This window comes from Bradyrhizobium sp. CB82 (genome assembly GCF_029714405.1).
Taxonomy (GTDB): Bacteria; Pseudomonadota; Alphaproteobacteria; order Rhizobiales; family Xanthobacteraceae; genus Bradyrhizobium.
Genome location: NZ_CP121650.1, coordinates 6,887,609 through 6,943,393, shown reverse-complemented (window position 1 = coordinate 6,943,393; position 55,785 = coordinate 6,887,609). Strand labels below are relative to the sequence as shown.

Sequence of the window (55,785 nt, the reverse complement as noted above, 5' to 3'; positions counted from 1 at the left end):
CCCGACCAGCGCATCGCCGAGGATTATCTGCGCATCCTGCGCTTCTTCCGCATCCACGCCGCCTTTGGCCTGGGTGAGCCGGACCGCGACGGCTATCTCGCCTGCATCCGCGGCCGCGCCGGGCTTGCCGGTCTCTCGGCCGAGCGGGTGCGCATGGAAATGCTCAAGCTGCTGGTCGCAGGCGGCGCTGCAGCAGCAGTGCTCGCGATGGCCGACAGTGGCCTGCTCCTGCCGTTGATCGGCGGCGTGGCCTATACCGGCCCGCTGGCGAGGATGATCGCGATCGAGCACGAACTCGGCCTGCCGGCAAACGCGACCCGGCGCCTCGCCGGACTGACGGTCGCCGTTACCGAGGATGCCAAGCGCGTCGCGTCGCGGCTCAGGCTCAGCAATGCGGAGGCCAAGGCGCTGGATTCGATGGGGCACCGCTGGTGGCGGTTCGCCAACAAGGACGAGGCCAATGCGCGGCGGCTGCTCTACCGGTTGGGCGCCGAGCGCTATCACGATCGCGTGTTGCTGGCCTGGGCGAGGGACGGCGGCGACGTGAATTCGGCGCGCTGGCGCGAGCTTGCCGAACTGCCGCAACGCTGGATGCCGCCGAAATTCCCGCTGAAAGCTGCCGACTTCATCGCGCGCGGAATGGCGGAAGGGCCCGCGCTCGGACATGTGTTGACGCTCGCCGAGGACGCTTGGCTTGCAGCGGATTTTCCCCTAGAGGAGGCGGCGCTCGCTTCCATCGCCGATCAAGCTGCGGCACGCGTCAGCCGCGATCAGAGAACGTGACCATCGTCTCAGGCTTCGCCGATATCTCGATTTTGCAGCTTCTGCTGGTCGCGTTGATGGCGTTGTTTGCTTCGATCATCGGTGGGCTCGCCGGCTATGGCACCGGCGCGCTGATGCCGCTGGTGCTGGTGCCGATGGTCGGCGCTGAGCCCGTGGTGCCGATCATCGCGATCTCCGCGATCTTCACCAATCTCAGCCGCGCAGTCGCCTATGTCAGCTATGCCGATCGCCGCCGCGCCCTGATCGTGCTCGCGCTCGGTCGGTTATGGCGCGCTGGTCGGCGGCACCTCGGGCTCGGGCGTGATCCTGCTCTCGCTGTTGATGGCCGCAGGGCTGGAGGGCGCGGCGGTGATCGCGACCGACGCGATGATCTCGCTCGGCACCGGCCTCATCAAGATCTCGGTGTTCGGCCTCGCCGGCGCGGTGACTGCGCAGGTGCTGGCGTTCGCGCTCCTGATCGGCGGGATGGCGGTGCCGGGCGCATTCCTGGCAAAGGCCTTTGTCGAGCGGATGCCGGTGCACATCCACGCCGCGATCCTCGACGTCGCGGTGATCACGGGCGGGCTGGTGATGATCTCGGCTGCGGTCAAACAGTTTGTTTGACAGACGATCGCGGCCCAGGCAGCGTTTGCGCCTGGGTCGCGAGGTGACGCTATCGACCTGTCGCTGAGCCGCAATCACTCCTCGTCTTCATCTTCCTCGTCTTCGTCCTCATCGTCCTCGTCGTCTTCCTCTTCGGGGCGCTCGAGCGCGGCCAAAGGAAGCGTCTCGCGAAACAGATTGCCTTCCATGCCCATCCAGAGGCAGAGCACGTCCTCCTCCTTGACCTCGACGACGGTCAGCGGCTGGCCGCCGGATTTCAACATCACGACATCGCCGGCTTTCAATTCCATGGATTTGTCCTCCGAGTTGATCGACACGTGTTCAACGCTAGCAAGCCGTCATGACACGCCGATCACGGAAGGAGAGCACGCTGCCGCGCTGTCGATTGTCGGGAGAACGTTGTCGCGGTCGGAGGACCGCAACCAATCAGGGCTTGCCGGGCAACAACTCGGTCAGCGAGCGGATGATGCGGTCGGGCTTGATCGGAGATCCCGCCGGTAGGCCCTCGCCATGCACGTCCATCCAGATCGCGTAGATGCCGAGGCGCTGCGGCGTCACGACTTCCCATTCCAGATTGTCGCCGATCATCCAGGTATCCCCGGCGGTGACGCCGAGCGCGTCCATTGCATGCAGATAGGCGCGCTCCTCGGGCTTGCCGAAACCGTGCTCGCCTTCGATCTGGATGTGGTCGAAGCGATGGGTCAGCTCGAAACGCTCGACCTTGGCCCGCTGCATGTCGGCAGCCCCATTGGTCACCAGCGCGAGCTTGACGCCAAGCGCCTTCAGCCGGTCGATCGCCTCATGCGCGCCGGGGAAGACGAACATCTCTTCCTCCCGATAGCTGGTGAAGCGGTCGGCGAGGCGAATGGCGAGATCGTCGGGCAGAGCGCGGTGCCCGCTTGCGGCGAGCGCTGCGAAGCCGCCTTTCACGGTCAGGCGCCGGGCTTCGCCGAGCTTGAGCCGCCAGGCGGCTTCCGCATTGGCCCAGAAGTTCCGCGCAAACGTCAGAACGGCTGCGGCGACCTGCTCCGGCGGCAGCGGGGCAAGCTCGGCCGCGAATTCGGTGGCAATCGTGTTCCAGGCGATCTCGGGACGACCGTAGGCTGACAGGATCGTGTCATCCATGTCGATCAGCATGGCGCGCGGGAGAGGCTGTACGGTCATGGCCATTTCACCTCCGGTGGAAGCGACGACAGGATCGAATCCACATTGCCGCCGGTCTTGAGCCCGAAGATGGTGCCGCGGTCGTAGAGCAGGTTGAACTCGACATAGCGCCCACGGCGGATCAACTGCTCCTCGCGGTCTTCCGCCGTCCAGGCCTCGGCAAAGTTGCGCCGCACGAGCTCCGGATAGATCTTCAGGAAGGCGCGGCCGACGTCCTGGGTGAAGGCGAGATCGGCTTCCCAATCGCCGCTGTCATGCCAGTCGTAGAAGATGCCGCCGATGCCGCGGGCCTCCTTTCGGTGCGGCAGATAGAAGTACTCATCGCACCATTTCTTGTACTTGTCGTAGTCGGCGACACCGTTCGGCCCGGTGCAGGCTTCCTGCATCGCGGCGTGGAAGGCGATACTGTCCGGATCCTCCTGCGTGCGCCGCCGCTCGAGTACCGGCGTCAAGTCGGCGCCGCCGCCGAACCATGCCTTGGAGGTGACGACAAAGCGCGTGTTCATGTGCACGGCGGGCACGTTCGGATTGCGCATGTGCGCGATCAGCGAGATGCCCGACGCCCAGAACCGCGGATCGTCCGCCGCGCCGGGGATCTGCGCGCGAAACTCGGGCGCGAACTCGCCATGCACGGTCGAGCAGTGCACGCCGACCTTCTCGAACAGGCGACCGTACATCATCGACATCACGCCGCCGCCGCCGGGCGCGCCGGAGTGATCGGTGCGCTGCCAAGGCGTGCGCACGAAACGGCCGGCCGCACCGGGATAGAGCTCTTGCGGCGCGTCATCTTCGAGCCGCTCGAAGCTTGTGCAGATGTCGTCGCGCAAGGATTCGAACCAGGCGCGCGCGCGTGCCTTGCGGTCTTCGATCATCGAAACGTCCATCTGCATTCCCGTCGCCAACCAAGCGGAGCGTCGTCTACGGTGGGCAAGGCGCTGTTGCGCCGAGCCCACCATCTTGCCCGCCTTACGAAGTCTAACTCTGCGGACCGTAATAGGTGCAGCTCTCGTTGCAACTGTCGCGATGGATACTGACGCGGGTCAGCCCGCCGAGATGCGCAAGGCGCTCCCAGACGAAGCGCGAGAGGTTTTCCAGTGTCGGGGTGCCCAGCGCCTCGATCTTGTTGAGAAACTTGTGGTCGAGCGTCAGTCGCACGTCCTCGATCGCGCGTTGGAGGAGGCCGAGATCGACCACCATTCCGGTCACGGGATCGGGCGTGCCGCGCAAGCTCACCTCGGCGCGGAAGGAGTGGCCGTGAATCTCTTCGCTCGCCGCGCCAAAGGTCGTACCCGACAGCGTATGCGCCGCTTCGAAGCGGAATGATTTCGTCAATTCCCACATCTTGTGAACGTCAGTCCTATCTGATGCCGAGCGTCTTGTGTGTTTGCACGCTGAGCCGCCATTGCGGGTGGCGCAGGCAATAGTCGATGGCGCGCGCGGTGTTTTCGGCCACCTCGGGCCCGTCCATCGGTTGCAGCGAGAACCGCTCGAAGGCGAGGCCTTCGAAAGCTTCCGGCAGCGCCTGCGCTTGCGGATAGACCAGCTTCAGCTCGTGCCCGCGCCGCAGCACGAGATCGCTTCCCGCTTTCGGACTGACGCAGATCCAGTCGAGGCCTTCCGGCGGGAGAATCGTGCCGTTGGTTTCGACCCCGATCTCGAAGCCGCTGCCGTGTAGCGCATCGACCAGCGGGGCGTCTACCTGCAAGAGCGGCTCGCCGCCGGTCAGCACGACATAACGGCTGCCTTGATGTTTTTCTTGGGTTCCCGTCCATTGCGCGGCGATCGTCGCCGCAAGGTCCTCCGCTGTGGCGTAGCGTCCGCCCAGCGTGCCATCGGTGCCGACGAAATCCGTGTCGCAGAACTGGCAGATCGCACCGGCGCGGTCCGCCTCGCGGCCGCTCCAGAGGTTGCAGCCGGCAAAACGGCAGAACACCGCCGCGCGCCCGGCATGGGCGCCTTCGCCTTGCAGGGTCAGGAAGATTTCCTTGACCGCGTAACTCACCATGTTCTCCTTAAAGCTCTAGATCTGCGGATTGCGGACCTGCCGCAACGCTTCGCCTGCGGCCATCGCCGCGGTCATCGCCACATTGAGCGAGCGCAGCCCCGGCTTGATCGGGATGACGAGCCGCGCATCCGCGGCCGCGACCACCTCGTCGGTGACCCCTGCGCTCTCGCGCCCGAGCAGCAGGATGTCCGACGGCTGGTAGCGAAAATCAAGATAGTTGGTCGCACCCTTGGTGGTGAACAGCAGCAGCCGGTACCCTCGTTCCGTGCGCCAGGCCTGAAATTTCGACCAGGAGTCGTGACGGGTCACGCTGACCTGGTCCAGATAGTCCATTCCAGCCCGGCGGAACAAGCGGTCGGAGACGGGAAAACCCGCCGGCTCGATGATATGGGCGGCCATGTCCAGACAGGCGCAGAGCCGAAGAATGGTGCCGGTGTTCTGGGGGATGTCGGGCTGGAAAAGCGCTATCTGCATGGGGCTGCGACGGGGTTGGTGCGGGCCGGAAATGTCTCAATAAAACACCGCTGGCCGCGGAATTCGTGCATTGCACGCTTCCGCGCCGATAGCGGGCTTGCGCTCGCCCGGCAAGGGTGCCAATAGAACGATTCTGGACTGCTGTTTCGCTCGTTTTGGCGCGGATCAAGCAAAGTTCTGCCGCCGCGGGGGCCGCGGGCGCCGGCAGCCTGTTCTGGGGACCTTTGGGCGCCCCCTGGGGCGGTTCCGCCGGTCGCATAAGAAGAAAGGGTTGGAATCGTGACGACAGCGTCTTCGGCGGACCATCCGACACGCCGTGATTTCCTTTTCGTTGCAACGGGGGCAGCAGCGGCAGTGGGCGGCGTTGCGACGCTCTGGCCGTTCATTTCCCAGATGAATCCGGATGCCTCGACGATCGCCGCCGGCGCTCCGATCGAGGTGGATCTGACTCCGGTCGCCGAGGGCCAGGACATCAAGGTGTTCTGGCGCGGCAAGCCGATCTACATCAGCCACCGCACCAAGAAGCAGGTCGAGGAGGCGCGCGCGGTCAACGTCGCGAGCCTGCCCGATCCGCAGTCCGACGAGGCTCGGGTCAAGGCCGGGCACGAGCAGTGGCTGGTCGTGATCGGCATCTGCACCCATCTTGGCTGCATCCCGATCGCGCATGAGGGCAATTACGACGGCTTCTTCTGCCCCTGCCACGGCTCGCAGTACGATTCCTCGGGGCGTATTCGCCAGGGGCCCGCACCCGCAAACCTGCCGGTGCCGCCCTACCAGTTCGTCTCCGACACCAAAATCCAGATCGGCTGAGCTTCGGACCCCGCGTCCGAAGCTCCGAGCCGTCGCGTTGTTTATTTCCTCAGGATCGCATCATGAGCGGACCCTCCGACTATCAGCCGAGCAATCCAGCCCTGAAATGGATCGAGCGGCGGCTGCCGATCTTTGGTCTTATGCACTCCTCGTTCGTCGCCTATCCGACGCCGCGTAATCTGAACTACTGGTGGACCTTCGGCGCCATCCTGTCTTTCATGCTCGGGATCCAGATTCTCACCGGCGTCATCCTGGCGATGCACTACACGCCGTACGCTGATCTGGCCTTCAAGTCGGTCGAACTGATCGTGCGCGACGTCAATTATGGCTGGCTGCTGCGCAACATGCATGCTGTCGGCGCGTCGATGTTCTTCTTCGCCGTCTACGTTCACATGTTCCGCGGCCTTTATTACGGGTCGTACAAGGAGCCACGCGAGGTGCTGTGGATCCTCGGCGTCATCATCTACCTCCTGATGATGGCGACCGGCTTCATGGGCTACGTGTTGCCGTGGGGCCAGATGAGCTTCTGGGGCGCCACCGTCATCACCAACCTGTTCTCGGCCATTCCCTATGTCGGCGAGAGCATTGTGACACTGCTGTGGGGTGGCTATTCCGTCGGTAACCCGACGCTGAACCGCTTCTTCTCGCTGCACTACCTCTTGCCGTTCCTGATTGCCGGTGTTGTCGTGCTGCACGTCTGGGCGCTGCATGTTGCCGGCCAGAACAATCCGGACGGCGTCGAAGCCAAGACGGAAAAGGACACGGTGCCGTTCACGCCGCACGCGACGATCAAGGACCTGTTCGGCGTGTCCTGCTTCCTGCTCCTCTATGCTTGGTTCATCTTCTACATGCCGAACTATCTCGGGGATGCGGACAACTACATCCCGGCCAATCCGGGCGTGACCCCGCCGCACATCGTGCCCGAATGGTACTATCTGCCGTTCTACGCGATCCTGCGCTCGATCCCGAACAAGCTCGCCGGCGTCATCGCGATGTTCTCTGCGATCATTGTGCTGGCATTCCTTCCGTGGCTCGACAGCGCCAAGACCCGGTCCACCAAGTATCGCCCGCTCGCCAAGCAGTTCTTCTGGATCTTCGTTGTGGTCTGCATCCTGCTCGGCTATCTCGGCGCGCAGCCGCCGGAGGGCATCTACGTGATCGCCGGCCGTGTTCTGACGGTCTGCTACTTCGCCTACTTCCTGATCGTGCTGCCGCTGCTCTCCCGGGTCGAGACGCCGCGCCCGGTGCCGAACTCGATCGCGGCCGCGGTGCTGGCCAAGGGCGGCAAGGTCGCTGCCTCCGTCATGGTCGCGCTGGTCGCTGCCGGCGCGCTGTTTGCCGGCACGTTGCAGGACGCGCGCGCGGCCGAAGGCAGCGACAAGCCGCCGGGCATCAAGTGGTCGTTCGCCGGTCCCTTCGGCAAGTTCGACCGCGGTGCGCTTCAACGTGGCCTGAAGGTCTATAAGGAAGTCTGCTCCAACTGCCACGGCCTGTCCTATGTCGCCTTCCGCAACCTCGCGGAAGCCGGCGGCCCGGGCTATTCCGTCGCGCAAGCGTCGGCGTTTGCCTCCGAGTACAAGATCAAGGACGGTCCGAACGACCAGGGCGAGATGTTCGAGCGCCCCGGCCGCCCGGCGGACTACTTCCCATCGCCCTTCCCGAACGAGCAGGCGGCTCGCGCGGCGAACGGCGGAGCGGCGCCGCCCGACCTGTCGCTGATCACCAAGGCGCGGTCCTACGAGCGCGGCTTCCCATGGTTCATCTTCGACTTCTTTACCCAGTACCAGGAGCAGGGTCCGGACTACGTCGCGGCGGTCTTGCAGGGCTTTGAGGACAAGGTGCCGGAAGGCGTGACCATTCCGGAGGGCTCGTACTTCAACAAGTACTTCCCTGGCCACGCCATCAAGATGCCCAAGCCCCTGAGCGACGGCCAGGTCGCCTATGACGACGGCTCGCCGACCACTGTCGCGCAATACGCCAAGGACGTGACCACGTTCCTGATGTGGACCGCGGAGCCGCACATGGAGGCCCGCAAGCAGCTCGGCTTCCAGGTATTCGTGTTCCTGATCATCTTCGCAGGCATGATGTACTTCACCAAGAAGAAGGTCTGGGCCGACGCGCACTGAGCGGCCGAACGGCGAGTGAAATAGAAAAGCCCCTGCAAGGGGGCTTTTTTGTTGGGCGCATGCGTGTCCCGGGCGCGGCGCAGCGTGCAACGGTGCGCCGCAGAACCGGGACCCAGCCTGCTCGCGGCTGGGCTCCGGGATCAGCAGTGCATCACGCCGCAAAGACGCGGCGCGCGGCACAGCATCCGGGCACGAGAGTTTGTATGGGACCGCGATTGCCTATCGCTCGCGCAGCGGCCAGAATACCGTCAACCGCCCCAGAAATTCGTCGGAGGAAAGCATGGGCACCATGATCACCTTCAAGCGTCCGGACGGCAAGGATGCGTCGGGCTATCTCGCCAATGCCGCGCGCGGAAACGCACCTGGCGTGGTCGTGATCCAGGAATGGTGGGGCCTGTCGGACCAGATCAAGGGCCTGTGCGACCGCTTTGCGCTCGCCGGCTTCGATGCGCTCGCGCCCGACCTCTACAAGGGCAAGGTGGTGCCCTATCACGACACCGATGCAGCCAATCGCGAGATGAACTCGCTCGACTTCATGGACTTGACCACGCAGACCGTGCGCGGCGCCGCGCAATATCTGGCACGCAACAGCGCCAAGGTCGGCCTGACCGGCTTCTGCCTCGGCGGTGCGGTTACCATCATCGGCGCCACCAAGATCCCGGAGCTTGCGGCCGGCGTCGTGTTCTATGGCATCCCGCCGGAGCAGGCGGCCAAGCCCGCCGACGTCGAAATCCCGCTTCAGGCGCATTTCGCCAACAAGGACGATTGGTGCACGCCTGAGGTGGTCGATGCCTTCGAGAAGGGCATGAAGACGGCCGGCAAGTCGCTGGAGCTGTTCCGGTACGATGCCGAGCACGCCTTCGTCAACGAGCAGCGCCAGGCCGTGCACGACCGCGAAGCCGCCGAGCTCGCCTGGGGCCGCGCGACGGAGTTCTTCAAGAAGCATCTGGGATGAACGCGGCGGTGCGCTTCTGCGACACAGGGGAGGCCGCCCCGACGTCGGGCGGCCGCGTTGGCGCGGTTCAGCAAGCTGCCGTGTCCTTCGTCAACAATGTGGCGCCGAGCATCCCATATGAAAGCCTTCCTGATCGCATCATTGTTCGTGACCGCCCTTGCGGCGCCCTGTTGGGCCAAGGATCCAGTGTGTAACGGACCGGAATTTCAGGCCTTCCGCAACGACTTCGAAGGCGCGGCGAATGCGAACGACAAGAACCGCATCGTCAAGCTGATCTCATTCCCCGTCGAGTTCTGGTCGGGGGAAGGCAAGCACGACGTTCAGAGCGGCCCGGTCAAGAGCGAGGCCGAATTCCTGCAACGCTTCGACACGTTGTTCACGCCCTTCATGCGCAAGCATCTGCACACCGCAAAACTCCTGTCGTTGCCCGAAGGCCACTGCGCGCTGACCTGGCACGACACGAATTCCGAATTCACGTTCGAATTCCGCTATGTCCCTGACAACGGATTTCGGGCGATCGGATATGAGGTCGGGGCGTATTGATCCATAGCCAGGATATACCGCAGCTCCATCCTGGCTATGGCACGTGGATGGCATCTTGACGCCGCCGCCGCGCCATGGTGTGTAGTTCCCCATGAGCACCGTCGTCCGCCCATCCCGTCGTTGGTGGCGCACCTCCTGAAGAGGTGGCCGGTGCGATTTCTTTTCCCTAAATCGTCGAAGGTCGCCAACGCAGTGCGGCGGCCTGATCGTTTGTCCTGTGTGGCGTTCCCTCGGCAAGTCTCGTAAGAGGAGCCCAAGAGGATCACATGAACAGGACAGTCTTTGCCCTCCCGGCCAGAAGCGACTTTGTGACCCGCGCGGGTCTCGCGATCACGCGCGTGGCGGAGCAGTTTAGCGGCGGCGCCAGCAGGCTCGACGATCTCGTCAGCCTGCTCGACCGCCGCCGCGGCGTGGTGCTGTCGTCGGGCACCACCGTGCCCGGCCGCTACGAGAGTTTCGACCTTGGCTTCTCCGATCCGCCGCTCATGCTGGAAACCGTCGGCGTCAATTTCAAGCTCGAAGCGCTGAACCAGCGCGGGCAGGTGCTGATCACCTTCCTGGCCGACGTCCTGCGCGAGCCCTGCGTGGTGATCTCCGAGAAGACGGCCTCGTACCTTGCCGGCCACATCATCCGCGGCGATGCGCCGGTCGAGGAAGATCAGCGCACCCGGCGTGCCAGCGTGATGTCGCTGGTGCGCGATCTCGTCGCCGCCTTTTCCGCCAATGACGACGGGCTGCTCGGCCTGTTCGGGGCCTTCGCCTATGACCTCGTGTTCCAGATCGAGGACCTCGTACAGAAGCGCGCGCGCGAAAAGGACCAGCGGGACATCGTGCTCTATGTGCCCGATCGCCTGCTCGCCTATGACCGCGCCACCGGCCGCGGCGTGGTGCTGAGCTACGACTTCACCTGGGAGGGCCGGTCGACCGAGGGCCTGCCGCGCGAGACCGCGGACAGCCCGTACCTCAAGACGCCGCGGCAGGGCTTTGCCGATCACGCGCCCGGCGAATATCAGTCCACAGTGGAGACCGCGCGCGCCGCCTTTGCCCGCGGCGATCTCTTCGAAGCCGTGCCGGGGCAGCTGTTCGCCGAGCCCTGCGAGCGTTCGCCGGCAGAAGTGTTCCAGCGTCTCTGCGTCATCAACCCGTCGCCCTACGGCGCGCTGATGAACCTTGGCGAGGGCGAATTCCTGGTGTCGGCCTCGCCGGAGATGTTCGTGCGTTCCGACGGCCGTCGCGTCGAGACCTGCCCGATCTCGGGCACGATCGCACGCGGCACGGATGCGATCGGCGATGCCGAGCAGATCCGCCAGCTCCTGAACTCGGAGAAGGACGAGTTCGAGCTCAACATGTGCACCGACGTCGATCGCAACGACAAGGCGCGCGTCTGCGTTCCCGGCACCATCAAGGTGCTGGCGCGGCGGCAGATCGAGACCTACTCGAAGCTCTTCCACACCGTCGATCACGTCGAAGGCATGTTGCGTCCCGGCTTCGACGCGCTCGACGCGTTCCTCACCCATGCCTGGGCCGTCACCGTCACCGGCGCGCCAAAGCTCTGGGCGATGCAGTTCGTCGAGGATCACGAGCGCTCGCCGCGCCGCTGGTATGCGGGCGCGATCGGGGCGGTGAATTTCGACGGCAGCATCAACACTGGCCTGACCATCCGCACCATCCGCATGAAGGACGGGCTCGCCGAGGTTCGCGTCGGCGCGACCTGCCTGTTCGACTCCGATCCGGCCGCGGAAGACCGCGAGTGCCAGGTGAAGGCGGCGGCGCTGTTCCAGGCGCTGCGCGGCGATCCGCCGAAGCCGCTGTCGACCTTCGCGCCCGATGCGACCGGCTCGGGCAAGCACGTGCTGCTGATCGACCACGACGACAGTTTCGTGCACATGCTCGCCGACTACTTCCGCCAGGTCGGCGCCAGCGTCACCGTGGTCCGCTATGTGCATGCGCTTGACATGCTCAAGCAGAGGACGTGGGATTTGCTGGTGCTGTCGCCCGGACCGGGCCGTCCCGAAGACTTCGGGATCAAAAAGACCATCGACGCGGCGCTTGCGAAGAAGCTGCCGGTGTTTGGCGTCTGCCTCGGCGTGCAGGCGATCGGCGAATATTTTGGCGGTGAGCTCGGGCAACTGACGCATCCCGCCCATGGCCGGCCGTCGCGGGTGCAGGTGCGGGGCGGGCGCCTGATGCGCAATCTGCCGAACGAGATCGTGATCGGCCGCTACCATTCGCTGTATGTTGAACGGGGCAGCATGCCGGATGTTCTATCCGTGACGGCGAGCACCGAGGACGGCGTCGCCATGGCGCTCGAGCACAAGACGCTGCCCGTCGCCGGCGTGCAGTTCCACCCGGAGTCGCTGATGTCGCTCGGTGGCGAGGTGGGTTTACGAATTGTCGAGAACGCATTCCGGCTGGATGCGGGCGTCGATTGAGAGGCACCAATGACCTTTGACCACGATCTGAAGGCGAGCGTTCGCACCATCCCGGACTATCCGAAGCCCGGGATCATGTTCCGCGACATCACGACCCTGCTCGCGGATGCGCGCGGCTTCCGCCGCGCGGTCGACGAGCTCGTGCATCCCTGGGCCGGCAACAAGATCGATAAGGTCGCCGGCATGGAGGCGCGCGGCTTCATCCTCGGCGGCGCGGTGGCGCACCAGCTCTCGGCCGGCTTCGTGCCGATCCGCAAGAAAGGCAAGCTGCCGCACACCACGGTGCGCATCGCCTATTCGCTGGAATACGGCATCGACGAGATGGAGATGCATGTCGACGCGGTCGCGCCCGGCGAGCGCGTCATCCTGGTCGACGACCTCATTGCCACCGGTGGCACCGCGGAGGGCGCAGTCAAGCTGCTCAGACAGATCGGCGCCAACGTGATAGCCGCCTGCTTCATCATCGACCTGCCCGAGCTCGGCGGCGCCGCCAAGCTGCGCGCCATGGACGTGCCGGTGCGCACGCTGATGACGTTCGAAGGGCATTGAGCGCTCAGATCGCCTCGGCCTTCAGCTCAGACAGCCAATGCAGCATGCGCTCCTTCAGAAGCGCATCGCGGACATAGCTCATCTCCTCCTCGTCCAGCCGCTCGCATTCGGCGAAGCTCAGGTTTGCTGCGCCATGCGCGTTCCAGGCGGCCTGAAGCGTGCGGCAGGGGTGTCCGTCCTGGCGCAGCGTGAACCAGATCCGATTGGGGACCTTCTCCAGATCCAGCGCCTGGCCGACCCAGGCTTCGCCTGTCGCCGCGCAGCGGACGACGTAGATGCCGACGGCGGTCTTGCGCTCCTTGTAGGCGGCAATCGCGGCCTTTCGGTCGATGCTCATAGGCTTGGTCTCGCGGGGCACGGTGTCGCGCGGTCATACAAGCCACCAGACGGGTGGTCAATATTACCCGGGTAAAATAAATCAGGATCGTTGCAGGATCAGGCTGAGCTCGAGCTCGCGGAAGGCGAGATAATTCCGACGGATCCATTGGTGCAGCTCGGTCGAGGAATCCTTCTCCTGGCGCAGATAGCCGGTGAAGGAGAAGCTCAGCCGGTCGATATAGGTCTTCAGGAAGCCTGGCAGCGCCGGCAGGCGGAACAGCCGGCCCCCGGCCATGGCGGGCGGCAGCTCGCCGCGCACGACATATTCGTTGTCCACGGTGATCAGATTGATCCGCGGGATCTGCTGGCGCAGCATCTCATATGCGCGGCCCGAGACGCGGTCCGTATCGGCCACGAACAGGATCATCGGCGCCACGTGGCGGCGGGCGGCTTCCTTCAACAGGCCGATCTCGTCGGTCATCTTGAAGAATTCATCGAAGGCGTGGAAGCCGAGGTCGATCACCTTGGCAAGGCCGTCATCGACGATGACGCGGTCCATGAGCTGCATCTTGCCGTAGGTATCGATGACGTCGGCCGTCTCGGTGACCTTCGGCAGATAGTCGAGCAGCGACGGCTCCTTCAGATTGACGTCGAAGGCCGCGACATCGCCGTTCTTGAGCAGCAGGAATTCGGTCAGCAGGCGCGCGAGCAGCGTCTTGCCGACCTGCGGTCGGGGCGAGCAGATGATGTAGACGGGCGTGACGGCCATTAGCAGCTATATCAGGCGGGTTCGGCGCCCAATCCAGCCGCATCCACACCTCGCCCGCAACTATTTTTCGCTGCTGCGGGCGGCGGGCTTGGAGCTGACGATGTCGGTCAGCCGGATGCGGTCGAATTCGCTCCAGACATTGGCGAGCCAATGCCGGACATAGCCGCGCAGCACGAAGGAATAGTTCGCGGCCTCGTCGTTCATCCCCTTGTTGGCGACGAACTTCAGGAACGGAACGGACGAGACCTCGACCTGCTCATAGGCCATTTCGTTGAGCTTGGGGATCGTGAGTTCGGTTGCGTCCTTGATGCGGTGAAAGTAGGAGTTGTAGGTCGACTGGTCCCACTGGAAGAACTGGGTGTCGTTGATGAAGTTCTTCACCAGGAAGTATTTGGCGCCGGCCATGAAACCCGCAGTCTCGGCGATCTCGTCGAGCGAGGCGATCGACGGCCCCAGGATGTGGAACACCGCGAAGGTGATTTGGCCGGCCTTGGCGGCGTCGAGGAAACCGATGTCGCGCAGCGAGGCGAGTGCCGGCGATAGCAGGCCGGCGCGGACGTCGATCACGGTCACCGACGGGCTCGCCGCATTGAGCGTGTCGAAGATCTTCATCTGGTCGGCCGTCGTCATCATGTCGACGATCTCGGTGATCTCCGGGTGAAAGCGCTTTAGCGTTCCGCGCGGGGATTCCGTGTCGAAGGCGCGCGTCGGCACGTTGTTGGCGGAAAAATAATCGAGCAAGGTGCGCGAGACCGTGGTCTTGCCAACCCCGCCCTTGTCCGCGCCCACCACAACCACTGCCGGCTTTGCCATCGCTGTCCCCTAACGCACGCCCGCCGATTGCGTAGGTGCAATCGGCCGGGTCCCAGATCGACTTTCCCAAGTCTGCTGTTGGGCGCGAACATGGCAGAAACAAGGGAGAATTCAATTCCTCGCAGCCTCGTTGCGGCAATTCTCGCGGTTTTTCCCAATCGCAATGAAATCCCCGCAAGATCGGCCTCGCGACGGTGCAAATCGTGCGATCAATGATGGCCCCAAGGCCCCATCGGGTTGGGGACGGGGGTTCCGGACGGGCTGTGCGCGGTGCCCTGCGCGGCATCGGCCGGCTTGCCCGGATCATTCCATGGCCCGGTGGGCAGCGGCGGCGGGGCGTCCTGCTGTTCCGCCTCGGTATCAGGTTGCTTGCCTTCGTCGGTCGGCGGCTGGAGCGGGCCCGGGTCATGGCCGCCGGCAAAATCGACCAGCGCCTTGATCCGCGCGTCCACCGAGGGGTGGGTCGCGAACAGGTCGGCGAAGCCCTCGCGGGGATTGTCGACGCAGAGCTCCATCACGGCAGAGGTCGCGCCCGGCAGCTCGCCGCGGCCGTCGATCTTGCGCAGTGCCGAGATCATCGCGTCGGGGTTCTTGGTGAGCTCGACCGAGCCGGCATCGGCCAAGAATTCGCGCGAACGCGACAGCGCGAGCTTGACCACCTGCGACACCAGCCAGGCCACCACGATCAGCACGACCGCGATGATGACGACCACCACTGCGCCGCCGCCGGAGCTCTTGCTGTCGCTTGATGAGGACGATCGCGACGAGGAGGACGAACCCGAAGACAACGAGCCGCCGGAGCCCGAACTCCAGTTGAAGCTCGTGAACAGGCGGAAGAACAACTCGCCGAAGAAGCCGACCACACCGGCGATGATCACGGCGACCACCATCAGCTGCACGTCGCCGTTCCTGATGTGGGTCAGCTCGTGGCCCAGCACCGCCTCGATCTCCTGGTCGTTCAGTGCTTCCAACAGACCCGTGGTGGCGGTGATCGCGTATTGCCGCGGGTTGAGGCCGGTCGCGAACGCGTTCAGCGCCGGGCTCTCCATGATCTTCAGCTTCGGCATGGTGATGCCGCGCGAGATGCAGAGATTTTCGAGGAGATTGTAGAGCCGCGGCTCTTCCTGCCGTGTCACGTCATGGCCGCCGGTGACGGCATCGATCATCGATTGGTGGAAGAAATAGGCGATCACGATCCAGGCAACCACCGCGACGGTCGCAAAGGGGGAGGCCTTGATCAGATCGGAGAAGGCGCGGGTCAGGTAATAGGCGACGGACTGATTGCCGTTGATGACGACTTCGGCGATCAGCGCACCGGCATAGACCAGCACATAGACCAGCAGGAACAGCCCCGCGAGCAGAACCATCGAACGAAACTTGTTCGAGGCGATATGCGTGTAGAGACCATACGCGGCCATGGCGCGCTGTCCTGCCGGTCAATCGGTTCGATCAGAACTTGACCTGTGGCGTTGCCTCGACCTCGGTGCGGCTCGCGCCGAGATCGAAGAACTCCTTGCGCGTGAAGCCGAACATGCCGGCGAACAAGGCGGCGGGCATCTGCTGGATGCCGGTGTTGTATTCCTGGACCGCGTTGTTGAAGAAACGGCGGCTCGCTGCGATCTTGTTCTCGAGGTCCGAGAGCTCGCTCGCGAGCTGCTGGAAATTGGCGTTGGCCTTGAGATCGGGATAGGCCTCCGACAGCGCGATCAGCCGGCCGAGCGCGCCGGAGAGCTGGTTCTCGGCCGCGGACACCTGCGCCGGACCCTGCGCCGACATCGCCGAATTGCGCGCCTTGATGACGTCGTCGAGGGTGCCGCGCTCATGCGCGGCGTAGCCCTTCACGGTCTCGACCAGGTTCGGAATCAGGTCATGCCGCTGCTTGAGCTGCACGTCGATGTCGGCAAAGGCCTGGCCCACGCGCTGGCTCAGCGCCACCAGGCGGTTGTAGGCGCCGAAGGCGAACAGCACGAGGACGACGATGACGCCGAGAACGATCCAGCCGGTCGACATGGAGAACTCCTGAGGGGAAAGAAGGCGCGTAGCGTAAACCAAAATGACGCCGGGCGGCAGGCCGGCGAGCAAGGCGGGCAAAAGGCAAGTAAGGCTTGGTCGGGCGCGAGCCCATTCCAGTTCAAGGGAAAAGCGCCGAACGAGGTTAACTTTCGGCCATGACGGCGTCGCCCCAACGCCAGCGGCGGGCACCCGCATAAGCCGCCTTGTCGCGGCGCGGCACCTTTGCGAGCTCGACGCCCTCTTCGGTACAGAGTTTGGCGGTGATCTCGACCTTACCCACGTCCGGCTCTGCCAGCACGCGCGAAAAGCGCGCGGCAGGGGGCGCGCGGGTCAGCGCCACATAGATGAACTTCTCGTCCTCGAACGGCACCTCGGCCGCCTTGAGCTGCCGGTGCGCTCGCGAGCGCGGCAACCGCTGGGTGAAATGGCACCAGTCGGGCGCGACGAGCGGGCAGGGTTTATCGTGCGGGCAGGGGCCTGCGACATGCGCGCCCAATGCAATCAACTGCTGACGCAGCGCAAGGATGCGCGCGTACCCGGCCGGCGTGCCAGGCTCGATCACGACGAGGGCGTGCCGGGCTTTCGCCCACATGGCCTCGCCGAGCACGCGCTGGTCGTGCTCACTGAGCTCGCCAATCATGTAGCTCGCGACGACGAGATCGGCGGGCATGGCCTCCGCGAGGTTCGCGGCCGCGTCGCCCGGCAAATACCGGCAGTCAGCCAGTCGCGCGCTGTCATGCGCAAGCTCGAGTGCCAGGTTGCTCAACGTGCGGTTGGCGTCGAGCAGGGTGAAGGATTGCAGCGAAGCAAAGGCTTCCGCGGCTGCCCAGCTCGCGGTGCCCGGCCCTGCGCCGACATCGAGCAGGCTTTCCGGAGCAAGCTCCGGCGCGATCTCGGTCAGCGCATTCAGGCTGGCCGCAACGGCGGCATAGGTCGCGGGCATCCGTGCGAGCGCATAGGCCAGCGCATCGGCATCGGACTTGATGGCGCCCGAGCCACCGCCAGCGCGATAGGTCCTCGAGATCTGCGACGACCGCCGCGCAGCGTCGGTGCGGGAGAAGCCTTGCAGCTTCGCGTCAAGGGCGGCTTTCAGTTCGGCGGGGAGGGTGGGAGCGATCATCATGCGCGGTCATGCCACGCGAAGGCGGGGCATCCAGTACTCCGTGACAGCGCCGTCAACCGAGAAGTCACGGCGTACTGGATCATCCGCCTTCGCGGATGATGACGTCAATGGTTGTGGAACGTCCGCAGTCTCACGCCACGTTCTGATCGAGAATCTCCACCGCTTCCTGCAGGTTCACCGACACGAGCTGCGAGACGCCGCGCTCGGCCATGGTGACGCCGAACAGCCGGTTCATCCGCGCCATCGTGATCGGATTGTGCGTGATGATGATGAAGCGCGTGTCGGTCGAGCCGGTCATCTCGTGCAGGAGGTTGCAGTAGCGTTCGACGTTGTGGTCGTCGAGCGGCGCGTCGACCTCGTCCAGCACGCAGATCGGCGAGGGGTTGGTGAGGAACACCGCGAAGATCAGCGCCATCGCAGTCAGTGCCTGCTCGCCGCCCGAGAGCAGCGACAGCGTCTGCGGCTTCTTGCCCGGCGGCTTTGCGATGATCTCGAGACCGGCCTCGAGCGGATCGTCGCTCTCGATCAGGTGCAGGGCCGCCTCGCCGCCGCCGAACAGCTCGACGAACAGCCGCTTGAAGTGGTTGTTGACGACCTCGAACGAGGTCAGCAGCCGCTCGCGGGCCTCCTTGTTGAGGCTCTGGATCCCCTGGCGCAACCGTTTGATGGCTTCGACGAGGTCGTCGCGCTCGGTGGTGAGGCCAGTGTGCTGGGCCTCGACCTCGCGCAGCTCTTCCTCGGCGCGCAGGTTCACCGCACCGAGACGCTCGCGGTCGCGGCGCAGCTTTTCCAGATCTTCCTCGATCTCATGAAGCGGCGGCAGCTCGGCGCCGGGCTCGATCTCGGCAAGGCCTGCGACTGCCTGCGGCTCGACCTCGAGCATGTCGCGGATTTCGCGCTCGATGTCTTCGAGCCGGCGCCGTGCGCCTTCCATGCGCTCCTCGGCGCGCGCGGTCGCCTCGCGGGCGCTCGACAGTGCTTCGAGCGACAACTTTGCCACGCGATCGGTCTCTGCCATGGCCGTTTCGGCCTCAGCGAGCGCGTCGGCGGCGACGCGGCGATCGTTCTCGGCGTATTCGATCTCGTTGATCAGCGCGCTGCGCTTCTCGGCGAACACCGCGGGGGCATTCTCGAGGTCGCTGCGCTCGATCGAGACCTCGGTGATGCGGGCCTGGATGGTGTCGATGTGGGAGGCCGCGCTTGCTTTCCGGTTCTGCCATTCGGTGCGCTCGGCGAGGATCGCCTGCACGCGGCGGTCGGCGAGCTCGGCCTCGCGCGCCAGCGCCTGCGCCTCGGCACGGACCTGGGCGGCCATGCGGCGATGGCCCTCGATGTCGCTGCGCACGGCGGCGAGCCGGACTTCGGTGTCTTCGCTCGACGGCAGCTCGGAGATCGCAGCCGCTGCATATTCATGCGCGGCCTCGGCCTCGGCGCGGTCGGCGGCGAGGCGGCTGTGCGCTTCAGACAGCGCCGACTTGCGCGCGGCGTGACGGTTGATTTCGCGCTCCGCGGTGGCATGGCGCTCGCGCGCGGCGTTGAGCTCGCGCTGCGCGGCGCGCCATGCCTCTCGCGTGGCGCCTTCCGTGCTGGCGGCCATCTGCAATTCGGCTTCGGCGTTCTCCAGCGCCTGGCGCTTGACCTGCGCGTCGATGCGGGCCTGCTCCAGCTCGTTCTCGATGTCGACGAGGCGGGCGCGCTCAGCAAGACGTCGCGCAGCACCGGTCGGCGCGTGAGCCGCTGCGACAAAACCGTCCCAGCGCCAGACGTCGCCTTCGGGCGAGACCAGCCGCTGACCGGTCTTGAGCTGCGAGACGAGCTCGGCGCCGCGCTCGCGCGGCACGACGCCGATTTGCGCCAGGCGGCGCGAGAGCTCGATCGGCGCCTGCACGTGGTCGGCGAGGGCCACGACGCCCTCGGGGAGGGCCGGGTCGCCATCGGTGACGCCAGCATTGGTCCAGCGCATCGGCGCGGAGGGATCGACGGGTGCGTCGAGGTCGTCGCCGAGCGCGGCGCCGATCGCTTTTTCAAAGCCCTTGTCGACGGTGATGCCATCGATGATCGGCGGCCACAGATTCTTGGTCTCGCCGTTGACGATCTTCGAGATCGTGCGCGCCTCGGTCTCCAGCCGCTGCACGCGCTTGTCGGCCTCGTTCAGCGGCGAGCGCGAGGATTCCAGCGTCTGGCGAGCCGCGACATGCGCGGCTTCGCTCGCCTGTGCCGCGGCTTCGGACGCCGCCAGCGTCTGCTCGGCGTTCTCGACGGCAGCGGTCAGCTCGTCGAGGTCACCGAAGCCGCCGGTCTCCTCCGCAAGCTTCTGCTCTTCGGCCGAGACGTTCGCGATCTCCTGGTCGAGCCGGGCGAGGCGGTCGCGGTGGGTGCGGACATTGGCTTCCAGCTGGTTGCGCTTGGCGGTGAGGTCGGCGAGCGCGGTGGTCAGCTCGGAGAATTGCTGCTCGGCTTCGGTGAGTGTCGCCTCGGCCCCGGCCACGCGCTCGTCGACGCCGGAACGCTTCTCGACACGCGACTTGATCTCTTCCTTCAGCTCCAGATCCTCGGCATCGAGCCGCTGAAGCGCGACGTCGGCATCCATGGTCTGCTGCTGGGCGCGGGCGATGTCGCCCTCGAACTGGGTCAGCCGGCGCTCGAGCTCGGTGACGCGCTCCTTGGCACGCTCTTCCTCGCGGTCGAGCAGCTCGCGTGCATTGGTCAGCCGTTGCAGGCCGGCCGCGGCGCGCGCTTCGGCATCACGCAGCGCCGGCATCCCGGCGGCGCGGATCGCCTGGATGCGGGCAGCTTCCGCCTGGTGCTGGGTGCGCTCGGCCATCTCGCGGACGGCGAGATCATGGGTGTGGCCGGAAGCATTGACCTCGGCTTGCGCCCCGATCCAGCGCAGATGGAACAGCGTCGCCTCGGCCTTGCGCACCTTGGCCGCGACCTCGCGATAGCGCACAGCTTGGCGGGCCTGCTTCTTCAAGCCTTCCATCTGGCCGGAGAGCTGGCCGATCACGTCCTCGACGCGGGTGAGGTTGGTTTCGGCTGCCTTCAGCCGCAGCTCGGCCTCATGGCGGCGGGCGTGCAGGCCGGCGACGCCGGCGGCATCTTCCAGCACGCGGCGGCGCTGTTCGGGTTTGGCCTGAATGATCTCGCCGATCTTGCCCTGATGGACGAGGGCCGGCGAGCGCGCGCCGGTCGCGGCATCGGCGAACAGGATCTGCACGTCACGGGCGCGCACGTCGCGGCCGTTGATGCGATAGACCGAGCCCGCCTCGCGCTCGATGCGACGGGAGATTTCGAGAAGCTGGCTGTCGTTCATCGCCGCAGGCGCGGTGCGATCGGCATTGTCGATCGTCATCGTCACTTCGGCGTGGTTGCGCGCGGGGCGATTGCCGGAGCCGGCGAAGATCACCGCGTCCATGTCGGCGGCGCGCAGCGATTTGTGCGAGGTCTCGCCCATCGCCCAGCGCAGCGCTTCGACCAGATTCGACTTGCCGCAGCCGTTCGGTCCGACGACGCCGGTGAGGCCCGCTTCGATCACGAAGTCGGTGGGCTCGACGAAGGACTTGAAGCCGTGAAGGCGCAGGCGGGTAATCTTCATGAAACACGCTTCTCTGTTGGCAGGACGCGAATCTCCCTGCCGTGACAATACCATAGAAGGCAAATGTCGGTGTCTGGGCTACCGCTTCGAGCGGCTTATGCACAAGCGACAATGGCTGTGCCGGTGCTCAAGGGCAACCAGCCAGCATTGCTTTTCCCAAGGCTTTTGAGGCGCGAATCAGGATCAAAACGTGAAGATCAGCTCTTCAACAGCGGATTGATCTTCTTTGCGAATTCCTCGAACGAGGCCTCGCCCTTGATCTTCTCGCCGTTGATGAAGAAGGTCGGCGTCGAATCGACCTTCAGAACCTCGCTCGCATATTTCTGGTCGGCTGCGATCTTGTCGAGCAGCGCCTGGTCCTTCAGGCAGGCCTCGACCTGGCTCTGAGACAGGCCCGCCTGCTTGCCGATCCGCCCAAGCGTCTCGGTGGTGTTCTTCGTCACCCAGTCGACCTGCGAGCGGAACAACATGTCGGTGACGGCGAAGTATTTCGGCGCGTCGCCATTGGCGATGCAGCGCGCCAGCATCGAGCCGGCGGCGGCTTTGATGTCGAGCGGGAACTCGCGGAAGATGTAACGCACCTTGCCGGTGTCGATGTATTCCTTCTTGATCTTGGGGAACACCTGCTCGTTGAAGGCCGCGCAATGCGGACAGGTCATCGAGGCGAATTCGGTGATGGTGACGGCGGCGTTGTCGGGACCGAGCGCCATGTCGGGCAGCGACACCGGTTTGGCGACATCGGAGGCGCTCTGCGCCAGGGCTTCAGGAATCATGGCCTCGGTGATGAGCCGCAGCGGCGACAATCCGGCGGCCACGGCAAGTCCGGTCAGCGAAAGCATCGTGGTGAAGACGCGGCGGGTGATCATCAAAGGTCCAACTCCCGAATTGGCGTGAGCACGCCCAAAGTTCCCCGATCGAGCGGCCTGTCGCTAGCTTGAAACGGCAATGGAGGCAATGGCGGGCCGCAACCACGGCTCCAGATTAGCGGCGGAATGAGGCTCAATTTCGCTTGATTGCGGCGCCCAGCCGGGCCAGCGCGTCCCGCAATTGTTCATCTTCGATATTGCCGAGGGTCTCGGCCACTTTCGCAACCGCCCCGGCGTCGGGCGGGCGGGGCCGCGCCGGGCGGCCGCGGCTCGACAGGGGAGCCTGGCGGAAGGCGAGCTTGCCGACCGCATTCCAGCCGAAGAAGCGGTTGACCCGTTCCAGGATGACGTCTGCGGAGTGCTGGATCTCCAGCGCCATCGGCCCCTCGACCCGCAGCACCAGCGTCGCCGGCTCCTGCGGCTGGCCCTCCACCGGCCGTGGCCATTGCATCTTCAACGGCTCCGAATGCGCGGCGATCTCGGAGCCGGCGATCTCGCCCCACCGCGTCACCAATTCGCGCGCGGCAAACCCCTGCTTGGCATAGGCATCGGCAAAGACGTCGTTGAGCAGGATCGACAGCGGCTTCGCGCTGATGGGACCGGGTTTGGACATTTGGGCCTTATAGCATCGCTGATCCGCCGCCTGAAACTCCGTCATGGCCGGGCCGGGCCGTCCAAAGGACGGCGTCGCTTCCGCTTGCGTATGCCCGGCCGCCTCACCGCGAAGAAAGGCGTGGATGCCTGCGACGAGCGCTGGCATGACGTGGAGAGATCAGCGTTACCCAGTTACAGTATCAGCATGAGCTCCAAGTCTGCCCTGAAGGCAAAATCGGAACTGCACCAGCCAGACGTGACTGCGCGTCCGATTGCGCTGCTCGAGTGGTACGACCGCCATCGCCGCCAGCTGCCATGGCGCGCGAGGGCGGGCGAGACGCCCGATCCGTACCGCGTCTGGCTGTCGGAGATCATGCTCCAGCAGACCACTGTGAAGGCGGTCGGGCCCTACTTCGAAAAGTTCGTCGCGCGCTGGCCCGACGTCACGGCGCTCGGCAGCGCCTCGCAGGAGGACGTGCTGCGGATGTGGGCGGGGCTCGGCTACTACTCGCGCGCACGCAATCTGCACGCCTGCGCGGTCGCGGTCGCGCGCGAACATGGCGGCGTGTTTCCCGATAGCGAAGAAAATTTGCGGTCTCTTCCGGGCATTGGGCCCTATACCGCGGCGGCGATCGCCGCGATCGCTTTCGACCGCCGCACCATGCCGGTCGACGGCAATATCGAGCGGGTGGTGTCGCGGCTGTTCGCGGTCGAAGAGGAATTGCCGCAGGCAAAACCTCTGATTCAGCAATTGGCGGCGACGCTGCTCGCCGATTCTCGCGCGGACGACGAGAAGTCTCGCGCCGGCGACAGCGCGCAGGCGCTGATGGATCTGGGCTCCTCGATCTGCACGCCGAAGAAGCCGGCGTGCTCGCTCTGTCCGTTGAATGAGGGTTGTATCGCGCGCGCGCAAGGCACGCGGGAGACGTTTCCGCGCAAGGCGCCGAAGAAGAACGGCACGCTGCGTCGCGGCGCGGCCTTCGTCATCGTCCGCGGCGATGAGCTGCTGGTCCGCTCGCGGCCTGAGAAGGGCCTGCTCGGCGGCATGACCGAGGTGCCGGGCTCGGACTGGCTAGCCGGGCAGGAGGACGAGGCCGCGCGCGCGCAGGCGCCTGAGATCAAGGGCATCACGCGCTGGCGGCGCAAGCTGGGCGTGGTCACCCACGTGTTCACGCATTTCCGGCTGGAGCTCGTGGTCTACTCCGCGGAGGTCGATGGTCGCACCCGTGCGCCAAGGGGCATGCGGTGGGTGCCGATCGCAACGCTTGCCGATGAGGCGCTGCCCAACGTCATGCGCAAGGTCATTGCGCACGGGCTGGATCTCCAGCTTCGCGCGCACTCCTGACGGGATGCTGGCAGCAGCGCTGCGCTATCGGGAAGCGAAATGGAGGCTCCCGATGGTCAAGACTGCGCTCGATGATTTCAACATGCCGCCCTGTGCCAAGCTGCTGGGCTGGCGCCTCTTGGACGCCCGGCCCGAGGAGGGCTGGATCAAGCTTGGCTTCGAGGGCAAGCCGGAGTTCTGCAACCCCGCCGGCTTCATCCAGGGCGGCCTGCTCTCGGCGATGCTCGACGATACGATGGGTCCGGCGGTGCTCGTGACGAGTGAAGGCAGACTCTACACGACCACCGTCAGCATGACCGTGAACTTCCTCGCGTCGGCCAAACCCGGGCCGATCGTCGCTGAGGCCAAAGTCACCCAGCTCGGCAAGACGATCGCGTTTGTCGAAGGGAGGCTAACGGCCGAAGACGGCACGCTGCTTGCGACCGCCACCGCCAGCGAGCGCCTGCTCGATGCGGCAAGGGTGGTTCTCTGATACGGGTGCGGTGGCGAATAGGGGGCAATGCTACCGCATCGGCATGGAACCGGAAAGGGATCTACCTGCGCGTGCAGTGAGGGAATTTGCTCGTAAATTCCTTGCCCGCGCGAATCAGCGCGCCGCTCGTTGCCGGTTCGAGCAGCGCGAGCATTTGGATTCGCGCTTATTGTCGCAGCCCGGAAAAGAGACGATTGGATACGCGCAATCTGCGGGCGAATCGCGGCGTTCGCCGCATCGTCGACGTGGCATGCGGCAAAGTGGCCACTTCCTAATATTCTCGGCTGAAGATTTGATAGGTGGCCCGATAGAAATTAACAAAAGTCAAACGGGATAATTTTCAAAGCTGTGTTTTACTTAAGTCCTTGAGGTGAGCTATGCCGCTTGCGCTTATCGAGACCGGCCATTGCAACGTCGATCTCAAACCTTCCCCGATTGAGCCATCCTGGATCATTGAAGGAAACCCACAAGCGCGTTCGCACCTGCTGTCGACCAGCGCGTGCGGCACCGCCACGACCCTGATCTGGTCCTGTACCAAGGGCAAGTTCAACTGGTACTACGATCTGGACGAGACGATCATGATCCTTGAAGGATCAATGGTGATCGAGAGCGACGGCATGCCGCCGAAACGCTACGGTGTCGGCGACGTCGTCTTTTTCCGCGAGGGTGCGCACGCCAAATGGCACATCGAAACGTATGTGAAAAAGGTCGCCTTCCTGCGTCAGACCTATCCGGTTGGGCTTGGTTATGCCGTCCGTGCCATCAACAAACTTAAGCGGCTGTCGTCCACCTTGAGCGGTCGTCGCTCCAACTAACTCGCGCCCGTTGACTGCATTGCGGATCGTGCGGCGACGACCCCGAAGGGCCACGTTAGCGCCAAGTGTGAAGCGATTTTCAATCGCGACAAGCGTTGAACGCGTTTGCGCGGAGATCATGCTCAAACAATAACCTAAAGCGCGATGACGAATCATCCCAATCTCATCGCGCTTTTAGGTGCTCGCGCGACTTGCATCGGTGAGCCGCGGCACGAGCGGTGGCTTGGCGTTGAGGGCCTCGACCTGGAAGCCGGCGACGCGCTTGTAGTTCGTGGCGATGTCTTCCAGTTCCTTCTGCGACAGCACGTCGGTGACGATATCGTAGCCGTTGGGCGCGCGCTCCTCGACGAGCTGCATCACTTGCTCCGGGCCGTTCTTGCGGTTGAGCAGCACAAGATCGGTCGTCGCCGGCCGGCGCTCGGCCTCATAGGCCGATAGCGCTTTAGTCGTCAGCCCATGCGCAAGAATCTCGCGGGTGATGACACGGGCATCGAGGATCGCTTGCGAGGCGCCGTTCGAGCCGATCGGATACATCGGGTGCGCGGCGTCGCCCATCAGCGTGACGCGGCCAAAGGTCCAATGCGAAATGGGATCGCGGTCCACCAGCGGGTATTCGTAGGCGTGCGCGCAGTTCCGGATCAGGCCGGGTACGTCGAGCCAGTCGAACTGCCAACTCTCGAACCACGGCAAAAACTCCTCCAGCCGCGCGGTGCGGTTATAGTCCTCACGCCGCCACTGATAGGTCGGCGGCATATGCCGCTCGGCGACCCAGTTGATCTGGTGATTGCCGGATGCGTCCGGCGCCTTGGTGATGGGATAACAGACGAATTTCAGGATCTCGTGCCCGGCCATGATCATGCTGCGGCCGGTGAGGAATGCCTTTGCCGGCGTCACGCCGCGCCAGAGGATGCGGCCGTTCCAGACTGGCGATCCCTCCTGCGGATAGAGCTTTTCGCGCACGGCGGAATGGATGCCGTCGGCCCCGATCAGGAGCGCGCCTTCGTAGATGCCGGCGGGCTTGCCGGTCACCTTGTCGACGAACTCGGCGCGGACGCCGTCTGCCGTCTCATGCCAGCCGGTGAGATGATGGCTTGTCAGAATGTTCTCGCGGCCGAGCCGCTCGACGGCGGCGTCGAGCAGGAGCTGCTGGAGGATGCCGCGATGGATCGAGAATTGCGGCCATCTGTAGCCGGCCTCCAGCCCGCGCGGCTCGCTCCAGATCGGCTTGCCATGCTTGGAGAAGTAGGCGAGCTCGCGAGTGCGCACGCCGTTGGCATCGAGCTTGTCCATCAAGCCGAGCTCGATCAATTCGCGCACCGCATGCGGCAGCACGTTGATGCCGACGCCGAGCGGCTTCAGCTCGGCGACGCTCTCGAACACTTTTGCGGGAATGCCGATTCCGTGCAGGCTGAGCGCGAGCGTCAGCCCGCCGATGCCGCCGCCGGCGATGAGGACCGTCATGTCAAAACCCCTCCGATTGGCGGCGTCTTCGCACGAGGAGGCGGCCATGGGCAACTGCAAAGAGAGCGGCCTATGGACGCCGCGCCGGCCTGCCGTTAACGTTCCCCTTTCGGTACGAGGTCTCCCATGCTCAAGCTCTACTACGCCCCCGGCACCTGCGCGGTCGCCTCCCATATCGCCCTTGAAGAGGCCGGCGCCGACTACACGACCGAACGGCTCGACTTCAAGGTCAACCAGCAGAACAGTCCGGACTATCTCGCGATCAATCCGAAAGGCCGCGTGCCGTCGCTGGTCACCGATCGCGGTGTCCTCACCGAGACGCCGGCGATGCTCGCCTATATCGCGCAAGTGTTTCCGAAGGCGAAGCTCGCGCCGGTCGACGATGCCTTCGCGCTCGCGCAAGCGCAGTCGTTCAATTCCTATCTGTGCTCGACGGTGCATGTGGCGCACGCCCACAAGATACGCGGTGCGCGCTGGGCGACGGAGGAGACTTCGTTCGCGGACATGAAGCGGATGGTCCCGAAGACCATGGGCGCCTGCTTTTCACTGATCGAGCAGAAGATGCTCAGGGGGCCCTGGGTGATGGGCGAGCAGTATACGATCTGCGATCCCTATCTCTACACGCTGTCGCTCTGGCTCGAAGGCGACGGCGTCGACATCAAGGCGACACCGAAGGTCGCCGATCATTTCAAGCGGATGTCCGAGCGGCCCGCCGTGCGCAAGGTGATGGACGCGCACAGGGCGTAGGCCCCGGCCTGCAGGGTGGGCAAAGGCGCGTAGCGCCGTGCCCACCACTCGCCGCTTCAAGCCATGCCAGATGGTGGTGGGCACGCTTCCGCCTTTTCGAGCTACGGCGGACAAGTCGCTTTGCCGACCCTACGAAGCTTTCCGCTTTTCCAATTCCCGTCCCGTCTCGAGCATCAGCCGTCGCAGCCAGATCGAGCCGGGATCCATCTGCGCGCGGGTCGGATAGAACATGAACTGCTCGTCGATGCCGGGATCGAGCGGCGGCGTGACGGTGGCGAGCACTAGCTGCTTCGACAACGCCGCGATCAGGCGGCGCGGCACGAAGGCGACGAGGTCGGTGCGTGCTGCGACATGCAGCGCCTCGAGATAGCCTGACACGACGAGCGCGATGTGCCGCTCGATGCCTTTGGTACGCAGCCAGGTGTCGATCAGGTCCTCGGCCTGGCCGCGGATGATGACGGCGACGTGACGCGCGGCGAGGAACGTCTCGCGCCGCTTCAGCCTGGTGCCGACGGGATGGCCGCGCCGCACGGCCAGCGCATCGCCGTCGGTATAGAGCAGCTGGCGGTGAAATCCCTTGAAGGCGTTGCCGATCGAGATCACGAGATCGATGGTGCGGGCGAACTCGGCGTGGAAGATCGCAGGTCCCCGCCACGGCACCACGTCGATGCGGACGTTGGGCGCAAGACGCGTCACCTTCTCCATCAAGGGTGGCATCAGAAGTTCGACGGCGAGGTCGGGCATCATCAAGCGGCTGCCGCCAACAGGAAACTGATGCAGGATATCTTCGCTGCCGCCGCCAACCCCGATCCATCCGTGCGCGACCGCGCGCTGTTCATCGCGAGCCTCGCCGACGACGCGAAATGGGTCGTCACCGGGCAATATTCCTGGTCGCGCACCTTCAAGGGCAAGGACGCGATCCTCAACGATCTGCACGGCCATGTCCGCTCGCGCCTCGTCGACCGCACCCGGACGGTGGCGCACCGCTTCATCGCCGACGGCGACATCGTCGTGGTCGAGGCCAAGGGCGACAACGTCACCAAGGAAGGCGTTCGCTACGACAACGACTATTGCCTGGTGTTTCGCCTGGAGGACGGCAGGATCAAGGAGATCAGGGAATATTGCGACTCGGTCCTGACTGAGAAAGCGCTGGGCCCGTTTCCGCAGGCAGCAACCGGGGCATCAGGCTGATCGCTCGTCTCGGGGCAATCTCGCCAGCGCCAGGCTGGCTTTTTGCCAGATGCAAGGAAAATGCTGCTTTGCGGTCGCTCCTCCACCATAGGGCACGCGAGCGGCATGAAGGATACAATTAACAAGTGTTCTTCATTGTACCGCCCCCAGCATGAGTCGCCGGGGGCGATCGACGGCGAATCTCCGTCGTTAAGCTGCTCGAATTCTTTGGGGGCATGATGCCGAGCGTTCGTTTGAGAATCCGTGGGCGTCTTTACGCCGGCTTCACGGCTCTCGTCGTGGTGGGCCTGATCATGGCCGTGGTTGCCGTTTGGAACCTGTGGGCCGTCCAGCACCAGGTGGCGAGACTGTCAGCCCTTTCGGACAACACTGCGCGCGTTCAGGAAATCTCGACCCATCTCCAGGCGATCAGGCGCGCCAATCTGCAGTCCGCGCGCCGCGCAGGTCAGCCGGCGTAGAGGAAGCCGAGGATGGCGACGATGATCACGCCGAGTCCCGCGGCTTCCACGCGGTGCGCAAGGTGCGTCGCGGCATGCACGTCGGAAGCCCGCGCGGCGCGCTCGGAGCCGCGCGGATAACCGTGGACGATGACGTCGTGATTGAAGGTGTCGTGAGCCTCGTTGCCGCTGGCGAGCCCGACGCAGATGAGCAGTACGCCGAACAGGGCGAGCCCGGCAAAGCCGAGCAGTCCGATCATCAACATTGGAAACATGCCAACCAGGAAGATCGGCAGCAGCGGCAAGAACAGCAATGTCTCGGACTGTCGTCGCATGGCTCGACCGGTCAGGACAGGAAGCGGATATCGAATGTAGTCCCGGGGGTCGGATCGTTCAAGGAGCCGCGCCATTCCGGACCCACACCATGTCCGGAATGACGAAAAGGTGAAGCAGCGCTACTCCGCCATGCCGGAGCGGATCTCGGCGCGCAGCTCGTCGATCAGCTTGAGGCCCTGCTTGGTCTCGACGTGCCAGTAGGTCCAGCCGTTGCAGGCGGCCGAGCCTTGCGCCACGGCGCCGATGCGGTGGATCGAGCCGACCTTGTCGCCCAGCATGATGGCGCCGTCGGCGCGCACCAGCGCCCCTAACTTCTTCTTTGCGTCGAACAGCTTCGTGCCGGGCATGATCATGCCGCGCTCGATCAGTTCGGAGAACGCCACACGCGGCGCCTCGCGCGCGGTCATGAACGGGGCGAGCGATTCTTCGGGCAGCGGTTCGACCGCTGCGATCCGTTCCTCGGCGGCCTCGGCGTAGGTCCGCTCGCGCTCGAAGCCGATGTAGCTGCGGCCGAGCCGCTTGGCGACGGCGCCGGTGGTGCCGGTGCCGTTGAAGGGATCGATCACGAGATCGCCGGGCTTGGACGAGGACAGCAGCACGCGCGCCAGCAGGCCTTCCGGCTTCTGCGTCGGGTGAACCTTCTTGCCGTCGGCGCCCTTGAGGCGTTCCTCGCCGGTGCACAGCGGAATCAGCCAGTCGGAGCGCGCCTGCACGTCCTCATTGGCCGCCTTCAGCGCTTCGTAGTTGAAGGTGTAGCCCTTGGCCTTCTCGTCGCGCGCGGCCCAGATCATGGTCTCGTGCGCATTGGTGAAGCGGCGGCCGCGGAAATTCGGCATCGGATTGGACTTGCGCCAGACGATGTCGTTCAGGAGCCAGAAGCCGAGGTCCTGCATGATCGCGCCGACGCGGAAGATGTTGTGATAGGAGCCGATCACCCAGATCGTGGCGGACGGCTTCATCACGCGGCGGCAGGCGAGCAGCCAGGCGCGGGTGAAGTCGTCATAGGCCGAAAACGAATCGAACTTGTCCCAGGCGTCGTTGACGGCGTCGACATGGGATTCGTCGGGGCGCTTGAGATCGCCCTTGAGCTGGAGATTGTAGGGTGGATCTGCGAACACCAGATCGACCGAACCGGATGCCAGCTTCGACATCTCGGCGACGCAATCGCCGACGATGATGCGATGCGCGGGGGACTCAAAATTTGTGCGGGGCGCCCTTGCAGACGCCCCGCGACGCGACACAACCATGACTCAAGAACTCTGACTCAGGCGACGCTGTCGGCGACGCGGGACCAAACAACCGACTGGCCGCTACATTGACCGCGCAAAGTAAAAAACGACTTAACCCGCATCTTTTGGAGATTGCTTCGACGTTGCGCATCGCGCGCGGAAAGATGCGTGGATCACTCGTGTTTTGCAGCATATTTCGCGTTTTGTGCGCAACGATCGCTTCGTTCGCGTCAAACTCTCTCCCGGAAAAAATTGCTGCTCTCCCGGAAAAAATTGCTGCCATCGACAAGCCGCCGCACTAGGCAATTTTTGCCGAGCAGGATATTGATTAAAGGAACGGAAATTTTACGTTTGTGACGCCCTGAGCCTCGCGTTCTTTGTGTGCCCAGGGATGCAATCAGGGACTTGAAGGAAGCCGCCATGCGTTACGATGATTTCCGCCGCAGCGACGACATCGAGGATCGTCGCGACGAGGGTGGCGGTGGATTTGGCGGTGGCGGCGGCGGTTTCGGCCTCCCGATGGGCGGCGGCGGCCTGGGCATCGGCACCATCATCGTGCTTGGCCTGCTCGGCTACGCCTTCGGCATCGATCCGCGCATCCTGATCGGCGGGGCCGAGATCCTCACCGGCGGCGGCCAGGCGCCGAGCTACCAGACCGATCGTCAGGCCTCGGGCGGGCAAGTGAAGCGCGGTGCGCCGACCGACGAGATGGGCAGCATGATCTCCGGCATCCTGGGTGAGATCGACGATCGCTGGAGCGAGATCTTCCAGGCCAGCGGCCAGAGCTTCACCGGTCCCAAGATCGTGCTGTTCCGCAACGCCACCAATGGCGGGCGCTGCGGCATGGCGCAGTCGGCGATGGGGCCGTTCTACTGCCCGCCGGACAAGACCATCTTCCTCGACACCGGCTTCTTCCGCGAGGTGGAGACGCGCTTCCGCGGCTGCTCCGGCAACGCCTGCAAGTTCACTGCGGCCTACATCATCGCGCATGAAGCCGGCCACCATGTGCAAAACCTGCTCGGCATCATTCCGCGGGTGACGCGCCTGCAGCAGCAGGCCGGCAGCAAGTCCGAAGCCAACGCGCTCCAGGTGAGGGTGGAATTACAGGCCGACTGCCTGTCCGGCGTCTGGGTCAACCGCGAGGAGAAGAAGCGTCCGGGATTCCTCGAAGCCGGCGACATCGACGCCGCGCTGACAACCGCAACCGCGATCGGCGACGACACGCTGCAACGCCAGGCGACGGGACGCGTCGTGCCGGATTCCTTCACCCACGGCTCGGCCGAGCAGCGCAAGCGCTGGTTCATGACCGGTTATCAGCAAGGCACGGTGCAGGCCTGCAACACCTTTGGTGGAAACGGGTCGTTGTAGTCAGGAGGGCTTCTTGCCCCGGACGCTGCGCAGCGCGAAGTGATGCGCTGCAGATCCGGGGCCCACAACGCCGGTATCTCAGCAATGGGTCCCGGCTCTGCGGTGCATCGCTGACGCGCTGCACCGCGTCCGGCACACGAGAGGAGCCATGGCTTCCATCGACGAGACAAAACAATTCATCCCGCTCAACATCGCGGTGCTGACGGTGTCCGACACGCGCATCCTCGCCGACGACAAGTCCGGCCAGACGCTGGCGGACAGGATCACGGTGGCCGGCCATCATCTCGCCGCGCGCGAGATCGTCACCGACGACGTCGAGGCCATCCGCGCGGTCGTCCAACGCTGGATCGGCGATAGCGGCGTGGATGTCGTCATCACCACCGGCGGCACCGGATTCACCGGACGCGACGTCACGCCGGAGGCAATCGAGCCCTTGTTCGAGAAGCGGATGGACGGCTTCTCGATCGCGTTTCACATGATGAGCCACGCCAAGATCGGCACCTCGACGATCCAGAGCCGCGTCACCGCGGGCGTGGCGGGCGCGACCTACATCTTCTGCCTTCCCGGCTCGCCCGGCGCCTGCCGCGACGGCTGGGACGGCATCCTCGCTGCCCAACTCGACTACCGCACGCGCCCCTGCAACTTCGTCGAGATCATGCCGCGCCTCGACGAGCATTTGCGCCGGCCGAAAGCGCAAGGCGCGACGGTTTGACCGCAAACACAGGCCCGACTTTTACCCAGGCGAGCCTACTTGCGCGCGCTGCGGAAGGCTGCTCGCGCAAGATTGGCGCGATCTCTCGCTGCGCGCGCGTGAACCTATTCCGAGAACATTGACTTGGATCAACACTGCCCAGGGTCTGAGTGCGCCGTTGTTGTGCCGACTTGGAGGAAGTTCCAATGCGCACATTGGCTTTGACGATTTTGACGATAAGTATCGTTTTAACCGCAGGGCACGCCCGGGCTCAGAGATATGATCCGGCTTTTCCCGTTTGCTTGTACGTCGTCTCTTTCGGAGCGAGCCCTTACTATAGATGCAGCTACACGACGATGGACCAATGCAGGGCGTCCGCCAACGGTCAGATGTGCATCCTCAACCCGTATTACGCTGGCGCGACGGCGCCGGTGAGGGGAAACAATCGGCGTTATTCTCGCCAAGGTTCTCGCCAAGCCGGATCAAGATCGTCCGCGCACGCAGAGACCAGATCGTACGCGCCATCTCAGTCGCCGATCCACTACCGGGCCGCACCGTACAATCAATACAATGAACCGTATTATGGAGCTTCTCAAGGTTACGCGCCTGGCGAAAAACAACGATTTCTCGAAAGTGTGAGACGAAGCCTCTAGAACATGATCCGGAAAGTTTTCCCTCGCCGCGTTTGCGCGGAGATCATGCTCAAGCAATAACCTCTCGCGCGATGACGATTCGATCTCATCGCTTTAGACACACCCGGTGCACAACCTTGGCACCGATGCTGAACCTGGCCTCGCCAAGGGGCTCAACGAATGTTGGCCACAAGGGGCGAGGGCACAATCATGCGCAGCGTGTGCTGTTGAGCGCCGCAGTTCGTCTGTTTCAACCTCCTGCGAAGCGCAGCCAAACCGCCCGCCACAGGTCGCGGCAGGCATCGCGGCGCAGCCGGCGGGCGCGGCGTTTGTAGAGATCGACGAGCTCGGCCGTGACCCGGCACGCAGCTTCGTGCCGTGGGCGCATCAGAGGTCGCGCTCCCAGGTCTCGCCGATCAGGTTCTGGCCGAAGCTGCGATGCGGCTCGCTCGCCACCAGCTTGAAGCCGGCGTCCTGATAGATCTTGCGCGCGCCGACGAGAATGCTTTGCGTCCACAGCGTCATCCGCCGATAGCCGCAGGCGCGCGCGAAGGAGACGCATTCGGCGACCAGCCGCTGGCCCAGGCCGCGGCCGCGCGCGGCGGGATCGAGCAGCAGGAGGCGCAGCTTGGCGACGTCGTCGCTGGCCTTCACCAAGAACACCGAGCCGACCGGGCGCCCCTCGATGTCGGCGATCCAGCAACGCTCGCGCGAGGCGTCATAGGAGGTCATGAACTTCGCGACGATCTCGGCGACGAGCGCTTCGAAGCCTGCGTCGAAACCATATTCGCTCGCATAGAGCGCGCCATGGCTCTGCACGACCCAGCCCATGTCGCCGGGGCGCGGATCGCGCAAGGAGGCGGGCGGCGGTTCGGCGCGCGGCATGTCGAGTAGACGTTCGACCGTGTCCATCGCACCCCTCAACTGCCTGCGATCGATCTCCGACAATGGCTGCAGCATCGCGGCGACGTCCTCCTCTGTCGAGCGCTCGAGCCGGGCGAAAGCCTGCCGGCCCTTCGCCGTCAGGCTGAGCTGATATTGCCGCCGGTCGGTTGCGAGCGGCTTGCGCGCGATCAGGCCAGCATCGTCGAAATTCTGCACGATGCGGCTGAGATAGCCCGGATCGAGCCCGAGCTCGATGCCGATCTCCTTGGCCGAAAGCGCATCGCGATGAGCGAGCTCGTAGAGCACGCGCGCTTCGCTGAGCGAGAACGGCGTCTTCAGAAGCTGCTGGTCGAGCACGCCGAGTTTGCGGGTGTAGAAACGGTTGAAGGCGCGAACCGCCTGAATCTGGTCTTCGGAGACCTGTCCGGTGGTCACGCCTGGAGACACGCTGGACGACATGGGGACCTCCAATATTTGCCATTGTCAATCAATTGTTTGACTTTAGCAAGTATCTTTCGGCCTCACGTCACGACGACAATCTTGCTCCGGAGCACCATGCGGGACGAGCGGCCAAGCCGCCGCAACAGCCGCGTCTCGGAACGGCTGGCATGGGGCGGGTAGCCGCCGATGCGGTCGTAATGGTCGCGCGCAATCAAGAGGCCCTGATCGCCAAGTGGACCTACGACCTTGCGCGCGACGAAGCGGACGATGTCGCGCAGGCTGGTATCAGAATAGGGCGAACGCGCATAGCGGAACACGGCGGCCCGGTCGCGTCCGCTGGCGGAGACGGTCTGGATGAACTGGGTGGTCTCTTCGATCCAGCCGGTCTCGAGCACGGCGCCGGCATGCAGGAACATCAGCCAGGGCGAACGCGCTTGTAACGCGCCGGCGGCAAGAGCTGCACCCTGCGATGAGCCTTCGACGCCTATGAAGCGGCAGCCGGCGACGTCGGCGACGCGCTCGATCACGCCGTTGCGCGTGGCATCGACCAGGAGAACTTCCTTGATCAGGCCCGCAGCAGCACCTGGAACCAGCGCGGCCAGAGTTGCGACCGCCGGCTGCTCGACGCCTTCCGTCGGGATGATGACGCTCAACATGACCGAGGCTTCAGTGTCTCAAGCTAGAGCAAAAACGCAATTGTTATACGGTATAACCATGGCCTCGGGCTCCGCGCAACGTTTTGCGCGTCCATTGCTGCGGCCGCGTCGCGCGATGGTAAACTGTGTAGACCGCCGCAGCCAAGCCCGTCGCACACAGGCCGCAATGTTGCGCAATATTTCGACGGCCACAGACCCTGACCGCATGCAACCTGATTCAACGCGGACATTGTGAGGGCAATGCGACGGATCGCATCGCTGCAAGGATGGCCGCCCTTGTCGCGCGCGGTCGTGCCAGGACGAGCAGTCATGCAAAAAGGTGATCTATCTGCCCGAAATGCGGCGCCGGATTTCGTCGGATCACGCTATCATCCCTGGAAGGTGAACGCGGCGAGTTTCGCTGCACGATCCGTGATCGCGTTCTGGAGGTCTTCGATGACTCCGGCGCCGTCGCTTGTCGCCTCACCGTGGCCTGAGCAGGATCTTCGTGTGAACGCCGATCAACTCGCTGTTGGTACGACCGCAACATCACCCCGGCAGGAGACGACGCCTGCCTTGCGGATTCGCGCCCTGATGCTGGGCGACCGCATCAATGCTGCGGGCCTGGAGATCGGAACGCTGGTATCGTCGATGCCGGCCGCGTTCCGCGTCCATGCTGGACTCGCTGTGATCTTCCGCTACGGCGTCGTGGTGCTGATCGGACTATTGCCCTCGGAGGAGAAGGTCCTGATCGACACCTTGAAGCCGCGCGTGATCGGCGAATTCAGCCCCTATGAGGAGGAGACCGCGCAGGCGCAGCTCTGCAACGACGAAGCCTCCGAAGCGATCCAGCCGGGCGGGCCGATCTGCATCGCCAAATTCTCCGACGATCGGCTGCTCCTGATCGCCGACGCGCTCGCCAAGAGCACGGCCCTTGCACGCGACGAGCGCCGCGTCGCCGCCGTGTTCGATGTCATCGAGCCCTTTGCGCGGGAACTTGCCCAGCGCGGTCGCACGCCGCGCCGCCGCAAGGGTATCCTGCAATTGATCGGTAATGCGCTGCTGGTTCAGCAGCGCGTCGCGGGCCGTGTCGCGGTCGCCGAAAAGCCCGACGTGCTCTGGGAAAAGCCCGCGCTCGACCGCCTCTACTCGCGGCTCGAGGACGAGTACGAACTGAAGGAGCGCCTCGATACGCTCGAGCGCAAGCTCACTGCGGTGTCCGAGACCGCCAATGCGCTGACCGACATCATCGACACGCAGCGTTCGCTGCGCCTCGAGGTCGCCGTCGTCGTGCTCATCGTGATCGAGGTCGTGATCGGCTGTGTCCAGATCTTTACCGGAACTCACTGAGGCGGCGTCGCTGCGCCGGCGCCGTTCGGCCAGACCCAATTGCGGATCTCCGGCATGTCCTCGCCGTGCTCGCGGACGTAGTGCGAATGCCTGAGCAGGGCATCGCGGAACTGCTGCTTCACATGCGCGGCCTTCGTCGCGAGATCAGGCACGCGCTCGATCGCCTCGATCGCGAGATGGAAGCGGTCGAGCTCATTGAGCACGACCATGTCGAACGGCGTCGTCGTGGTGCCTTCCTCGTCAAAGCCTCGAACATGCATGCCGGCATGATTGGTGCGGCTGTAGGTGAGGCGATGAATGAGATAGGGGTAGCCGTGATAGGCGAAGATCACGGGCTTGTCGCGCGTGAACAGCGAGTCGAAATCGCGATCGCTGAGGCCGTGCGGATGCTGCTCCTTCGGCTGCAGCGTCATGAGGTCGACGACGTTGACGACGCGGATCTTCAGGTCAGGCAGCGCCTTGCGCAAGAGATCGACCGCAGCGAGGGTCTCCAGCGTCGGCACGTCGCCGGCGCAGGCCATCACGACGTCGGGCTCGCCGCCCGAGCTTTCCGTGCCGGCCCAGGTCCAGATGCCGATGCCGGCATCGCAATGCGTCGCCGCGTCGTGCATGGTGAGCCATTGCGGCGCGGGCTGCTTGCCGGCAACGATGACGTTGATGCGGTCATAGGTGCGCAGGCAGTGATCGGCGACCCACAGCAGCGTGTTGGCGTCCGGCGGGAAATAGACGCGGACGATATCGGCCTTCTTGTTGGTGACGAGGTCGACGAAGCCGGGGTCCTGATGGCTGAAGCCATTATGGTCCTGGCGCCAGACATGCGACGTCAGGAGATAATTGAGCGAGGCGATCGGCCGCCGCCACGTCAGCTCGCGCGACACCTTCAGCCATTTGGCGTGCTGGTTGAACATGGAGTCGACGATGTGGATGAAGGCCTCGTAGCAGGAGAAAAAGCCGTGGCGTCCGGTAAGCAGATAGCCTTCGAGCCAGCCCTGGCAGAGATGCTCGCTCAACACCTCCATGACGCGGCCATCCTGGGCGAGGTGCACGTCGTAAGGGTCTGTCGGCTCCATCCAGACGCGTTCGGTCACCTCGAACACGGCGTCGAGCCGGTTTGACGCGGTCTCGTCCGGACCCATGATGCGGAAGTTGCGCGCCTCGGCATTCAGCCTGACGACGTCGCGCAGAAATTTTCCGAGCTCGCGCGTCGCCTCCGCGACCGTCCTGCCCGGCTCGTTCACCTCGACGGCGAAGTTCCGGAAATCGGGCAGCTTCAGCTCGCGCTTCAGGAGGCCACCATTGCCATGGGGATTGGCGCCCATGCGGCGGTCGCCGCCTGGTGCAAGCGCCTGCAACTCGGCGACCAGCGTGCCGTTGCGGTCGAACAGCTCCTCGGGCGCGTAGCTCTTCATCCAGTCTTCGAGCACTTTCAGATGCGCGGGATTTTCGCGGCAATTGGCGACCGGCACCTGGTGCGCGCGCCAAAAACCTTCGACCTTCAGCCCATCGACCTCCTTGGGGCCGGTCCAGCCCTTAGGTGAGCGCAGCACGATCATCGGCCAGCGCGGCCGCTCGATCGTGGTCCTTGTTTCGCGTGCATGCCGCTGGATCGAGCGGATACTCGCCAGCGCCACGTCGAGTGCGTCCGCCATGATCCGGTGCATCGTTTGTGGATCGTCGCCCTCGACGAACAGCGGCTCGTGGCCGTAACCGCGAAAGAGATCGCGGATCTCCTCGTCGCCCATCCGCCCGAGCACGGTGGGATTGGCGATCTTGTAGCCGTTGAGATGCAGGATCGGCAGCACCGCGCCGTCATGGGCGGGATTCAAAAACTTGTTCGAATGCCAGGACGCCGCGAGCGGCCCGGTCTCGGCCTCGCCGTCGCCGACGACGCAGGCCACGATCAGGTCGGGATTGTCGAACGCGGCGCCATAGGCGTGGACCAGCGCGTAGCCGAGCTCGCCGCCCTCATGGATCGAGCCCGGCGTCTCAGGCGCTGCATGGCTCGGAATGCCACCGGGGAAGGAGAACTGCCTGAACAGCTTGCGCAATCCGTCCGTGTCGCGCCCGATGTCTGGGTAGATCTCGCTGTAGCTGCCCTCGAGGTAGGTATTGGCGACCATGCCCGGGCCGCCATGGCCGGGGCCGCAGAGATAGAGGACGCTGAGATCGAGCGTGCGGATCGCGCGGTTGAGATGGGCATAGATGAAGTTCAGCCCCGGCGTCGTGCCCCAATGGCCGAGCAGGCGCGGCTTGATGTGCTCGGGGCGGAGCGGCTCGCGCAGCAGCGGATTGTCCAGGAGGTAGATTTGCCCGACGGATAAGTAGTTTGCGGCGCGCCAGTAGCGATCGAGCAGGTCGAGGTCGTCTGCGCTGGCGCGCGCTTGTTGTTGGCTGGTCATGATGGGGTGACCTTGTTGCGGCTGGTGTCACCAACCCGGTTCCAGGGCGATCGATCCCGTTTCTAGCGGCGTCATCAAACGGCATTGCGACCGGCAACCTTTGCGCGAGGTCAAAATTCCGCGCGCCGACTCCTTTGCATGGGGTTGTTTTGTGGTTTTTACTTTCATGTTCTTGATTTGTTCCTTTTCGGTGCTATCTTGGCTTCATGAGTCGAGCATCCTCTCATGCCCTCAGGCACCCGCCGGTCACGGCGCCCTCCGAGCCGGCGGGTGCACCTTCCGCGTTTCCCGAGCTTGCCGTCGCGATCGACCGCGAGCGCAGGCGCGGGCGTGGCGCCCAGTCCAACGCCAGCGGCCGTTATGAGGCCGAGGTACGCGTCGCCTTCGACGACGGCTGGCAGAGCCTGGAGGAATTGCCGCCGTTCAAGACCACGGTAGCGGTCGACACCTCGCGCAAGGTGATCACCCGCAATGACTCGCCGGATATCGGCTTCGACCGTTCCATCAATCCCTACCGCGGCTGCGAGCATGGCTGTGTCTACTGCTTCGCGCGGCCGACCCACGCCTATCTGGGCCTCTCGCCGGGGCTCGACTTCGAGTCGAAGCTGTTCGCCAAGCCCGACGCGCCGGCGCTCTTGGAGAAGGAACTCGCCGCGACCGGCTACGAGCCGCGGATGATCGCGATCGGCACCAACACCGATCCCTATCAGCCGATCGAGCGCGAGCGGAAAATCATGCGCGGCATTCTCGAAGTGCTGGAGCGCGCGGGACACCCCGTCGGCATCGTGACCAAATCGGCGCTGGTGACGCGCGACATCGACATCCTGTCGCGTATGGCGCAGCGCAACCTTGCCAAGGTCGCGATCTCGGTCACGACGCTCGATCCAAAGCTGGCGCGCACCATGGAACCGCGCGCATCGACGCCGCCCAAGCGCCTGGAGGCGCTGAAGCAGCTTGCGGACGCCGGTATCCCGACGACCGTGATGGTCGCTCCCGTGATCCCCGCGCTGAACGATTCCGAGATCGAACGCATTTTGGACGCGGCCGCGCATGCCGGCATCAAGGAAGCCGCCTACGTGCTGCTGCGGCTGCCGCTCGAAGTCCGCGACCTCTTCCGGGAATGGCTGATGGCGAACTATCCGGATCGCTATCGCCACGTCTTCACGCTGATCCGCGACATGCGCGGCGGCCGCGACTACGACTCGCAATGGGGCACGCGGATGAAGGGCACGGGTCCCATGGCCTGGACCATCGGCCGCCGCTTCGAGATCGCCTGCGAGCGGCTCGGCCTGAACAAGCGCCGCTCGAAGCTGACCACCGACCACTTTGCAAAGCCGAAACGCGGCGGCGAGCAGCTGAGCCTATTCTAGCGTGCAAATTCAACGAGGGCTGTCATGAATAAGGGATTGCCGGTGCCGCGGCTCACGGTCATCACGCTCGGTGTGAGCGACATCCGTGCCAGCATTGCCTTCTATGAGGCGCTCGGGTTTGCGCGCAAGCTGAAGGCCACCTTCGTGGCATCACCCTCGCCTGGAATTGCCGGACGCGCGAGGAGGTCGATACGGTCCTGGCGTTTGCGGTCGACAAGGGAGCCGCATTGCTCAAGGCCGCGCACGAGACCGACTATGGCGGTTATTCCGGCTATTTTGCCGATCCGGACGCCCATCCTTGGGAAGTCGTGGTCGCGCCCGGTATTGACGTCGGCGAGGACCGGCGGGTGCATCTGACCGATTGACGCCTATATCTGAATAACGGGAATTGTCCGAGGTTCCCAGTTGCGCGGGCCGGACCGGCGTGCGCACGATCCCGGCCATGATTCGGGACAAGTCCGCCAGCAAGCCGGCCAAGAACGCCGCGAAGAAGGAGCCCAAAGCGGCCGCGAAGGAGCCTAACGGCGCCGTCAATACCCAAAGGGGCGTCATCGCGATCGCGCCGCCGAGCTTTCGCCGTGAGCGCGCGCTGATCAAGCGCGGCGTCTGGCCGGTCGCCGGCTGCGACGAGGCGGGGCGTGGGCCGCTGGCCGGGCCCGTGGTCGCGGCCGCCGTGATCCTCGACCCGAACCGGATTCCGCGCGGCATCGACGATTCCAAGCGCCTTACGGCCGAGGAGCGCGAAAAGCTGTTCGACAAGATCTGCGCAACCGCGCAGGTCTCGGTCGCCGTCGCCTCGCCGGCGCGCATCGACCGCGACAATATATTGCGCGCCTCGCTGTGGGCGCTGAAGCGCGCGGTGATGGCGCTGCCCGAGGCGCCCCGCCACATCTTCGTCGACGGCCGCGACAGGCTCGACACGCCTTGCGACTGCGAGGCCGTGATCGGCGGCGACGGCCTGGTGCTCTCGATCGCAGCGGCTTCGATCGTCGCGAAAGTGACGCGCGACCGGCTGATGTGCGCGCTGGCGGGGGATTGTCCGGGCTACGGTTTCGAGCAGCACAAGGGCTATGCCGTGCCGGAGCATCTCGAGGCACTGGACCGCCTCGGTCCTTCCATCCACCACCGCAGCTTTTTCGCCCCCGTCGTCGCCGCGCGCGAGAAGCACATGCCCTGGACGGTGGAACCCAAGCGCGATCTGTTCACGGCGGCTGCTGAAGTGGACGTTCAAGTTGAGGCCCAGGCGGAGGCGTCGGTCGTCGACGCCTCTGCGAGCCTCTAAGTCTTTTCCATTAGCCCGGCCCGCGATGTCTTCACCTCGCGCCCCGCTGGCGGGGAGAGGTCGAAACTCAAGCGCAGCTTGAATTTCGGTGAGGGGGTCTCCACGAGTCTGACTGGTCACCGCCCTCGCACTCCCATCATCCCGACCTTCTCCCCGCAAGCGGGGAGAAGGAGAAGAGACTCAGTTGCCACGGCGCGCAGCGCGCTTTATCAAACGCGGACGCGCCGGCTTGGACGGGTTGGCTGCATCATATCGGACGTTGCATGCGGTTTACCTCCCTGGTCATCGAGCTGATCCGCGCCCGGCCGCGGCTGGTGGTGTGGATCGTGGTGCTGCTCCAGGCCGTGATGTGGTTGTTCGTGGCGCTGGTCTTCTACCGCAGCCCGCCCGGCAACCTTGCAACCCTGCTCGCCTTCGGCCGCGAATATCAGGTCGGCACCGAGCTCGGGCCGCCGCTCGCCTTCTGGCTCGCCGACATCGCCTATCGCGCCGCCGGCAGCCACATGATCGGCGTCTATGTGCTGGCCGAGCTCTGCGAGATCGCGACCTTCATCGCGCTCTATCATCTGGCGCGCGCCGTGGTCGGCACCCAGCAAGCGGTGCTCGCCGTGCTCCTGACCATGACGGTGCTGGCGTTCTCCTCGCCTGCGCTCGACTTCGGTCCGATGGTGCTGGCGCGCCCGCTCTGGGCGCTGCTCCTGCTGCATTCCTGGCAGCTCATTGGCCAGCGCCGCGGCAACGCCTGGTTCGCCTGGTCGATCGCCGCCGGCCTGCTGCTGCTGACGACGCCGGCCGCTATCGGTCTGTTGCTGCTGCTCGTTATCTTCGCGGTCGCGACCGAAGGCGGCCGCAGGACGCTGCGCGCGCTCGATCCGATCTATGCGCTCGTCGTTGTTGCCGTGCTGGCGCTGCCTTATGCGATCTGGTTGTTGCGTGCCGAGACGCTGACCATGCCGGTCTTGCCGCAGGTTGAGGATTTGAAGGCCCGCGCGATCAACACGGCCTGGCTGTTCGGCGGCCTCCTGCTTGGCGCGGTCGCGATCCCGGTGCTGACGTTCCTCAACACCAGATGGTTCGCCGGTCAAGCCGAGGACGCACCGATCATCTACCGGCCGCCGGTCGAGCCGCTGGCGCGCAATTTCGTCTACTTCTTCGCCCTGGCGCCCGGGCTTGGCGCCATCCTGGTCTCCGGTCTGTTCGGACTCGACAGCGTTGCGGGCGGAGCGGGCATCGTGCTGGTGATGTCGGGCCTTGCCGTCATCGTCGCCGCCGGCGACTTCATCGCGATGCGCCGCGCCCGCGTGCTGCGCACGGTGTGGGCGGCCGCCGTCGCGGCGCCCGCCGCGGGCGTCGTGCTGGCGGTATTGTTGATGCCGTGGACTGGGACCGGCGAGATCGCGACCTCGATGCCGGCGCGTGCGATCTCGGACTTTTTCGACGACAGCTTTGCCCGCCGCACCAACCAGCGTCTGCGCGCAGTCGCCGGCGAGACGCAGCTTGCGAGCCTGATCGCGCTGCATTCCGGCCGGCCGCATCTTCTCATCGACGCCGAGCCCCAGCGCACCCCCTGGTTCACGCCGGCCAGGTTCAGCGAGACCGGCGGCGTCGTGGTCTGGCGCGCCTCCGACACCGCCGGCACCCCACCGCCGGAGATTGCACAGCGCTTCCCCGGCATCGTGCCCGAAGTGCCGCGCGCCTTCGAATGGCTGGTGAACGGCCGTCAGCCGCTTCTGCGCATCGGCTGGGCCATCGTGCGCCCGAAGGGATCGTGACACTTTCTCGTGCCCCGGACGCAGCGCGGCATGAAATGTGGCGCTGCTGAGCCGGGGCCCATCTCACTGTGGGTCCCGGCTCTGCGAAGCATCGCTTGCGCGCTGCATCGCGTCCGGGACACGAGGCCTACCCCGCCAGCGCCTTCGCGATCGCGCGCAGATCCTGCCAGGCCAGCCGCTTGTAGGACGGCGAGCGCAGCAGGTAGGCCGGATGGAATGTTGGCAGCGCCCGGATGACGCGACCACCCGTGTCGTAGTCGAACCATCGCCCGCGCGTGCGCATGATGCCTTCGCGGGTAGAGAGCAGCGTCTGCGTCGAGGGATTGCCGAGCGTCACCAGCACGTCGGGATTCACGAGCTCGATCTGGCGCTGGATGAAGGGCAGGCAGGTTTGCGTCTCCTGCGGCGTCGGCGTGCGATTGCCGGGCGGCCGCCACGGGATGACGTTGGCGATATAGGCCTTGCTGCGATCGAGCCCGATCGCGCCGATCATGCGGTCGAGCAGCTTGCCGCTGCGCCCGACGAAGGGCAGGCCTTCGATGTCTTCGTCGCGCCCCGGCGCCTCGCCGACGAACATGATGCGCGCTTCCGGGTTGCCGTCGGCGAACACCAGCCGCGTCGCGGTGTTCTTCAAAGCGCAGCCGTCGAAGTTCTGCATCAGCTCGCGCAGCGCCTCCAGCGTTGGCGCGGTCCGCGCCGCCTCGCGCGCCGAGGCGATCGCGACGTCGGGGGCGGGTGCAGCCTCGCCCCGCATCACCGCCGGCGCCGCAACGGGGCGAGGCGCCTCGGCCGGCGAAGCGGCGCGCGCGACCGGGGGCGGCGCGTCCGCCTCGGCGAGCCGATCGATCGGTTCCCCGGCAAGCGCGCAGTCGACGCCGGCCTCCAAATAGAAGGCCAGCAGCTCGCGGACGGTGGGGGCGGGTTCGGGGATCATGGGAAAGTCTGACTATTATATCAGTTTGGGCCGCCCTGCATCCCGGTGAAATGCATTTCCGAGGTTGTCCTGCCCGGAAAAATCGGAAACAAGAGGGCGCAAACGACCGAGGACCGTCTCAAGGGCTGAGATCAGATGAGCACCGAAGAACTTCCCCCGCGCGAATCCATGGAATTCGACGTCGTCATCGTCGGCGCCGGCCCCTCGGGCCTGTCGGCCGCGATCCGGCTGAAGCAGCTCAACGCCGATCTCAACATCGTCGTGGTGGAGAAGGGCTCGGAAGTCGGCGCGCATATTCTCTCTGGCGCGGTGATCGATCCTGCCGGCCTCGACAAGCTGTTCCCGGACTGGCGCGAGGATGCCGATTGCCCGCTCAAGACCCAGGTGAAAGACGACCGCTTCTTCTGGTTCACCGAGACGAGTTCGATCAAGCTGCCGCAGTTCATCATGCCGCCGCTGATGAACAATCATCATTGTTATATCGGCTCGCTCGGCAATGTCTGCCGCTGGCTGGCGCGAAAAGCCGAAGCGCTCGGCGTTGAGATTTATCCGGGCTTTGCGGCGGCCGAGGTGCTCTATAACGACAACGGCGCGGTGCGCGGCATCGCCACCGGCGACATGGGCATCGGCAGGGACGGCAAGCCGAAGGATTCCTTTACCCGCGGCATGGAATTGCTTGGCAAGTACACGCTGTTCGCCGAAGGCGCGCGTGGCAGCCTGTCCAAGCAGCTGATTGCGAAATACGCGCTCGACGCCAAGAGCGAACCGCCAAAATTCGGCATCGGTCTGAAGGAAGTCTGGCAGATCGATCCGGCCAAGCACCAGAAGGGCTTGGTCCAGCACGCCGTCGGCTGGCCGCTCAAGAACGACACCGGCGGCGGCTTGTTCTTCTACCACTATGACGAAAACCTGGTGTCGATCGGCTTCGTCGTCCACCTCAACTACAACGATCCCTATCTGTCACCATTCGACGAGTTCCAGCGCGTCAAGCTGCATCCTGCGGTGCGCGCGACGCTCGAAGGCGGCAAGCGGCTGGCTTACGGCGCGCGCGCAATCACCGAAGGCGGCTATCAGTCGGTGCCGCGGCTCAGCTTCCCCGGCGGCGCGCTGATCGGCTGCGCAGCCGGCTTCGTCAACGTGCCGCGCATCAAGGGCGTGCACAATGCGATGGGCACCGGCATGCTCGCTGCCGAGTACGTCGCCACCGCGCTTGGTGCGGGCCGCGCCAATGACGAACTCGTCGAATACGAAAATGCATGGCGGGATTCCGTCGTCGGCAAGGACCTCTACCCCGTCCGCAACGCCAAGCCGCTATTGTCGAAGTTCGGTACCTTCATCGGCGCCGGGCTCGGCATCTTGGACATGTGGACCAATACGCTGTTCGGACTCTCGCTGTTCGGCACCCAGTCGCATGCAAAACCCGATCGCGCCACGCTCGACGCGGCGAAAAGCCACGCACCGAAAAACTATCCGAAGCCGGACGGCAAGATCTCCTTCGACAAGTTGTCGTCGGTGTTCCTGTCCAACACCAACCACGAAGAGGATCAGCCGGTTCATCTGAAGGTTGCGGACATGGAACTTCAGAAGACCTCGGAGCACGACATCTTTGCCGGTCCCTCGAACCGTTACTGCCCGGCCGGCGTCTATGAGTGGGTCGAGGAGGTCGCGAGCGTGAGATTCCAGATCAACGCCCAGAATTGCGTCCACTGCAAAACCTGCGACGTGAAGGACCCCAACGGCAATATCACCTGGGTTCCGCCGGAGGGTGGCGGCGGGCCGAACTACGAGGCCATGTAGGATTCGGGCAAACTGCCGCACGATCGCGTGAGGGGGCAGTGATCGCGATCACACGCGGCCACGATAAGGCCATAGTAAAAGCGTCTTGGGCAGGACGTTGGGGCGGACAGGGCCGGTAACGGGCGAGCGCCGAATCGGCTTCCGAAAACCCCGCCGAATCCTTGCGATTGGGCGCTAAAAGCGGCATTGTTCCCGGCCATGACGGTTCCGGGTCCCGATGCCACCGGTCGCGTTTGCAGGCGAGATGACCCCGACTTTCCAAACTTAAGGCGAGCCCTGATGTTTTCAAATCGTTTCAACCGCTGGACTGCTGCTGCCATCGCTCTTGCCGGTTCTGCGATCATCGCGGTCCCCGGCGCGGTCCTGGCGCAGACGCCGGATCATCCGGCCGACACGGCGGTGCAGTTTCCGACCCGGAATGATTTGAAGTCGCTCACCGGCGCGGGCAGCTATCTCGCCGCGCGCCACGCCAGCGTCGAACGCGACGCCTCGTCCGCGGCCGCCTTCTATCGCTCGGCGCTGCGCACCGATCCCAAGAACAACGAGCTGCTCGACCGCGCCTTCATCTCCTCCGTCGCGGATGGCGACATCGACGAAGCCGTCAAGCTCGCCGAGCGCATCCTGACCATCGACAAGTCGAACCGCGTCGCGCGCCTCGTGGTCGGCGTGCACGACCTGAAGATGAAGAAATATGCGACCGCCCAGAGCAACATCAACCAGTCGATCCGCGGGCCGATCACCGATCTGGTCGCGACGCTGTTGTCCGGCTGGGCCGCCTATGGCGCGGGCGACTCGAAGGCCGCCATCGCCAGCATCGACAAGCTGACCGGCCCGGAATGGTATCCGCTGTTCAAGGACCTCCATGCAGGCATGATCCTCGAGCTCTCAGGCAAGGAGAAGGACGCCGGAACCCGTTTCGAGCGCGCCTACAAGCTCGATGATTCCATGCTGCGCATCACCGAAGCCTATGCGCGCTGGCTGTCGCGCAACAAGGATGCGGCCGCAGCGACCACCGTTTACGAGGCCTTCGACAAGAAGCTCGCCCGTCATCCGCTGATCCAGGATGGCCTGCGCGAGACCCGCGCCGGCAAGAAGATGCCGCCGTTGATCGAGTCCGCGCAAGGAGGTGCGGCCGAAGCGCTCTACGGCATCGGCGCCACGCTGACCCGCCGCGGCGGCGAGGATCTTGCGCTGGTCTATCTCCAGCTTGCGCTCTATCTCCAGCCGAGCCATCCGCTCGCGCTGCTCTCGCTCGCCGACCTCTATGAATCGGTGAAGCGGCCGCAGATGGCGATCAAGGTCTATGAGCGCGTCCCGGCGAGCTCGCCATTGAAGCGCAATGCGCAGATCCAGCTCGCGGTCGATCTCGACTCCGCCGACAAGACCGACGAGGCGATCAAGATCCTCAAATCCGTGGTCATGGAAGATCCGAAGGATCTCGAAGCCATCATGGCGCTCGGCAATATCGAGCGCGGCCGCAAGAAGTTTGGTGATTGCGGCGCGACCTACTCGCAGGGCATCGACGTGCTGCCGGCCGGCGCCGACAAGTCCAACAGCGTCTGGTACTACTACCGCGGCATCTGCGAGGAGCGCTCCAAGCAGTGGGGCAAGGCGGAAGCCGACATGAAGAAGGCGCTCGAGCTCCAGCCCGACCAGCCGCATGTCCTCAACTATCTCGGCTATTCCTGGATCGACCAGGGCGTCAATCTCGACGAGGGCATGAAGATGATCAAGCGCGCCGTCGAGCAGCGGCCCGACGACGGCTATATCGTCGATTCTCTCGGTTGGGCTTACTATCGCATCGGCAATTACGAGGAGGCGGTGAAGAACCTCGAGCGTGCGATCGACTTGAAACCCGAGGATCCCACCATCAACGACCATCTCGGCGACGCCTACTGGCGCATCGGCCGCACGCTGGAAGCCAAATTCCAGTGGTCGCATGCACGCGATCTGAAGCCCGAGCCGGATGAACTGCCGAAGATCGAGGCCAAGATCGCCAACGGTCTGACCGACGACAATTCGAATTCTTCGGCCGCGCAGGCCGAGAAGAAGAAGGACGACGGCAAGGGCGGCTGATCGGGCATTTTTGGGGGTTGGTCGTCGATGTCGGCGTTGATTGAAGAAGGGCGCGCGAAGGTCAATCTGAGCCTTCGTGTCGTCGGCCGTCGCACCGACGGCTATCATGATCTCGAAAGCGTGGTCGCATTCGCCGATTGCGCCGATCGTCTCACGCTCGAGCCGGGCGAAGAGCTGAAGCTCACCACCACGGGCCCGTTGGCCGCGGCCTGCGGCGAGACATCGGACAATCTCGTGCTCAAGGCGGCAAGGTTTCTCACGGAGGCCGTGCCGAACCTGAAGCTTGGTGCCTTCGCGCTCGACAAGGTGCTTCCCGTCGCAGCCGGTATCGGCGGCGGCTCGGCGGATGCTGCGGCGGCCTTGCGGCTGCTGGCGCGCCTCAACAATCTCTCGCTCGATGATCCCCTTTTGCAGAAGGTCGCACTTGCGACCGGCGCCGACGTGCCAGTGTGCCTGCTCTCGCGCGCCTGCGACATGACCGGCGTCGGCGAGCAACTCCTGCCGCTGAAGTTGCCGAGCATGCCCAGTGTGATGGTGAACCCGCGCGTGCCGGTGGCGACAAAGGACGTGTTCCAGGCTCTGGGCCTGCGCAACGGCGAGCTTTTGGTCGGCGTCACCGACGTCTTCGAAGCGCCGGCCTGGCCGGGGGAGGGAGCCTCGACCGCAGACTGGGTCGACGTGCTTTCGACCGTCGCCAACGATCTCGAAGCTCCTGCAATGCGCATCGAGCCCGTGATCGGCGACGTGCTGGGCGCCTTGCGCGCCTGTGCCGGCGTCAAGCTTGCCCGCATGTCGGGTTCGGGCGCGACCTGCTTTGCGATCTTCGGCGGACCTGCCGAGGCACATGCCGCAGCCGAGACGATCCGCCGCGATCACCCTGGCTGGTGGGTGCATGCGGGGACGTTGAGTTAGTCGCCGCCTCCAAGGCGAAGCGTGCCCACCACGTCTATCGCCCGATCTGGGATGCACGGTGGGCAAGGCGCTGTCGCGCCTTTGACCACCCCAAGGCGGCTCAGCTAGCCTGCGCCTTCATCTGCTAGTCCGAGAAACCGCCTGATCGCGCCGATGACCTCTTGCGGCCGGTCGTGATGCAGCCAGTGTCCAGCGCCGCAAACCATTTCGATGCACGCCTTCTGGAAGTAGCGCTCCAGGCCTGCCGCCCGGGAGGCGGCGAGGAAGCTTTCGTCTGCGTTCAGGAGCAGCGTGGGGCAGGCGATGCGCGCCCACAGTGCGACGTGGTCATCCGGCCATAATCGCTGCGGCGCGGTGACGCGCTGATAGGGATCGAACTTCCAGCTAAACGTGCCATCCTCGTTCTGCCGCACCCCGTGCGTTGCAAGGTGCAGCGCCAACTCACGTGACAGCCGTTTGTTGTAGGTCCTCATCTGCGCCGCCGCGTCCTCGATCGTGCGATAGAAGCGGGGTGCACGGTCGTGCAATTTGTCGACCTGGCCGACCCATTTGGCGATGCGTTCATGTGTCGGAGCCCGTTGCGCATCCGGCAAGACGGTCACGCCGTCGAGAACCACGAGCGCCGATACCGTCTCCGGAAACGATCCCGAATGGATCAGGCACACCATGCCGCCCATCGAATGGCCGATGAGGATCACCTCTGGCGCGGCGATGACGCGGACGAGCTGGGCCAGATCGTACACATACTCCGTCAACGCGTAGCTACCGCCCCTGGTCCAGTCGGAATCGCCGTGGCCGCGAAGATCGGGCGCCAGCACGTGAAAATGCGGCTGCAACGCGCGGGCGATGACGTCCCAGCTCCGGCAATGATCGCGGCCGCCATGGACCAGGATGACGACCGGCGCGCCTTCATTGCCCCAGTCGGCGTAGTGCAGCCGCAGGCCGTGAGATTCATAGAAGCGACTTTGCGGGGCGAGCATCGTGCGGCGATCCTATGCCGACGCTAACTATTCACCGGCCGACGCGCCAGCGCGAGCGAAAGCCCGAGGCCTGCGATGAAGACGCCGGAGCCTTGGGTGAGGCGCTGCACGAGACGCGGCCGGCTGGTCAGTTGCGCGCGGGTGAAGGAGGCCATCAGCACGACGCCGAAATCTGCGAGCGTATTCAGCGTCACCGAGATTGCGCCAAGCAGGATGAATTGCAGCGTGGGGCTGGCGGCGGATGGATCGAGAAACTGCGGGATGAAGGCCAGGAAGAACGCTGCGGTCTTCGGGTTCAGCGCCTCGACCAGCACGCCGTCGCAGAAGGCGCGTCTGTCGCCGACAGGCTCACGCTCCAGCGCCGGAGGCCGGCCGGCGCTGCGAAAGGTCCGGATGCCGAGCCAGACCAGATACAGCGCACCCACGTACTTCACGGCGGCGAACAGCTCGGCGCTCGCAAGGATGATGGCGGAGATGCCGAGGCTGCCCGCGACCACGTGGACCATTCCGCCCAGCGCCGTGCCGGCAATCGAGGCGAATCCGCTTGTCCGGCCTTCCGAGAAGGTTCGCGCGGCGACGTAGAAGATGCCGGGACCGGGAACGAGCGCAATGACGAGGGCCGCGGCGAGGAACAGCCAGAAATTCGCGTCGACCATTCCCGGAGCTCCGCTAAAGCATGTTGAGGTTAGATCCGATTGCGAACCGCGAGGAAGATGCGCTCCCCTCCCGCTTGCGGGACCCGCAAGCGGGAGAGCTGCAGCGAGTCTGCGGGCTCATCGATCCAATTCAAACTTGTCCTGTTCTAGTGCGACCGTGCGAGGCAGAACGCTACCACCTGCTCCAGCGCGCTCTTCATCGGCGAGGACGGGAACAGCGCCAGTGCATCGACGGCCATGGCGCCGTAGTGCTGAGCGCGGCTCAGCGTGTCCTCGAGTGCGCGGTGCTTGTTCATCAGCCCGATGGCGTGATCCAGATCGGTGTCCCCAATCTCGCCGCGCTCCAGCGCCCGAATCCAGAAGGCGCGCTCGCTGTCATTGCCGCGGCGGAAGGCGAGCACCACGGGCAGCGTGATCTTGCCTTCGCGGAAATCGTCGCCGGTGTTCTTGCCGAGCTTGGCGCTCTTGCCGCCATAATCGAGGACGTCGTCGACGAGCTGGAAGGCGATGCCGAGATTCATGCCGACCGAGCGGCAGGCGGTCTGCTCGGCCTTCGGACGGTTGGCGATCACGGGCCCGACCTCGCAGGCGGCCGCGAACAATTCCGCGGTCTTGGCACGGATCACGGCGAGATATTCGTCCTCGGTGGTCGCGGTGTTCTTGGCGGCCGCAAGCTGCATCACCTCGCCCTCGGCAATGGTCGCAGCCGCAGCCGAGAGGATGTCGAGCGCCCGCAGCGAGCCGACCTCGACCATCATGCGGAAGGCTTGTCCCAGCAGGAAGTCGCCGACAAGCACGCTCGCTTCATTGCCCCACAGCATGCGCGCCGACAATTTGCCGCGGCGCATCTCGCTCTCGTCGACGACGTCGTCGTGCAGCAGGGTTGCGGTATGCATGAACTCGACGGAGGCGGCGAGCTTGATATGGCCGTCGCCGGTGTAGCCGGCGAGGTTGGCCATGGCGAGGGTGAGCATCGGCCGCAGCCGCTTGCCGCCGGAGGAGATCAGGTGGTTGGCGACCTCCGGGATCATGGTCACCTCGGAGCCGGTCCGCGACAGGATGGTCGCATTGACCCGCTCCATGTCAGGGGCGACAAGGGCAACCAGCTCTTCGATCGACGCGCCGGGAGTTTCGAAAGGTACGATTACGGCCACGCCGGTCTCCAATATTTGCCCGGGAAGGGCTATTCTGATGCAAAGACAATAGAAACTGCGGGCGGATGCGGCAAGTGCCGCGGAACCATTGACATTTCCGCCCACCCCGCGTCAGGCAGGAGGCTCGTTTTGCGCGAACTGGTTCGGACCAACGACATGGTGCTGGTGTCGGCGATCGGCGCACTGCTCGACGGCGCCAATATCCACCATCTGGTGCTGGACCAGAACATGAGCATCATCGAAGGCTCGCTCGGTATCCTGCCGCGGCGGATCCTGGTCCATGAGGACGACGCCAGCGAGGCGCGGCAGCTTCTGACCGAGGCCGGCCTCAGCCACGAATTGCGCGGCGATGACTGAGCTCGCCCAAAACGTCACGGACGATGGCATCACCGAGGACGCGTTCCTCGACGGGCAATTGCGGCTGATGCAGAAGCGGTCCGGCCACCGCGCCGGTCACGATGCGATCCTGCTGGCCGCGGCGACCGCGGCCAAGGCAGGCGATCGCGTCGTCGATTTCGGCGCTGGCGTCGGCGCGGCGGGCCTTGCGCTGGCACGCCGCGTTCCCGGGGTCAGCCTGACGCTGGTCGAGATCGATCCGGAGCTTGGCAGCCTCGCGCGCGCCAACGTGGCCGCTAATGCGATTGAAGCCGACGCGATTATCCTCGACGTCACTGCCGGTTCGGAGAGCTTTGCGGCCAGCGGCCTTTCACCTGACAGCGTCGACGTCGTCCTGATGAATCCGCCCTTCAACGATCCAGTGCGCCATCGCGGCTCCCCGGACCAGGCGCGTCACGTCGCCCATGTCGCGACGGAGGAGACGCTGCACGCCTGGGTGCACGCAGCAAGGCGCATCCTCAAATCAGGCGGCGCGCTGACCTTGATCTGGCGCGCAGATGGGATAGCAGAAGTACTGACAGCGCTGTCACGCGGCTTCGGAAGCCTCTCGGTGTTGCCGGTTCACGGCGACGTGGAAAAGCCTGCGATCCGCGTGCTGGTCCGCGCCATCAAAGGCGGCAGGGCGCCGACACGCATCCTGCCCAGCCTGATGCTCAACGAAGACTCACGCGTGCCTAAAAAAGAGGTGCAGGAGGTATTGGCCGGGAGGGCGGTGCTGCCGCTGGCGGTCCCGTGAAAATCTATTGGGGAAGCGAGCTTGACTGCTGTTCTTGCGTCGTGGTGAAGCGAATCGCCGTGAAAAGCGCACCCATCAACATCACCAGCAGATAGATCTTCATGGTGCCCTCCGCTGCGCCATTGCAGCCTCCCAATCGAGGCTTTGCAAAACACGTTCCAGGCACTTCCAATGACAGTCGCGTGATAAGAAATGGTAAAGACGAGGTAACGGCATGGCCGAACAATTGAGCGATACGAATAAGTCGTCCGGCCTGATCGACGGGTTCATCGATTATCTTCCGGCGCGCTTTCGTCCCGGCGCCGCGGTCGTGCCCGTGGTCCGGCTCTCCGGCGTGATCGGCGCGGTGACGCCGCTGCGGCCGGGCATGACGCTCGCGGGCATCGCGCGGGTGCTGGAGCGTGCGTTTTCGTTCCGGAATGCGAAGGCGGTGGCACTCGTCATCAACTCGCCCGGCGGATCGCCGGTGCAGTCGCGCCAGATCTATCTGCGTATCAAGCAGCTTGCGGCCGAAAAGAAGCTTAAGGTTTTGGTGTTCGTTGAGGACGTCGCCGCCTCCGGCGGCTACATGATCGCCTGCGCGGGCGATGAGATCTTCTGCGATCCCTCTTCGATCGTCGGCTCCATCGGCGTAGTCGGCGGCAGCTTCGGCTTCCAGGAGGCGATCAAGCGGCTCGGCATCGAGCGCCGGCTCTATACCGCCGGCGAGCACAAGGCGATGCTCGATCCATTTCTGCCCGAGAATCCCGACGATGTGGCGCGGCTCAAGAAGCTCCAGCGCGAGATCCACGCGATCTTCATCGCGCTGGTGAAGGAGAGCCGGGGCGCGCGCCTGAGGGGCGGCGAGGATACGCTGTTCACCGGCGAATATTGGGCGGGCGATACCGCGATCTCGCTGGGCCTTGCCGATGGGATCGGCGATCTCCGCTCAACTCTTCGTGCCCGCTATGGCGAGAAGGTTCTCACCCCCGTGATCGCGCAGCCGACCGGGCTGCTGGCCGGCCTGTTCGGCCGCAAAGCGCCCGGCGCAGGCCAGCTTTCGGCCTTGGATGGGGTAGCCAGCCTGCCGGATGAACTGATCTCGGCGTTGGAAACGCGGGCGATTTGGGCGAAATTCGGGTTCTAGCAGCAGCTGGCCCGCGCCATTTGGTCCGAACCAAGCCAATTGCGGCGCGGGCCCGTCTGCGCGAGAATACGCGTGGGGGCTGAGCATTGAACAAGGATCGACCGATGCCGCCGTTCGTTGCATTCGCGGGCGTGCTGGGCGGGCTAGCCGTGGTCCGCTGGGCCTACAAGACAGCCGTCCGGATCAACCAGGAGCTGGAGGAGATGCGCCTGTCGCGCGTTGCCGAAGCCGCCCGCACGGGGGAAATTCAGACGCTGAAGCGCGACCCCGTCACCGGGGCGTATCGCCCGGGTTAAGGGACGCCAAACTCCGTCACTGCCACGCAAAAGGTGTGCTCCCTCTCCCGCTTGCGGGGAGGGCGGGGGTGGGGTATCTCCGCAGTGAACACTCCCTCAATGGAAAGAGCCCCCACCCGCGCCTTCGGCGCGACCTCCCCGCAAGCGCGGGAGGTAAGAACGCCCCCCTTTGCCTTGATTCCCATCGCCGCCGTCGATACGGTCCCGCGCGATTCAAAACCCCCCGCGAAAGCCTGACCTGACGATGGACGCCTCATTGCCCGCCCATATGCGCCCGGACCGCTCGTTCCAGGGCCTGATCCTGGCGCTGCAACGCTATTGGGCGGATTACGGCTGCGTGGTCCTCCAGCCCTACGACATGGAGGTCGGCGCCGGCACCTTCCACCCTGCGACCACCCTGCGCGCGCTCGGCCCGAAGCCGTGGAATGCCGCCTATGTGCAGCCCTCGCGCCGGCCGAAGGACGGCCGCTACGGCGAGAACCCCAACCGGCTCCAGCACTATTACCAGTTCCAGGTGATCCTCAAGCCGTCGCCGCCGGACCTTCAGGAGCTGTACCTGAAGTCGCTTGCCGCGATCGGCATCGATTCCGCCGTGCACGACATCCGCTTCGTCGAGGACGACTGGGAGAGCCCGACGCTGGGCGCGTGGGGGCTGGGCTGGGAATGCTGGTGCGACGGCATGGAAGTGTCGCAGTTCACCTACTTCCAGCAGGTCGCCGGCGTCGAATGCGCGCCGGTGGCGGGCGAACTCACCTATGGGCTCGAGCGGCTTGCCTGCTACTTGCAGGGCGTCGACCGCATCATGGACCTCAACTTCAACGGCCGCGAAGGCGATCAGAAGGTCACCTATAAGGACGTGTTCTTCCAGGCCGAGCAGGAATATTCGCGGCACAATTTCGAATATGCCGACACCGCGATGCTGTTCGAGCAATTCAAGATGGCGGAAGAAGCCTGCAAGAAATACCTCGAGGCCGGCTGGCGCGAAGCCAGCAACCGCAGGGAGCACCTGATGGCGCTGCCGGCCTATGACCAGTGCATCAAGGCGAGCCACGTGTTCAATCTTCTCGACGCGCGCGGCGTCATCTCGGTGACCGAGCGGCAGAGCTACATTTTCAGGGTGCGCGAGCTAGCCAAGGCCTGCGGCGAGGCCTGGGTGCACACCGAAGCGGGCGGAGTGGCCTGATGCCCGATCTGTTGCTGGAGCTGTTCTCCGAGGAGATTCCCGCGCGCATGCAGGCCAAGGCGGCCGACGATCTGCGACGCATGGTCACCGACAAGCTGGTTGCCGAAGGCCTCGTCTATGAGGGCGCCAAGGCGTTTGCGACGCCG

At 64.8% G+C, this 55,785-nt stretch carries 54 protein-coding genes and 4 pseudogenes (2 of these 58 only partly in view); 31 read left to right on the top strand and 27 right to left on the bottom strand.

Annotation, left to right across the window (positions count from 1 at the left end):
* Positions 1–783, top strand: partial view of a CCA tRNA nucleotidyltransferase gene (locus QA640_RS33725; RefSeq protein WP_283037112.1) — the 3' portion only. It extends 474 nt beyond the left edge of the window; 783 of the gene's 1,257 nt are visible here — the last part of the coding sequence; its start codon lies beyond the left edge, outside the window; its stop codon occupies positions 781–783.
* Positions 780–1,386, top strand: a pseudogene (locus tag QA640_RS33720) (sulfite exporter TauE/SafE family protein). The gene QA640_RS33725 and the pseudogene QA640_RS33720 overlap by 4 nt, the downstream one beginning before the upstream one ends.
* Before the next feature lie 74 nt (positions 1,387–1,460).
* Here QA640_RS33720 and QA640_RS33715 read toward each other — a convergent pair.
* The 6 genes from QA640_RS33715 to QA640_RS33690 all read right to left on the bottom strand — a co-directional run bounded on the left by QA640_RS33715 (position 1,461) and on the right by QA640_RS33690 (position 5,029).
* Positions 1,461–1,676 (bottom strand): DUF2158 domain-containing protein, encoded by a 216-nt coding sequence (locus QA640_RS33715; protein ID WP_283037111.1) that lies wholly within the window; start codon positions 1,674–1,676, stop codon positions 1,461–1,463.
* A gap of 136 nt (positions 1,677–1,812) precedes the next feature.
* Positions 1,813–2,556, bottom strand: coding sequence for an HAD family hydrolase (locus QA640_RS33710; protein ID WP_283037110.1), 744 nt, complete (start codon positions 2,554–2,556; stop codon positions 1,813–1,815).
* On the bottom strand, positions 2,547–3,434 hold the full coding sequence (gene hemF / locus QA640_RS33705) for an oxygen-dependent coproporphyrinogen oxidase (RefSeq protein WP_283042965.1): 888 nt from the start codon (positions 3,432–3,434) through the stop codon (positions 2,547–2,549). The genes QA640_RS33710 and hemF overlap by 10 nt, the downstream gene beginning before the upstream one ends.
* A 91-nt stretch (positions 3,435–3,525) precedes the next feature.
* Positions 3,526–3,891, bottom strand: coding sequence for a 6-carboxytetrahydropterin synthase (locus QA640_RS33700; RefSeq protein WP_283037109.1), 366 nt, complete (start codon positions 3,889–3,891; stop codon positions 3,526–3,528).
* A gap of 16 nt (positions 3,892–3,907) precedes the next feature.
* The gene (gene queE / locus QA640_RS33695; RefSeq protein WP_283037108.1) at positions 3,908–4,552 is read right to left on the bottom strand and encodes a 7-carboxy-7-deazaguanine synthase; all 645 of its coding nucleotides are present in this window, start codon (positions 4,550–4,552) and stop codon (positions 3,908–3,910) included.
* Between the two features lie 18 nt (positions 4,553–4,570).
* On the bottom strand, positions 4,571–5,029 hold the full coding sequence (locus QA640_RS33690) for a tRNA (cytidine(34)-2'-O)-methyltransferase (RefSeq protein ID WP_283037107.1): 459 nt from the start codon (positions 5,027–5,029) through the stop codon (positions 4,571–4,573).
* A 279-nt stretch (positions 5,030–5,308) separates the two neighbouring features.
* On the opposite strand from QA640_RS33690, the gene petA reads away from it, so the two are divergent.
* The 6 genes from petA to QA640_RS33660 all read left to right on the top strand — a co-directional run bounded on the left by petA (position 5,309) and on the right by QA640_RS33660 (position 12,444).
* Positions 5,309–5,839, top strand: a complete 531-nt coding sequence (gene petA / locus QA640_RS33685; protein ID WP_283037106.1) for a ubiquinol-cytochrome c reductase iron-sulfur subunit — start codon at positions 5,309–5,311, stop codon at positions 5,837–5,839.
* A gap of 62 nt (positions 5,840–5,901) precedes the next feature.
* Complete coding sequence (gene fbcH / locus QA640_RS33680) at positions 5,902–7,965, top strand: cytochrome b/c1 (protein ID WP_283037105.1); 2,064 nt, start codon at positions 5,902–5,904, stop codon at positions 7,963–7,965.
* Positions 7,966–8,245: 280 nt separating this feature from the next.
* The gene (locus QA640_RS33675; RefSeq protein ID WP_283037104.1) at positions 8,246–8,920 is read left to right on the top strand and encodes a dienelactone hydrolase family protein; all 675 of its coding nucleotides are present in this window, start codon (positions 8,246–8,248) and stop codon (positions 8,918–8,920) included.
* A 117-nt stretch (positions 8,921–9,037) separates the two neighbouring features.
* Complete coding sequence (locus QA640_RS33670; protein ID WP_283037103.1) at positions 9,038–9,463, top strand: hypothetical protein; 426 nt, start codon at positions 9,038–9,040, stop codon at positions 9,461–9,463.
* Between the two features lie 266 nt (positions 9,464–9,729).
* Positions 9,730–11,895 carry an anthranilate synthase component I gene (locus QA640_RS33665; protein WP_283037102.1) on the top strand — a complete coding sequence of 722 codons (2,166 nt, stop codon included), beginning with the start codon at positions 9,730–9,732 and terminating at the stop codon, positions 11,893–11,895.
* A 9-nt stretch (positions 11,896–11,904) separates the two neighbouring features.
* Positions 11,905–12,444, top strand: a complete 540-nt coding sequence (locus tag QA640_RS33660) for an adenine phosphoribosyltransferase (protein ID WP_283037101.1) — start codon at positions 11,905–11,907, stop codon at positions 12,442–12,444.
* Positions 12,445–12,448: 4 nt separating this feature from the next.
* Here the strand turns inward: QA640_RS33660 and QA640_RS33655 are convergent, their stop codons facing one another.
* The 9 genes from QA640_RS33655 to QA640_RS33615 all read right to left on the bottom strand — a co-directional run bounded on the left by QA640_RS33655 (position 12,449) and on the right by QA640_RS33615 (position 22,554).
* Positions 12,449–12,781, bottom strand: a complete 333-nt coding sequence (locus QA640_RS33655; protein ID WP_283037100.1) for a GIY-YIG nuclease family protein — start codon at positions 12,779–12,781, stop codon at positions 12,449–12,451.
* Positions 12,782–12,862: 81 nt separating this feature from the next.
* On the bottom strand, positions 12,863–13,531 hold the full coding sequence (locus tag QA640_RS33650) for a hypothetical protein (protein WP_283037099.1): 669 nt from the start codon (positions 13,529–13,531) through the stop codon (positions 12,863–12,865).
* Between the two features lie 60 nt (positions 13,532–13,591).
* Complete coding sequence (locus tag QA640_RS33645) at positions 13,592–14,344, bottom strand: hypothetical protein (RefSeq protein ID WP_283037098.1); 753 nt, start codon at positions 14,342–14,344, stop codon at positions 13,592–13,594.
* Positions 14,345–14,553: 209 nt separating this feature from the next.
* A complete protein-coding gene (locus tag QA640_RS33640) occupies positions 14,554–15,762 on the bottom strand; it encodes a M48 family metallopeptidase (protein ID WP_283037097.1) in 1,209 nt (402 codons plus the stop codon).
* Positions 15,763–15,793: 31 nt separating this feature from the next.
* On the bottom strand, positions 15,794–16,354 hold the full coding sequence (locus QA640_RS33635; RefSeq protein ID WP_283037096.1) for a LemA family protein: 561 nt from the start codon (positions 16,352–16,354) through the stop codon (positions 15,794–15,796).
* Positions 16,355–16,499: 145 nt separating this feature from the next.
* The gene (locus tag QA640_RS33630) at positions 16,500–17,480 is read right to left on the bottom strand and encodes a small ribosomal subunit Rsm22 family protein (RefSeq protein ID WP_283037095.1); all 981 of its coding nucleotides are present in this window, start codon (positions 17,478–17,480) and stop codon (positions 16,500–16,502) included.
* Positions 17,481–17,610: 130 nt separating this feature from the next.
* On the bottom strand, positions 17,611–21,075 hold the full coding sequence (gene smc / locus QA640_RS33625) for a chromosome segregation protein SMC (RefSeq protein WP_283037094.1): 3,465 nt from the start codon (positions 21,073–21,075) through the stop codon (positions 17,611–17,613).
* A 197-nt stretch (positions 21,076–21,272) separates the two neighbouring features.
* Positions 21,273–21,944: a DsbA family protein gene (locus QA640_RS33620; RefSeq protein WP_283037093.1), complete on the bottom strand. Its 672-nt coding sequence runs from the start codon at positions 21,942–21,944 to the stop codon at positions 21,273–21,275.
* A gap of 130 nt (positions 21,945–22,074) precedes the next feature.
* Positions 22,075–22,554: a DciA family protein gene (locus QA640_RS33615; protein WP_283037092.1), complete on the bottom strand. Its 480-nt coding sequence runs from the start codon at positions 22,552–22,554 to the stop codon at positions 22,075–22,077.
* Between the two features lie 186 nt (positions 22,555–22,740).
* On the opposite strand from QA640_RS33615, the gene mutY reads away from it, so the two are divergent.
* The 3 genes from mutY to QA640_RS33600 all read left to right on the top strand — a co-directional run bounded on the left by mutY (position 22,741) and on the right by QA640_RS33600 (position 25,167).
* Positions 22,741–23,880, top strand: coding sequence for an A/G-specific adenine glycosylase (gene mutY / locus QA640_RS33610; protein ID WP_283037091.1), 1,140 nt, complete (start codon positions 22,741–22,743; stop codon positions 23,878–23,880).
* A gap of 52 nt (positions 23,881–23,932) precedes the next feature.
* Positions 23,933–24,352 carry a PaaI family thioesterase gene (locus QA640_RS33605; RefSeq protein ID WP_283037090.1) on the top strand — a complete coding sequence of 140 codons (420 nt, stop codon included), beginning with the start codon at positions 23,933–23,935 and terminating at the stop codon, positions 24,350–24,352.
* A gap of 377 nt (positions 24,353–24,729) precedes the next feature.
* Positions 24,730–25,167, top strand: coding sequence for a cupin domain-containing protein (locus tag QA640_RS33600; protein WP_283037089.1), 438 nt, complete (start codon positions 24,730–24,732; stop codon positions 25,165–25,167).
* Positions 25,168–25,341: 174 nt separating this feature from the next.
* On the opposite strand, the gene QA640_RS33595 is transcribed toward QA640_RS33600, so the two are convergent.
* A complete protein-coding gene (locus QA640_RS33595) occupies positions 25,342–26,628 on the bottom strand; it encodes a flavin-dependent oxidoreductase (RefSeq protein WP_283037088.1) in 1,287 nt (428 codons plus the stop codon).
* Between the two features lie 126 nt (positions 26,629–26,754).
* Between QA640_RS33595 and QA640_RS33590 the strand changes: the two genes are divergently transcribed.
* The gene (locus QA640_RS33590) at positions 26,755–27,375 is read left to right on the top strand and encodes a glutathione S-transferase family protein (protein WP_283037087.1); all 621 of its coding nucleotides are present in this window, start codon (positions 26,755–26,757) and stop codon (positions 27,373–27,375) included.
* 129 nt (positions 27,376–27,504) lie between these two features.
* Here QA640_RS33590 and QA640_RS33585 read toward each other — a convergent pair.
* Positions 27,505–28,128, bottom strand: a pseudogene (locus tag QA640_RS33585) (LysR substrate-binding domain-containing protein); the annotation flags it as partial.
* Between the two features lie 21 nt (positions 28,129–28,149).
* On the opposite strand from QA640_RS33585, the gene QA640_RS33580 reads away from it, so the two are divergent.
* Both QA640_RS33580 and QA640_RS33575 read left to right on the top strand, forming a co-directional pair.
* Positions 28,150–28,566 (top strand): nuclear transport factor 2 family protein, encoded by a 417-nt coding sequence (locus QA640_RS33580; RefSeq protein ID WP_283037086.1) that lies wholly within the window; start codon positions 28,150–28,152, stop codon positions 28,564–28,566.
* 218 nt (positions 28,567–28,784) lie between these two features.
* Positions 28,785–28,994 (top strand): annotated as a pseudogene (locus QA640_RS33575) (methyl-accepting chemotaxis protein); the annotation flags it as partial.
* Positions 28,995–29,011: 17 nt separating this feature from the next.
* Here the strand turns inward: QA640_RS33575 and QA640_RS33570 are convergent.
* Both QA640_RS33570 and QA640_RS33565 read right to left on the bottom strand, forming a co-directional pair.
* On the bottom strand, positions 29,012–29,338 hold the full coding sequence (locus tag QA640_RS33570; RefSeq protein WP_283037085.1) for a hypothetical protein: 327 nt from the start codon (positions 29,336–29,338) through the stop codon (positions 29,012–29,014).
* A gap of 120 nt (positions 29,339–29,458) precedes the next feature.
* Positions 29,459–30,586: a site-specific DNA-methyltransferase gene (locus QA640_RS33565; RefSeq protein WP_283037084.1), complete on the bottom strand. Its 1,128-nt coding sequence runs from the start codon at positions 30,584–30,586 to the stop codon at positions 29,459–29,461.
* 402 nt (positions 30,587–30,988) lie between these two features.
* Here QA640_RS33565 and QA640_RS33560 point away from each other — a divergent pair, with 402 nt between their 5' ends.
* The 3 genes from QA640_RS33560 (at position 30,989) to QA640_RS33550 (ending at position 33,280) form a co-directional block, all read left to right on the top strand.
* Entirely contained in the window at positions 30,989–31,936 is a 948-nt protein-coding gene (locus QA640_RS33560; protein ID WP_283037083.1) for a neutral zinc metallopeptidase, read from the top strand.
* A 148-nt stretch (positions 31,937–32,084) separates the two neighbouring features.
* Positions 32,085–32,648, top strand: a complete 564-nt coding sequence (gene moaB / locus QA640_RS33555; protein WP_283037082.1) for a molybdenum cofactor biosynthesis protein B — start codon at positions 32,085–32,087, stop codon at positions 32,646–32,648.
* Positions 32,649–32,833: 185 nt separating this feature from the next.
* Positions 32,834–33,280, top strand: coding sequence for a DUF3551 domain-containing protein (locus QA640_RS33550; protein ID WP_283037081.1), 447 nt, complete (start codon positions 32,834–32,836; stop codon positions 33,278–33,280).
* Positions 33,281–33,509: 229 nt separating this feature from the next.
* Here the strand turns inward: QA640_RS33550 and QA640_RS33545 are convergent, their stop codons facing one another.
* From QA640_RS33545 to QA640_RS33535, 3 genes are all read right to left on the bottom strand, one after another.
* On the bottom strand, positions 33,510–33,647 hold the full coding sequence (locus QA640_RS33545) for a hypothetical protein (RefSeq protein WP_283037080.1): 138 nt from the start codon (positions 33,645–33,647) through the stop codon (positions 33,510–33,512).
* Entirely contained in the window at positions 33,647–34,603 is a 957-nt protein-coding gene (locus QA640_RS33540; protein ID WP_283037079.1) for a helix-turn-helix domain-containing GNAT family N-acetyltransferase, read from the bottom strand. Before QA640_RS33540 ends, QA640_RS33545 begins: the two co-directional genes overlap by 1 nt.
* Positions 34,604–34,665: 62 nt before the next feature.
* Complete coding sequence (locus QA640_RS33535) at positions 34,666–35,241, bottom strand: glycosyl transferase (protein ID WP_283037078.1); 576 nt, start codon at positions 35,239–35,241, stop codon at positions 34,666–34,668.
* 489 nt (positions 35,242–35,730) lie between these two features.
* Here QA640_RS33535 and QA640_RS33530 point away from each other — a divergent pair, with 489 nt between their 5' ends.
* Positions 35,731–36,570: an RMD1 family protein gene (locus tag QA640_RS33530; RefSeq protein WP_283042964.1), complete on the top strand. Its 840-nt coding sequence runs from the start codon at positions 35,731–35,733 to the stop codon at positions 36,568–36,570.
* On the opposite strand, the gene QA640_RS33525 is transcribed toward QA640_RS33530, so the two are convergent.
* Positions 36,564–38,969, bottom strand: a complete 2,406-nt coding sequence (locus tag QA640_RS33525) for a phosphoketolase family protein (RefSeq protein WP_283037077.1) — start codon at positions 38,967–38,969, stop codon at positions 36,564–36,566. The two genes, QA640_RS33530 and QA640_RS33525, sit on opposite strands and share 7 nt — an antisense overlap.
* Before the next feature lie 206 nt (positions 38,970–39,175).
* Between QA640_RS33525 and QA640_RS33520 the strand changes: the two genes are divergently transcribed.
* From QA640_RS33520 to QA640_RS33505, 4 genes and pseudogenes are all read left to right on the top strand, one after another.
* Positions 39,176–40,339 (top strand): PA0069 family radical SAM protein, encoded by a 1,164-nt coding sequence (locus tag QA640_RS33520; protein WP_283037076.1) that lies wholly within the window; start codon positions 39,176–39,178, stop codon positions 40,337–40,339.
* A 24-nt stretch (positions 40,340–40,363) separates the two neighbouring features.
* Positions 40,364–40,704: pseudogene (locus QA640_RS33515) on the top strand (VOC family protein).
* 77 nt (positions 40,705–40,781) lie between these two features.
* Positions 40,782–41,621, top strand: coding sequence for a ribonuclease HII (locus QA640_RS33510; RefSeq protein ID WP_283037075.1), 840 nt, complete (start codon positions 40,782–40,784; stop codon positions 41,619–41,621).
* A gap of 263 nt (positions 41,622–41,884) precedes the next feature.
* Positions 41,885–43,393 carry a glycosyltransferase family 39 protein gene (locus QA640_RS33505; protein WP_283037074.1) on the top strand — a complete coding sequence of 503 codons (1,509 nt, stop codon included), beginning with the start codon at positions 41,885–41,887 and terminating at the stop codon, positions 43,391–43,393.
* A gap of 127 nt (positions 43,394–43,520) precedes the next feature.
* On the opposite strand, the gene QA640_RS33500 is transcribed toward QA640_RS33505, so the two are convergent.
* On the bottom strand, positions 43,521–44,327 hold the full coding sequence (locus QA640_RS33500; protein ID WP_283037073.1) for a uracil-DNA glycosylase family protein: 807 nt from the start codon (positions 44,325–44,327) through the stop codon (positions 43,521–43,523).
* Between the two features lie 135 nt (positions 44,328–44,462).
* Here QA640_RS33500 and QA640_RS33495 point away from each other — a divergent pair, with 135 nt between their 5' ends.
* The 3 genes from QA640_RS33495 to QA640_RS33485 all read left to right on the top strand — a co-directional run bounded on the left by QA640_RS33495 (position 44,463) and on the right by QA640_RS33485 (position 49,112).
* Positions 44,463–46,124 (top strand): electron transfer flavoprotein-ubiquinone oxidoreductase, encoded by a 1,662-nt coding sequence (locus QA640_RS33495; protein WP_283037072.1) that lies wholly within the window; start codon positions 44,463–44,465, stop codon positions 46,122–46,124.
* A 279-nt stretch (positions 46,125–46,403) separates the two neighbouring features.
* The gene (locus QA640_RS33490; RefSeq protein WP_283037071.1) at positions 46,404–48,200 is read left to right on the top strand and encodes a tetratricopeptide repeat protein; all 1,797 of its coding nucleotides are present in this window, start codon (positions 46,404–46,406) and stop codon (positions 48,198–48,200) included.
* A 27-nt stretch (positions 48,201–48,227) separates the two neighbouring features.
* Positions 48,228–49,112 carry a 4-(cytidine 5'-diphospho)-2-C-methyl-D-erythritol kinase gene (locus QA640_RS33485; RefSeq protein ID WP_283037070.1) on the top strand — a complete coding sequence of 295 codons (885 nt, stop codon included), beginning with the start codon at positions 48,228–48,230 and terminating at the stop codon, positions 49,110–49,112.
* A gap of 104 nt (positions 49,113–49,216) precedes the next feature.
* Here the strand turns inward: QA640_RS33485 and QA640_RS33480 are convergent, their stop codons facing one another.
* The 3 genes from QA640_RS33480 to QA640_RS33470 form a co-directional block, all read right to left on the bottom strand.
* Positions 49,217–50,092: an alpha/beta hydrolase gene (locus QA640_RS33480; RefSeq protein WP_283037069.1), complete on the bottom strand. Its 876-nt coding sequence runs from the start codon at positions 50,090–50,092 to the stop codon at positions 49,217–49,219.
* 23 nt (positions 50,093–50,115) lie between these two features.
* Positions 50,116–50,748 carry a LysE family translocator gene (locus tag QA640_RS33475; RefSeq protein WP_283037068.1) on the bottom strand — a complete coding sequence of 211 codons (633 nt, stop codon included), beginning with the start codon at positions 50,746–50,748 and terminating at the stop codon, positions 50,116–50,118.
* Between the two features lie 146 nt (positions 50,749–50,894).
* Positions 50,895–51,902 (bottom strand): polyprenyl synthetase family protein, encoded by a 1,008-nt coding sequence (locus tag QA640_RS33470; RefSeq protein WP_283037067.1) that lies wholly within the window; start codon positions 51,900–51,902, stop codon positions 50,895–50,897.
* A gap of 129 nt (positions 51,903–52,031) precedes the next feature.
* On the opposite strand from QA640_RS33470, the gene QA640_RS33465 reads away from it, so the two are divergent.
* The 6 genes from QA640_RS33465 to glyS form a co-directional block, all read left to right on the top strand.
* The gene (locus tag QA640_RS33465) at positions 52,032–52,259 is read left to right on the top strand and encodes a DUF2007 domain-containing protein (RefSeq protein ID WP_027524291.1); all 228 of its coding nucleotides are present in this window, start codon (positions 52,032–52,034) and stop codon (positions 52,257–52,259) included.
* Positions 52,252–53,034, top strand: a complete 783-nt coding sequence (locus tag QA640_RS33460; protein ID WP_283037066.1) for a methyltransferase — start codon at positions 52,252–52,254, stop codon at positions 53,032–53,034. The genes QA640_RS33465 and QA640_RS33460 overlap by 8 nt, the downstream gene beginning before the upstream one ends.
* A gap of 214 nt (positions 53,035–53,248) precedes the next feature.
* A complete protein-coding gene (locus QA640_RS33455; RefSeq protein ID WP_283037065.1) occupies positions 53,249–54,160 on the top strand; it encodes a S49 family peptidase in 912 nt (303 codons plus the stop codon).
* 104 nt (positions 54,161–54,264) lie between these two features.
* Positions 54,265–54,456, top strand: coding sequence for a hypothetical protein (locus QA640_RS33450; RefSeq protein ID WP_283037064.1), 192 nt, complete (start codon positions 54,265–54,267; stop codon positions 54,454–54,456).
* 244 nt (positions 54,457–54,700) lie between these two features.
* Positions 54,701–55,639, top strand: coding sequence for a glycine--tRNA ligase subunit alpha (locus QA640_RS33445; RefSeq protein WP_283037063.1), 939 nt, complete (start codon positions 54,701–54,703; stop codon positions 55,637–55,639).
* Positions 55,639–55,785: the 5' portion of a glycine--tRNA ligase subunit beta gene (gene glyS / locus QA640_RS33440; protein WP_283037062.1), read on the top strand. The gene runs 1,983 nt beyond the window's last position; only the first 147 of its 2,130 coding nucleotides appear in the window; it begins with the start codon at positions 55,639–55,641; its stop codon lies off the right edge, out of view. The genes QA640_RS33445 and glyS overlap by 1 nt, the downstream gene beginning before the upstream one ends.

Bases quoted from the DNA above. Each gene is read 5' to 3' on its own strand.
- QA640_RS33715 (WP_283037111.1), bottom strand. From the start codon at position 1,676: ATGGAATTGAAAGCCGGCGATGTCGTGATGTTGAAATCCGGCGGCCAG.
- QA640_RS33710 (WP_283037110.1), bottom strand. From the start codon at position 2,556: ATGGCCATGACCGTACAGCCTCTCCCGCGCGCCATGCTGATCGACATG.
- hemF (WP_283042965.1), bottom strand. From the start codon at position 3,434: ATGGACGTTTCGATGATCGAAGACCGCAAGGCACGCGCGCGCGCCTGG.
- QA640_RS33700 (WP_283037109.1), bottom strand. From the start codon at position 3,891: ATGTGGGAATTGACGAAATCATTCCGCTTCGAAGCGGCGCATACGCTG.
- QA640_RS33690 (WP_283037107.1), bottom strand. From the start codon at position 5,029: ATGCAGATAGCGCTTTTCCAGCCCGACATCCCCCAGAACACCGGCACC.
- fbcH (WP_283037105.1), top strand. From the start codon at position 5,902: ATGAGCGGACCCTCCGACTATCAGCCGAGCAATCCAGCCCTGAAATGG.
- QA640_RS33675 (WP_283037104.1), top strand. From the start codon at position 8,246: ATGGGCACCATGATCACCTTCAAGCGTCCGGACGGCAAGGATGCGTCG.
- QA640_RS33670 (WP_283037103.1), top strand. From the start codon at position 9,038: ATGAAAGCCTTCCTGATCGCATCATTGTTCGTGACCGCCCTTGCGGCG.
- QA640_RS33665 (WP_283037102.1), top strand. From the start codon at position 9,730: ATGAACAGGACAGTCTTTGCCCTCCCGGCCAGAAGCGACTTTGTGACC.
- QA640_RS33660 (WP_283037101.1), top strand. From the start codon at position 11,905: ATGACCTTTGACCACGATCTGAAGGCGAGCGTTCGCACCATCCCGGAC.
- QA640_RS33655 (WP_283037100.1), bottom strand. From the start codon at position 12,781: ATGAGCATCGACCGAAAGGCCGCGATTGCCGCCTACAAGGAGCGCAAG.
- QA640_RS33650 (WP_283037099.1), bottom strand. From the start codon at position 13,531: ATGGCCGTCACGCCCGTCTACATCATCTGCTCGCCCCGACCGCAGGTC.
- QA640_RS33645 (WP_283037098.1), bottom strand. From the start codon at position 14,344: ATGGCAAAGCCGGCAGTGGTTGTGGTGGGCGCGGACAAGGGCGGGGTT.
- QA640_RS33640 (WP_283037097.1), bottom strand. From the start codon at position 15,762: ATGGCCGCGTATGGTCTCTACACGCATATCGCCTCGAACAAGTTTCGT.
- QA640_RS33635 (WP_283037096.1), bottom strand. From the start codon at position 16,354: ATGTCGACCGGCTGGATCGTTCTCGGCGTCATCGTCGTCCTCGTGCTG.
- QA640_RS33630 (WP_283037095.1), bottom strand. From the start codon at position 17,480: ATGATGATCGCTCCCACCCTCCCCGCCGAACTGAAAGCCGCCCTTGAC.
- smc (WP_283037094.1), bottom strand. From the start codon at position 21,075: ATGAAGATTACCCGCCTGCGCCTTCACGGCTTCAAGTCCTTCGTCGAG.
- QA640_RS33615 (WP_283037092.1), bottom strand. From the start codon at position 22,554: ATGTCCAAACCCGGTCCCATCAGCGCGAAGCCGCTGTCGATCCTGCTC.
- mutY (WP_283037091.1), top strand. From the start codon at position 22,741: ATGAGCTCCAAGTCTGCCCTGAAGGCAAAATCGGAACTGCACCAGCCA.
- QA640_RS33605 (WP_283037090.1), top strand. From the start codon at position 23,933: ATGGTCAAGACTGCGCTCGATGATTTCAACATGCCGCCCTGTGCCAAG.
- QA640_RS33600 (WP_283037089.1), top strand. From the start codon at position 24,730: ATGCCGCTTGCGCTTATCGAGACCGGCCATTGCAACGTCGATCTCAAA.
- QA640_RS33595 (WP_283037088.1), bottom strand. From the start codon at position 26,628: ATGACGGTCCTCATCGCCGGCGGCGGCATCGGCGGGCTGACGCTCGCG.
- QA640_RS33590 (WP_283037087.1), top strand. From the start codon at position 26,755: ATGCTCAAGCTCTACTACGCCCCCGGCACCTGCGCGGTCGCCTCCCAT.
- QA640_RS33580 (WP_283037086.1), top strand. From the start codon at position 28,150: ATGCAGGATATCTTCGCTGCCGCCGCCAACCCCGATCCATCCGTGCGC.
- QA640_RS33570 (WP_283037085.1), bottom strand. From the start codon at position 29,338: ATGCGACGACAGTCCGAGACATTGCTGTTCTTGCCGCTGCTGCCGATC.
- QA640_RS33565 (WP_283037084.1), bottom strand. From the start codon at position 30,586: ATGGTTGTGTCGCGTCGCGGGGCGTCTGCAAGGGCGCCCCGCACAAAT.
- QA640_RS33560 (WP_283037083.1), top strand. From the start codon at position 30,989: ATGCGTTACGATGATTTCCGCCGCAGCGACGACATCGAGGATCGTCGC.
- moaB (WP_283037082.1), top strand. From the start codon at position 32,085: ATGGCTTCCATCGACGAGACAAAACAATTCATCCCGCTCAACATCGCG.
- QA640_RS33550 (WP_283037081.1), top strand. From the start codon at position 32,834: ATGCGCACATTGGCTTTGACGATTTTGACGATAAGTATCGTTTTAACC.
- QA640_RS33545 (WP_283037080.1), bottom strand. From the start codon at position 33,647: ATGCGCCCACGGCACGAAGCTGCGTGCCGGGTCACGGCCGAGCTCGTC.
- QA640_RS33540 (WP_283037079.1), bottom strand. From the start codon at position 34,603: ATGTCGTCCAGCGTGTCTCCAGGCGTGACCACCGGACAGGTCTCCGAA.
- QA640_RS33535 (WP_283037078.1), bottom strand. From the start codon at position 35,241: ATGTTGAGCGTCATCATCCCGACGGAAGGCGTCGAGCAGCCGGCGGTC.
- QA640_RS33525 (WP_283037077.1), bottom strand. From the start codon at position 38,969: ATGACCAGCCAACAACAAGCGCGCGCCAGCGCAGACGACCTCGACCTG.
- QA640_RS33520 (WP_283037076.1), top strand. From the start codon at position 39,176: ATGAGTCGAGCATCCTCTCATGCCCTCAGGCACCCGCCGGTCACGGCG.
- QA640_RS33510 (WP_283037075.1), top strand. From the start codon at position 40,782: ATGATTCGGGACAAGTCCGCCAGCAAGCCGGCCAAGAACGCCGCGAAG.
- QA640_RS33505 (WP_283037074.1), top strand. From the start codon at position 41,885: ATGCGGTTTACCTCCCTGGTCATCGAGCTGATCCGCGCCCGGCCGCGG.
- QA640_RS33500 (WP_283037073.1), bottom strand. From the start codon at position 44,327: ATGATCCCCGAACCCGCCCCCACCGTCCGCGAGCTGCTGGCCTTCTAT.
- QA640_RS33495 (WP_283037072.1), top strand. From the start codon at position 44,463: ATGAGCACCGAAGAACTTCCCCCGCGCGAATCCATGGAATTCGACGTC.
- QA640_RS33490 (WP_283037071.1), top strand. From the start codon at position 46,404: ATGTTTTCAAATCGTTTCAACCGCTGGACTGCTGCTGCCATCGCTCTT.
- QA640_RS33485 (WP_283037070.1), top strand. From the start codon at position 48,228: ATGTCGGCGTTGATTGAAGAAGGGCGCGCGAAGGTCAATCTGAGCCTT.
- QA640_RS33480 (WP_283037069.1), bottom strand. From the start codon at position 50,092: ATGCTCGCCCCGCAAAGTCGCTTCTATGAATCTCACGGCCTGCGGCTG.
- QA640_RS33475 (WP_283037068.1), bottom strand. From the start codon at position 50,748: ATGGTCGACGCGAATTTCTGGCTGTTCCTCGCCGCGGCCCTCGTCATT.
- QA640_RS33460 (WP_283037066.1), top strand. From the start codon at position 52,252: ATGACTGAGCTCGCCCAAAACGTCACGGACGATGGCATCACCGAGGAC.
- QA640_RS33455 (WP_283037065.1), top strand. From the start codon at position 53,249: ATGGCCGAACAATTGAGCGATACGAATAAGTCGTCCGGCCTGATCGAC.
- QA640_RS33450 (WP_283037064.1), top strand. From the start codon at position 54,265: ATGCCGCCGTTCGTTGCATTCGCGGGCGTGCTGGGCGGGCTAGCCGTG.
- QA640_RS33445 (WP_283037063.1), top strand. From the start codon at position 54,701: ATGGACGCCTCATTGCCCGCCCATATGCGCCCGGACCGCTCGTTCCAG.